The sequence below is a fragment of the Acinetobacter sp. PFS20 genome (genome assembly GCF_052261015.1).
Classification (GTDB): Bacteria; Pseudomonadota; Gammaproteobacteria; order Pseudomonadales; family Moraxellaceae; genus Acinetobacter.
The window spans coordinates 518653-576323 of record NZ_JBPVZE010000001.1; the positions used below are offsets into that span (position 1 = coordinate 518653).

At 37.8% G+C, this 57671-nt stretch carries 56 protein-coding genes and 3 tRNA genes (1 of these 59 running past the window's edge); 29 read left to right on the top strand and 30 right to left on the bottom strand.

What is annotated here, in order from left to right; all coding sequences use genetic code 11:
- The first annotated feature begins 135 nt into the window (after positions 1–135).
- Positions 136–828 (top strand): hypothetical protein, encoded by a 693-nt coding sequence (locus ACS125_RS02520; protein ID WP_004789865.1) that lies wholly within the window; start codon positions 136–138, stop codon positions 826–828.
- 101 nt (positions 829–929) lie between these two features.
- Here ACS125_RS02520 and ACS125_RS02525 read toward each other — a convergent pair whose 3' ends face one another.
- Together ACS125_RS02525 and ettA are read right to left on the bottom strand one after the other, a co-directional pair.
- Positions 930–1523 (bottom strand): hypothetical protein, encoded by a 594-nt coding sequence (locus ACS125_RS02525; protein ID WP_443270355.1) that lies wholly within the window; start codon positions 1521–1523, stop codon positions 930–932.
- 178 nt (positions 1524–1701) lie between these two features.
- Positions 1702–3363 carry an energy-dependent translational throttle protein EttA gene (gene ettA, locus ACS125_RS02530; protein WP_107880541.1) on the bottom strand — a complete coding sequence of 554 codons (1662 nt, stop codon included), beginning with the start codon at positions 3361–3363 and terminating at the stop codon, positions 1702–1704.
- Positions 3364–3659: 296 nt separating this feature from the next.
- On the opposite strand from ettA, the gene ACS125_RS02535 reads away from it, so the two are divergent.
- The gene (locus tag ACS125_RS02535; protein ID WP_004789874.1) at positions 3660–4937 is read left to right on the top strand and encodes an O-acetylhomoserine aminocarboxypropyltransferase/cysteine synthase family protein; all 1278 of its coding nucleotides are present in this window, start codon (positions 3660–3662) and stop codon (positions 4935–4937) included.
- 124 nt (positions 4938–5061) lie between these two features.
- Here ACS125_RS02535 and ACS125_RS02540 read toward each other — a convergent pair whose 3' ends face one another.
- Positions 5062–6009 (bottom strand): GlxA family transcriptional regulator, encoded by a 948-nt coding sequence (locus ACS125_RS02540; RefSeq protein WP_440203174.1) that lies wholly within the window; start codon positions 6007–6009, stop codon positions 5062–5064.
- Positions 6010–6278: 269 nt separating this feature from the next.
- Between ACS125_RS02540 and ACS125_RS02545 the strand changes: the two genes are divergently transcribed.
- From ACS125_RS02545 to ACS125_RS02555, 3 genes are all read left to right on the top strand, one after another.
- Positions 6279–6614: a DUF3817 domain-containing protein gene (locus ACS125_RS02545; protein WP_151963835.1), complete on the top strand. Its 336-nt coding sequence runs from the start codon at positions 6279–6281 to the stop codon at positions 6612–6614.
- The gene (locus tag ACS125_RS02550; RefSeq protein WP_443270359.1) at positions 6611–7036 is read left to right on the top strand and encodes a CopD family protein; all 426 of its coding nucleotides are present in this window, start codon (positions 6611–6613) and stop codon (positions 7034–7036) included. Before ACS125_RS02545 ends, ACS125_RS02550 begins: the two co-directional genes overlap by 4 nt.
- A 275-nt stretch (positions 7037–7311) precedes the next feature.
- Positions 7312–8202 carry an SDR family NAD(P)-dependent oxidoreductase gene (locus tag ACS125_RS02555; RefSeq protein WP_004789875.1) on the top strand — a complete coding sequence of 297 codons (891 nt, stop codon included), beginning with the start codon at positions 7312–7314 and terminating at the stop codon, positions 8200–8202.
- Positions 8203–8268: 66 nt separating this feature from the next.
- Here ACS125_RS02555 and ACS125_RS02560 read toward each other — a convergent pair whose 3' ends face one another.
- The 3 genes from ACS125_RS02560 to ACS125_RS02570 all read right to left on the bottom strand — a co-directional run bounded on the left by ACS125_RS02560 (position 8269) and on the right by ACS125_RS02570 (position 14942).
- Positions 8269–10455 (bottom strand): solute carrier family 23 protein, encoded by a 2187-nt coding sequence (locus tag ACS125_RS02560; RefSeq protein ID WP_443270361.1) that lies wholly within the window; start codon positions 10453–10455, stop codon positions 8269–8271.
- A gap of 398 nt (positions 10456–10853) precedes the next feature.
- Positions 10854–12500, bottom strand: a complete 1647-nt coding sequence (locus ACS125_RS02565; protein WP_443270363.1) for a hypothetical protein — start codon at positions 12498–12500, stop codon at positions 10854–10856.
- A 93-nt stretch (positions 12501–12593) separates the two neighbouring features.
- Positions 12594–14942 (bottom strand): Tex family protein, encoded by a 2349-nt coding sequence (locus tag ACS125_RS02570; protein WP_443270365.1) that lies wholly within the window; start codon positions 14940–14942, stop codon positions 12594–12596.
- A 666-nt stretch (positions 14943–15608) separates the two neighbouring features.
- Here ACS125_RS02570 and ompR point away from each other — a divergent pair.
- From ompR to ACS125_RS02595, 5 genes are all read left to right on the top strand, one after another.
- Entirely contained in the window at positions 15609–16373 is a 765-nt protein-coding gene (ompR, locus tag ACS125_RS02575; RefSeq protein ID WP_000060753.1) for an osmolarity response regulator transcription factor OmpR, read from the top strand.
- Positions 16374–16390: 17 nt separating this feature from the next.
- Positions 16391–17848 carry an ATP-binding protein gene (locus tag ACS125_RS02580; RefSeq protein ID WP_151963830.1) on the top strand — a complete coding sequence of 486 codons (1458 nt, stop codon included), beginning with the start codon at positions 16391–16393 and terminating at the stop codon, positions 17846–17848.
- Between the two features lie 27 nt (positions 17849–17875).
- Positions 17876–18004 (top strand): hypothetical protein, encoded by a 129-nt coding sequence (locus ACS125_RS02585; protein ID WP_151963943.1) that lies wholly within the window; start codon positions 17876–17878, stop codon positions 18002–18004.
- Between the two features lie 35 nt (positions 18005–18039).
- Complete coding sequence (locus tag ACS125_RS02590) at positions 18040–19554, top strand: acetyl-CoA hydrolase/transferase family protein (protein ID WP_151963829.1); 1515 nt, start codon at positions 18040–18042, stop codon at positions 19552–19554.
- A gap of 128 nt (positions 19555–19682) precedes the next feature.
- Entirely contained in the window at positions 19683–20114 is a 432-nt protein-coding gene (locus ACS125_RS02595) for a GNAT family acetyltransferase (RefSeq protein WP_443270370.1), read from the top strand.
- Positions 20115–20291: 177 nt separating this feature from the next.
- On the opposite strand, the gene ACS125_RS02600 is transcribed toward ACS125_RS02595, so the two are convergent.
- The 3 genes from ACS125_RS02600 to ACS125_RS02610 all read right to left on the bottom strand — a co-directional run bounded on the left by ACS125_RS02600 (position 20292) and on the right by ACS125_RS02610 (position 21058).
- Positions 20292–20367: transfer RNA gene (locus ACS125_RS02600), tRNA-Phe, on the bottom strand.
- Positions 20368–20493: 126 nt separating this feature from the next.
- A tRNA-Phe gene (locus ACS125_RS02605) sits at positions 20494–20569 on the bottom strand.
- Between the two features lie 105 nt (positions 20570–20674).
- Positions 20675–21058 carry a GNAT family N-acetyltransferase gene (locus ACS125_RS02610; RefSeq protein ID WP_004789887.1) on the bottom strand — a complete coding sequence of 128 codons (384 nt, stop codon included), beginning with the start codon at positions 21056–21058 and terminating at the stop codon, positions 20675–20677.
- Positions 21059–21160: 102 nt separating this feature from the next.
- On the opposite strand from ACS125_RS02610, the gene hisB reads away from it, so the two are divergent.
- The 5 genes from hisB to hisA all read left to right on the top strand — a co-directional run bounded on the left by hisB (position 21161) and on the right by hisA (position 24624).
- Positions 21161–21754 (top strand): imidazoleglycerol-phosphate dehydratase HisB, encoded by a 594-nt coding sequence (gene hisB, locus ACS125_RS02615; RefSeq protein WP_002116767.1) that lies wholly within the window; start codon positions 21161–21163, stop codon positions 21752–21754.
- The gene (hisH, locus tag ACS125_RS02620) at positions 21754–22371 is read left to right on the top strand and encodes an imidazole glycerol phosphate synthase subunit HisH (RefSeq protein ID WP_322904916.1); all 618 of its coding nucleotides are present in this window, start codon (positions 21754–21756) and stop codon (positions 22369–22371) included. Before hisB ends, hisH begins: the two co-directional genes overlap by 1 nt.
- Before the next feature lie 150 nt (positions 22372–22521).
- Positions 22522–23070, top strand: coding sequence for a DUF805 domain-containing protein (locus ACS125_RS02625; RefSeq protein ID WP_443270373.1), 549 nt, complete (start codon positions 22522–22524; stop codon positions 23068–23070).
- Between the two features lie 86 nt (positions 23071–23156).
- Complete coding sequence (locus ACS125_RS02630) at positions 23157–23798, top strand: 3'-5' exonuclease (RefSeq protein ID WP_151963825.1); 642 nt, start codon at positions 23157–23159, stop codon at positions 23796–23798.
- A 94-nt stretch (positions 23799–23892) separates the two neighbouring features.
- The gene (hisA, locus tag ACS125_RS02635) at positions 23893–24624 is read left to right on the top strand and encodes a 1-(5-phosphoribosyl)-5-[(5-phosphoribosylamino)methylideneamino]imidazole-4-carboxamide isomerase (RefSeq protein ID WP_000905538.1); all 732 of its coding nucleotides are present in this window, start codon (positions 23893–23895) and stop codon (positions 24622–24624) included.
- 66 nt (positions 24625–24690) lie between these two features.
- Here hisA and ACS125_RS02640 read toward each other — a convergent pair whose 3' ends face one another.
- On the bottom strand, positions 24691–25242 hold the full coding sequence (locus ACS125_RS02640) for a helix-turn-helix domain-containing protein (protein WP_174730511.1): 552 nt from the start codon (positions 25240–25242) through the stop codon (positions 24691–24693).
- A gap of 98 nt (positions 25243–25340) precedes the next feature.
- On the opposite strand from ACS125_RS02640, the gene ACS125_RS02645 reads away from it, so the two are divergent.
- On the top strand, positions 25341–26243 hold the full coding sequence (locus ACS125_RS02645; RefSeq protein ID WP_443270377.1) for a DMT family transporter: 903 nt from the start codon (positions 25341–25343) through the stop codon (positions 26241–26243).
- Positions 26244–26277: 34 nt separating this feature from the next.
- Here the strand turns inward: ACS125_RS02645 and ACS125_RS02650 are convergent, their stop codons facing one another.
- Genes ACS125_RS02650 through ACS125_RS02665 form a run of 4 tightly spaced genes read right to left on the bottom strand, consistent with a single transcriptional unit; the run spans position 26278 to position 28608 of the window.
- Positions 26278–26583: an antibiotic biosynthesis monooxygenase family protein gene (locus ACS125_RS02650; protein WP_151822497.1), complete on the bottom strand. Its 306-nt coding sequence runs from the start codon at positions 26581–26583 to the stop codon at positions 26278–26280.
- 3 nt (positions 26584–26586) lie between these two features.
- Complete coding sequence (locus ACS125_RS02655; RefSeq protein WP_174730502.1) at positions 26587–26979, bottom strand: DUF4870 family protein; 393 nt, start codon at positions 26977–26979, stop codon at positions 26587–26589.
- A gap of 36 nt (positions 26980–27015) precedes the next feature.
- Positions 27016–27645 (bottom strand): DUF1294 domain-containing protein, encoded by a 630-nt coding sequence (locus ACS125_RS02660; RefSeq protein WP_174730499.1) that lies wholly within the window; start codon positions 27643–27645, stop codon positions 27016–27018.
- 12 nt (positions 27646–27657) lie between these two features.
- Positions 27658–28608 (bottom strand): homoserine kinase, encoded by a 951-nt coding sequence (locus ACS125_RS02665; RefSeq protein WP_443270380.1) that lies wholly within the window; start codon positions 28606–28608, stop codon positions 27658–27660.
- Between the two features lie 112 nt (positions 28609–28720).
- Here ACS125_RS02665 and hisF point away from each other — a divergent pair, with 112 nt between their 5' ends.
- Positions 28721–29479, top strand: coding sequence for an imidazole glycerol phosphate synthase subunit HisF (gene hisF / locus ACS125_RS02670; RefSeq protein ID WP_004789907.1), 759 nt, complete (start codon positions 28721–28723; stop codon positions 29477–29479).
- A 41-nt stretch (positions 29480–29520) separates the two neighbouring features.
- Here hisF and ACS125_RS02675 read toward each other — a convergent pair whose 3' ends face one another.
- Positions 29521–30159, bottom strand: coding sequence for a hypothetical protein (locus ACS125_RS02675; protein ID WP_151963819.1), 639 nt, complete (start codon positions 30157–30159; stop codon positions 29521–29523).
- 108 nt (positions 30160–30267) lie between these two features.
- Here ACS125_RS02675 and ACS125_RS02680 point away from each other — a divergent pair, with 108 nt between their 5' ends.
- Positions 30268–31272 (top strand): AraC family transcriptional regulator ligand-binding domain-containing protein, encoded by a 1005-nt coding sequence (locus ACS125_RS02680; protein ID WP_443270383.1) that lies wholly within the window; start codon positions 30268–30270, stop codon positions 31270–31272.
- Between the two features lie 132 nt (positions 31273–31404).
- On the top strand, positions 31405–32094 hold the full coding sequence (aqpZ, locus tag ACS125_RS02685) for an aquaporin Z (protein WP_174730487.1): 690 nt from the start codon (positions 31405–31407) through the stop codon (positions 32092–32094).
- Between the two features lie 221 nt (positions 32095–32315).
- Here the strand turns inward: aqpZ and ACS125_RS02690 are convergent, their stop codons facing one another.
- The 3 genes from ACS125_RS02690 to ACS125_RS02700 all read right to left on the bottom strand — a co-directional run bounded on the left by ACS125_RS02690 (position 32316) and on the right by ACS125_RS02700 (position 34380).
- Complete coding sequence (locus ACS125_RS02690; RefSeq protein ID WP_016139941.1) at positions 32316–32558, bottom strand: hypothetical protein; 243 nt, start codon at positions 32556–32558, stop codon at positions 32316–32318.
- Positions 32559–32603: 45 nt separating this feature from the next.
- On the bottom strand, positions 32604–33203 hold the full coding sequence (locus ACS125_RS02695; RefSeq protein ID WP_004789913.1) for a LysE family translocator: 600 nt from the start codon (positions 33201–33203) through the stop codon (positions 32604–32606).
- A gap of 97 nt (positions 33204–33300) precedes the next feature.
- Complete coding sequence (locus ACS125_RS02700; protein WP_440203166.1) at positions 33301–34380, bottom strand: DNA/RNA non-specific endonuclease; 1080 nt, start codon at positions 34378–34380, stop codon at positions 33301–33303.
- 255 nt (positions 34381–34635) lie between these two features.
- Between ACS125_RS02700 and ACS125_RS02705 the strand changes: the two genes are divergently transcribed.
- Positions 34636–35076: a hypothetical protein gene (locus tag ACS125_RS02705; protein ID WP_004789916.1), complete on the top strand. Its 441-nt coding sequence runs from the start codon at positions 34636–34638 to the stop codon at positions 35074–35076.
- A 56-nt stretch (positions 35077–35132) separates the two neighbouring features.
- On the opposite strand, the gene ACS125_RS02710 is transcribed toward ACS125_RS02705, so the two are convergent.
- A complete protein-coding gene (locus tag ACS125_RS02710; protein WP_004789917.1) occupies positions 35133–37010 on the bottom strand; it encodes a potassium transporter Kup in 1878 nt (625 codons plus the stop codon).
- 118 nt (positions 37011–37128) lie between these two features.
- Between ACS125_RS02710 and ACS125_RS02715 the strand changes: the two genes are divergently transcribed.
- A tRNA-Ser gene (locus tag ACS125_RS02715) sits at positions 37129–37218 on the top strand.
- A gap of 65 nt (positions 37219–37283) precedes the next feature.
- Here the strand turns inward: ACS125_RS02715 and ACS125_RS02720 are convergent.
- Positions 37284–37625, bottom strand: a complete 342-nt coding sequence (locus tag ACS125_RS02720; RefSeq protein ID WP_174738864.1) for a DHCW motif cupin fold protein — start codon at positions 37623–37625, stop codon at positions 37284–37286.
- 151 nt (positions 37626–37776) lie between these two features.
- Complete coding sequence (locus tag ACS125_RS02725) at positions 37777–38334, bottom strand: NAD(P)H-dependent oxidoreductase (protein ID WP_443270388.1); 558 nt, start codon at positions 38332–38334, stop codon at positions 37777–37779.
- 115 nt (positions 38335–38449) lie between these two features.
- On the opposite strand from ACS125_RS02725, the gene ACS125_RS02730 reads away from it, so the two are divergent.
- Positions 38450–38785, top strand: coding sequence for a winged helix-turn-helix transcriptional regulator (locus ACS125_RS02730; protein ID WP_016142830.1), 336 nt, complete (start codon positions 38450–38452; stop codon positions 38783–38785).
- Positions 38786–38812: 27 nt separating this feature from the next.
- A complete protein-coding gene (locus tag ACS125_RS02735) occupies positions 38813–39031 on the top strand; it encodes a DUF6500 family protein (RefSeq protein ID WP_443270391.1) in 219 nt (72 codons plus the stop codon).
- Between the two features lie 66 nt (positions 39032–39097).
- Here the strand turns inward: ACS125_RS02735 and ACS125_RS02740 are convergent, their stop codons facing one another.
- On the bottom strand, positions 39098–39979 hold the full coding sequence (locus ACS125_RS02740; protein WP_443270393.1) for a hypothetical protein: 882 nt from the start codon (positions 39977–39979) through the stop codon (positions 39098–39100).
- A 461-nt stretch (positions 39980–40440) separates the two neighbouring features.
- Here ACS125_RS02740 and ACS125_RS02745 point away from each other — a divergent pair, with 461 nt between their 5' ends.
- The gene (locus tag ACS125_RS02745) at positions 40441–42897 is read left to right on the top strand and encodes a hypothetical protein (RefSeq protein ID WP_443270395.1); all 2457 of its coding nucleotides are present in this window, start codon (positions 40441–40443) and stop codon (positions 42895–42897) included.
- Positions 42898–43117: 220 nt separating this feature from the next.
- Here the strand turns inward: ACS125_RS02745 and ACS125_RS02750 are convergent, their stop codons facing one another.
- The gene (locus ACS125_RS02750) at positions 43118–43711 is read right to left on the bottom strand and encodes a TetR/AcrR family transcriptional regulator (RefSeq protein WP_443270397.1); all 594 of its coding nucleotides are present in this window, start codon (positions 43709–43711) and stop codon (positions 43118–43120) included.
- Between the two features lie 1070 nt (positions 43712–44781).
- On the opposite strand from ACS125_RS02750, the gene ACS125_RS02755 reads away from it, so the two are divergent.
- Together ACS125_RS02755 and ACS125_RS02760 are read left to right on the top strand one after the other, a co-directional pair.
- Positions 44782–45684 carry a helix-turn-helix domain-containing protein gene (locus tag ACS125_RS02755; protein ID WP_443270399.1) on the top strand — a complete coding sequence of 301 codons (903 nt, stop codon included), beginning with the start codon at positions 44782–44784 and terminating at the stop codon, positions 45682–45684.
- 111 nt (positions 45685–45795) lie between these two features.
- The gene (locus ACS125_RS02760; protein WP_443270401.1) at positions 45796–46797 is read left to right on the top strand and encodes an aldo/keto reductase; all 1002 of its coding nucleotides are present in this window, start codon (positions 45796–45798) and stop codon (positions 46795–46797) included.
- A 48-nt stretch (positions 46798–46845) separates the two neighbouring features.
- Here ACS125_RS02760 and ACS125_RS02765 read toward each other — a convergent pair whose 3' ends face one another.
- From ACS125_RS02765 to ACS125_RS02790, 6 genes are all read right to left on the bottom strand, one after another.
- A complete protein-coding gene (locus ACS125_RS02765; RefSeq protein ID WP_443270403.1) occupies positions 46846–47238 on the bottom strand; it encodes a hypothetical protein in 393 nt (130 codons plus the stop codon).
- A gap of 21 nt (positions 47239–47259) precedes the next feature.
- Positions 47260–48003: a hypothetical protein gene (locus ACS125_RS02770; RefSeq protein WP_443270405.1), complete on the bottom strand. Its 744-nt coding sequence runs from the start codon at positions 48001–48003 to the stop codon at positions 47260–47262.
- Positions 48004–48156: 153 nt separating this feature from the next.
- A complete protein-coding gene (locus tag ACS125_RS02775) occupies positions 48157–49353 on the bottom strand; it encodes an ATP-grasp domain-containing protein (RefSeq protein WP_443270407.1) in 1197 nt (398 codons plus the stop codon).
- Complete coding sequence (locus ACS125_RS02780) at positions 49350–50561, bottom strand: ATP-grasp domain-containing protein (RefSeq protein WP_443270409.1); 1212 nt, start codon at positions 50559–50561, stop codon at positions 49350–49352. The genes ACS125_RS02775 and ACS125_RS02780 overlap by 4 nt, the downstream gene beginning before the upstream one ends.
- A gap of 14 nt (positions 50562–50575) precedes the next feature.
- On the bottom strand, positions 50576–51466 hold the full coding sequence (locus ACS125_RS02785; RefSeq protein WP_443270411.1) for an FAD-binding oxidoreductase: 891 nt from the start codon (positions 51464–51466) through the stop codon (positions 50576–50578).
- Positions 51467–51481: 15 nt separating this feature from the next.
- A complete protein-coding gene (locus ACS125_RS02790; RefSeq protein WP_144732651.1) occupies positions 51482–52162 on the bottom strand; it encodes a hypothetical protein in 681 nt (226 codons plus the stop codon).
- 350 nt (positions 52163–52512) lie between these two features.
- Between ACS125_RS02790 and ACS125_RS02795 the strand changes: the two genes are divergently transcribed.
- Complete coding sequence (locus ACS125_RS02795; protein WP_443270414.1) at positions 52513–53397, top strand: DMT family transporter; 885 nt, start codon at positions 52513–52515, stop codon at positions 53395–53397.
- 122 nt (positions 53398–53519) lie between these two features.
- Here the strand turns inward: ACS125_RS02795 and ACS125_RS02800 are convergent, their stop codons facing one another.
- Complete coding sequence (locus ACS125_RS02800; protein ID WP_151963801.1) at positions 53520–54137, bottom strand: TetR/AcrR family transcriptional regulator; 618 nt, start codon at positions 54135–54137, stop codon at positions 53520–53522.
- A gap of 132 nt (positions 54138–54269) precedes the next feature.
- On the opposite strand from ACS125_RS02800, the gene ACS125_RS02805 reads away from it, so the two are divergent.
- On the top strand, positions 54270–55397 hold the full coding sequence (locus ACS125_RS02805; protein ID WP_151963800.1) for an efflux RND transporter periplasmic adaptor subunit: 1128 nt from the start codon (positions 54270–54272) through the stop codon (positions 55395–55397).
- A protein-coding gene (locus tag ACS125_RS02810; RefSeq protein ID WP_443270417.1) for an efflux RND transporter permease subunit crosses the window boundary here: on the top strand, positions 55394–57671 show its 5' portion. The gene runs 767 nt beyond the window's last position; the window shows 2278 of its 3045 coding nt (coding positions 1–2278); it begins with the start codon at positions 55394–55396; its stop codon lies beyond the right edge, outside the window. The genes ACS125_RS02805 and ACS125_RS02810 overlap by 4 nt, the downstream gene beginning before the upstream one ends.

Genomic DNA, 57671 nt, shown 5'->3' on the forward strand with positions numbered 1-57671 from the left:
GTTGAACAAAGGCACTATAACAGGCTCTAGGCATGTAATAAAATTACAAAACCTCGATTCATAAATCTCCGTTTTTTAATTTAGAACTTATCTCACGTTATACGAGACAAAAATAATTTCTTTTGAGTAACCTTTATGTATAAGCTTTTTTCTGCATCTATATTAACCATTTGTCTAGGCTTAACAGGCTGCGCGACCAATATGTTGTCCACCGCTTTACCAAATGAAACAACTGAAATTAAAACAACCACTTTAAAAACCGATCAAATTATTGCCTTAGGTCAAGCAGTTAAAAATGATCAAGAACAAGGCTTTGTATTTATCGGTCAAGATTATAATTATTTAATGACTGACGGTAGCTCAAACCTTTTAAATATTATCAAAAGTATTCCAGCAGAGCAGAGAACAATAAAGACACCATCACCTCTTGTACTTGAGATGGATGATTCCACCCATTTCCATGGAGAAATAACGATTCGTTATAATATCCCTACGTCCAAAATGGATGAAAAGCAAAAGGAACTTTTAAAGACCTTAGGTTTTAAGAATCAATTCATGGCAATGGAAAATCAACAACAAGTTTTTTATCCTTTCACCATCATCCGCTTTAAAGGAAAGATTTACCAAAAAGCAGAGAATCAAAAAATTCAACAGCAACTCTCAGTTCCCTATCCAGTCGCTTTACAGCAAAAAGATGAAATAACCAAGAAACATCCGTTTAAACGTGTAACACGCATGGCATTATACCCTTTAGCAATGACCTTTGATGTGATTACGGTAGCTCCATCATTAATATGGTCAGATTTACATGGTGACTTTAATAAATAAGATCTTTCACTCTTAAAATAAAAAAACCAGCCCTTAGGCTGGTTTTAAAAAATTAACTGGCAATATGCCACACAAATAGCTTGTGTACTTGAACTAGATGTTTATTGCTGTTTTTGTAAGTCAGAAGAAAAACGAATCACAACATCATCAACAACTTTATTAAATGCTTCGTTAATCGACATTGGTTGCACATTTTCAATAGGCGCTTTTTTATTTCCAACGGTTGTTAAAATCATATGCGGGTAACGCTCAGATATTTCTTTACCTTGAGCATCAACATAATTAAATTTAAACTCATATTTATCAGCAATCGCGTTACCAACAGCACCAAAAGTCAAACCTGTTAGAACCCCTTTGCCCGCAGCCTCACCTAAATCAGCCACATTATTCGCAGTTAAATGTAATTTTGCTTGCTTCTCACCATTCGCTTGGGCTGTTGGAGAAAATACGCCTGTTGCTCTTAGACTACGCTCAACTGCTGATTGCAGTTCTTTACCGGCTTTTGGTACAACTGCTCCATTTCGCTGAAATTCAGTAGTTAAAACCACTGGAATAGGTTGAGCTGGTTTTTTAATATCCGAATAGGAAAGAGACTTATAAGCAGGATCAACATAAGATTTTACTGAAAGACATCCAGTAAGTTGTGTAGCAACAGCTACCCCTAAAGCAATAATATAAAGTTTGAATTTTTTCATGATTTTCCAGAAAGGTTTATTTACCTTTTAATAAATTAAGCTGCAATATTAATCTTAATAAATCAAAAATATAAGTATAAATTCAATCACTTTATGGAATTTTAATTTTTTATTTCTTAAATTTTTTGATAAAAAACAAAAAACCAGCCCTTAGGCTGGTTTTTTCAATTAGCAGAGATTAACCGCTAATTTTTTTGTATTTCGTACGTTTTTGAACAGCGTCATCACCTAAACGTGACTGACGATATGCTTCATATTCTGCATAGTTACCTGCGTAGAATTCTGGCTGTTCATTTTCAAATGACAAGATATGTGTCGCAATACGGTCAAGGAACCAACGGTCATGCGATACCACCATTACCGTACCTGGGAATACAAGAATTGCATCCTCAAGCGCACGTAAAGTTTCAATATCCAAGTCGTTCGATGGCTCATCCAGTAAGATAACGTTTGCACCTAACTGTAAGATCTTTGCAAGTTGTAAACGGTTACGCTCACCACCAGACAATTCACCTACACGTTTTTGCTGATCTTGACCTTTAAAGTTAAAACGGCCGATATAAGCACGTGACGCGATTTCGTAATCACCGATTTTTAAGATATCTAAACCGCCAGAAACTTCTTCCCAAACAGTTTTATTATTATCTAGAGTGTCACGAATCTGACCAACATAAGCCACTTTAACTGATTCACCTAAGGTCACAGTACCTGTATCAGGTTGCTGTTCGCCAGTCATCATACGGAATAAAGTCGTTTTACCCGCACCGTTTGGACCAACGATACCAACAATCGCTGTTGGAGGTACGGTAAACGTTAAGTTCTCGTACAACACGCGACCGTCAAATGATTTACTGATACCTTCCACTTCCACAACTTTGTTACCCAAACGTGGGCCAGGTGGAATGTAGATTTCAGATGTTTCATTACGTTGTTGGAATTCTTTAGAGTTAAGCTCTTCAAAACGTTCCATACGTGCTTTGTTTTTCTTTTGCTGGCCTTTAGCATTTGAACGAACCCATTCAAGTTCTTTTTTCAATGCTTTAGCAAAAGATTCTTCTTGTTTATTTTCCTGCTCTAAACGAGCATTCTTTTGTTCTAACCAAGAAGAATAGTTTCCTTGATAAGGGATGCCCATACCACGGTCAAGTTCAAGAATCCACTCAGCCACGTTATCCAAGAAATAACGGTCATGCGTAATCGCAACGATAGTGCCCGGGAAATCTTTCAAGAAACGTTCTAACCAAGTTACAGATTCTGCATCTAAATGGTTCGTTGGTTCGTCCAGAAGTAACATATCTGGTTTCGAAAGCAATAAACGGCACAGTGCGACACGACGACGCTCACCACCAGAAAGTAATGTTACGTCTGCATCCCAAGCTGGAAGATTCAAAGCATCCGCAGCAATTTCAAGCTGGTTGTTTAGGTTGTGTGCATCCCAAGCATGGATAATTGATTCTAATTTTTCCTGCTCTTTTGCAAGTGCATCAAAATCTGCATCTGGGTCTGCATATTCTGCAAAAACCTGATCAAGACGTTCTAACGCATCTAAAGCTTCACGCACGCCATCTTCAACGTTACCACGAACGTCTTTAGTTGGATCTAGCGGTGGTTCTTGCTCTAAATAGCCGATTTTAATTCCAGGTTGTGCACGAGCCTCACCAGAGAAATCTTTATCTACGCCAGCCATAATACGAAGCAAAGTAGATTTACCTGCACCGTTCAAACCGAGCACACCAATTTTGGCACCCGGGAAAAATGATAAAGAGATGTCTTTTAAGATTTCGCGCTTTGGCGGAACCATTTTAGACACTCGGTTCATCGTATAAATATATTGGGCCACGCAGGACTCCTCAATTGAAAAACCAGTACATCGCAATAAGCGATAAATAATCGCGCGTATTATACGCTGAAAACCTCATTGACTTGAAGTTATGATTTCCATCGTACGGATTTATCAAACAATTTTCTTTTTCAATAAGTTGCAAAATGTTTATGTATAAGATTTATACAGCGTTTCAGCGTATATTTTTCTATCTTTATTCCTAAAATTAGAAAACAAACCAGAATTTCTGCAATTTTCTATATCAATTTTAGGCTAGACTCGCTCAATATTTAACTCACGAAGATGAAGTAATCATGACGTATAAAGATGAAACCTTAGCCATTCATGCAGGCTATTCACCAGAGGCAACCACAAAAGCTGTTGCAGTCCCTATTTATCAAACTACCTCTTACGCATTTGATAATACCCAGCACGGTGCCGATCTTTTTGATTTAAAAGTTCAGGGTAATATCTATACCCGTATTATGAACCCGACCACTGCTGTACTTGAGCAACGCCTTGCTGCACTCGAAGGCGGGATTGGTGCTTTAGCCTTAGCTTCTGGAATGGCAGCAATTACTTATTCAATTCAGACGATTACCGAAGCTGGAGATAATATTGCTTCTGTCTCAACCTTGTATGGCGGAACGTATAATCTATTTGCCCATACCTTACCCAAACAAGGCATTGAAGTTCGCTTTTTTGATTATCAAAAACCTGAAAGCTTACGTAATTTAATTGATGATAAAACTAAACTTGTTTTTGTTGAGTCGATTGGCAACCCGCTCGGGAATATCATCGATTTAGAAGAAATTTCAAAAATTGCCCATGAATATGGTGTACCTGTCATTGTCGATAATACGGTTGCCACCCCTGCTTTATTAAAACCATTTGAATATGGTGCCGATATCGTCATTCATTCACTTACTAAATATATAGGCGGTCATGGAAATAGCATTGGAGGGGCGATTGTAGATAGCGGCAAATTCCCTTGGGGTAAATATCCGGAACGTTTTAAAGTTTTGAACACGCCTGACCCAAGTTATCACGGTGTAAATTATGTCGAAGCGTTAGGTGAAGCTGCTTATATTGCACGAGCTCGTGTTGTACCACTACGTAATACAGGTGCGGCAATTAGCCCGCTTAGTGTTTTCTTGATTTTACAAGGCTTAGAGACCCTAAGCCTCCGCATGGAGCGTCATACTGAAAATGCTCAAAAAATTGCGGAATATTTACAGACTCATCCAAAAGTAAAATGGGTCAACTACGCAGGTTTAAAAGATCATCCACAGCATCAACTTGCTCAAAAATATGTAAAAGGTAAACCTTCTGCAATTTTATCTTTCGGCGTACAAGATGGTCTCGAAGGGGGAACTCGCTTCATCGATGCACTTCAGCTATTTACTCGTCTCGTAAATATTGGTGATGCAAAAAGTTTGGCGTGTCATCCTGCAACGACGACTCATCGCCAGCTTAATGAACAAGAACTTAAATCTGCTGGTGTAAGCGAAGATATGGTACGCCTTTCAATTGGAATTGAGCATATTGATGACTTAATTGCCGATTTAGACCAAGCACTTTCAGCTGTATAACTTTTAAACTATTCAATAAGCCTCTAGAAGTAGAGGCTTTTTTTTATTTGTCTTTATTCAAATTCAGATTAAATCTGCACTCATCTACAATAATAATTTGATCCATTCGCACAAGACAGATAATTCAAAGCAAAGAATGAGAAATAAATCTAGCCCGATAGGTGCTAGGACTAAGCCCTACACAATTTCTAAACCGAGTCCGGAAAGTGACAGGAGAATTAAAACCACAGCTTAAAGAAATGTCTTCAATGGATTGTGAAGATGTCTCCAGTAACTCTTGAGCCCGTTGTATACGCATGGTAAGTAACCATTGCAATGGTGTAGTTCCAATCTGATCGCGGAAACGTCGTGCGAATGTTCTTGGGCTCATATTTGCTTTATAAGCAAGTAATTTAATATCAATTTCTTCATTCAAATGTGCCCTCACCCATTCCAGTACCGGAGCCAAACTATCACGAGTCTCTGGTAATTCATGTTGAATAAACTGTGCTTGCCCTCCCTCACGATTTAAGGGAGCTACGGCAAGCTTTGCAGCATGAGCAGCCACAGTTTGACCATAATCCCGACGCACAAGGTGTAAACACATATCCAATCCAGATGAGGCTCCAGCTGAAGTTATAAGACGTCCTTCATCAATAAACAATACATTTGGGTCGACCTTGATCTGGGGGTATCGAAGAGCTAACTCCTCTGCAAGAACCCAATGGGTTGTAGCTCGATATCCATCAAGAAGTCCCGTTTCGGCTAGAACAAATGCCCCGGAACAAATTGAAGCAATTCTTGCCCCTTTTTTCCACGCTTTGAGAATGGCTGTCCGTACCTTGGGATTAAGAGTCTTTTTAGGATCTTTAATACCGGGAATAATAATAGTGTCTGCATCAATAAGATGATTAAGCCCAAAATGTGCTTGAAGTGTAAATGCTCCTGTATTTACATGCTCTGCTTCACCACAAACTTTTACACAGTACCCCGCCTCACCATTTAATAAACGTACGAAGCCAAAGGCCTCACATGGAATACCCAAGTCAAATGGGATGAAATCATGCAAAGCAAGAATAGCTATCGTATGCATGGATAAAGGCTCTATTAATAAACTTTTCTTATTTTGGCAGATATCAAATTGGCAGTAAATGAACGATTATTGTCATTCCTGCCACTCATAACAATAGATTAATACTGACAGAATTACCCGTAGTAATTTTTATGTCAAAACTATGAATGGAAACACTATTCTCTCAGCTCAGCTTTTCTTTTTTCAAAATATAGAATGAATAGTTATCTCCCCCATTCTTAGTATCGATAAATTAAATCTTCAAATGGGCTAAATACGGATCAATAAATATGGCTAATCCGAAAGCACACAATATTACTCAATTTCAAAAATTGAAATTTTTTTCATTATTAGAGACAGTTTCTCTACTGCTATTGGTTGTTGTTGCAGTACCTTTAAAATATTTTAATGGATGGGATACAGGTGTTCATTTTATGGGGCCTATCCACGGGCTTACTTTTTTTACTTATATCTGGTTCGCAGTACAAACCATAGCTGATAGTAAATGGACACCATTAGAAATATTAAGATTAGTAGTGATTACGCTCATCCCGTTCGGTGTTTACTTTAATTTATCATTTATAAAAAATAAAATAGCTAAATTAGATGAAGCTCAATCATCATGATAGAGCTTTTTACAACCTTAAGCTCATGGCTAAAAGCTATACATATAGTCTCAATGACTATTTTTATAAGTGGCGTTCTTACTGCTTCGATATCACTTAAAATAGAGTTTGATATTAACGAGAATATACGTATTCCTATCTGGGCTGAGCGTGAGTCCCGATGGGATCAAATTATGACGACCCCAGCTCTCTTCATTACTTTTGCGTCTGGTTTAATATTAGCAATTAACGGCCAATGGTTTAGCTCTAAATGGCTACCTACAAAAATTGTATTTGTACTTATTTTGGCAGCTATCCATGGCTTTCAAGCTAAACTTTTACGACAAATCGCAAATGGTATAAATGTTAGAAAAAAACAGGCAACACTGATTATCTTTATCTGTACTGTTTCAATTATCGTTCTTGCTATTATTAAGCCATAACCTTGCTGTTTATTCTTTAGTCAATAAAAATGTATTAAACAATTATCATATTATTCAGAAGATTAGGATAAAGAAGGAAATATTCCAACCTCTACTTTAGAGTTTTTACTCTAAATAAATTGTTAAATTTCATATATTTACAGACTAGACAATTTTTAAACATCTATTAAGATAATAGCCATATTTATGAGTTCATTTGGATGAACCTACGGTTGTAAAAAATAAAAATTACATACCGGAATAAATAGTCCCTGCCCCTACTTAGGTAAAATGCTGTGAATAAAAAATTAGAAGCTCTGTTCCAGGAAAAGGTACAAGATAAAGTCATTTTAGTGACAGGCGCCTCGAGTGGAATCGGATTAACGATTTCAAATAAACTTGCTGATGCTGGTGCCCATGTTTTACTGGTTGCCCGTACTCAAGAAACTCTGGAAGAAGTGAAAGCAGATATTGAAAGCCGTGGCGGTAAGGCATCAATTTTCCCGTGTGATCTCAATGACATGGACATGATTGACCAAGTATCTAAAGAAATTTTAGCAACTGTTGACCACATTGATATTTTAATTAATAACGCAGGTCGCTCTATTCGCCGTGCCGTACATGAGTCTTATGATCGTTTTCATGACTTTGAACGCACGATGCAATTAAATTATTTTGGTGCAGTACGCCTAGTTCTTAATATTTTGCCACATATGATTCAGCGTAAAGATGGACAAATTATTAATATTAGCTCGATTGGTGTGTTAGCAAATGCGACTCGCTTTTCTGCTTATGTTGCGTCTAAAGCAGCGCTTGATGCATTTAGCCGCTGTCTATCGGCCGAAGTTCATGCACACAAAATTGCGATTACTTCAATTTATATGCCATTGGTTCGTACCCCAATGATTGCACCGACTAAAATTTATAAATATGTACCAACACTTTCACCTGATCAGGCTGCTGACTTAATTGCTTATGCAATTGTGAAACGCCCGAAACGTATGGCAACTAACTTAGGTCGCTTAGCTTCAATGACATATTCGGTTGCGCCAGGCATCAACAATATGTTTATGTCGATTGGTTTCCGTTTATTCCCAAGTTCAGATGCAGCAAAAGGTGAAAAAACCGAGAAATTAAACTGGGCACAAAAAGCATATGCACGAATTTTCCCAGGCGAACACTGGTAATTTTGAGTTGATGCCATAGTGAAAAAAAGCGCCTTAAATAAGGCGCTTTTTTAATTAAAGAAGTTATCAATCAAGAAATTGAACATGCCCTGTTTTTACATCGTAAATTGCACCCACCACTACAATATCACCTCGCTCAACCATATCTTTAAGCACACTACTGTTATTAATAATGTACTGGATGTTGTAGTGAACATTCATTGCGGTCACTTGGCTAATAAAAGCATTACCTAATTCGCGTGGCTGCATAATGTCATATACGCTATTAACCGAATGCATTAATGGCCCAAGCACATATTGAATGTGTGGCATTTCCTTCACATCCGACACTTGCTTTTGTTCTAGACGTAATTGGCATGCACTCGTCACAGCACCGCAATCGGTATGTCCTAAAACAACAATTACTTTAGAGCCTTTAGCCTGACAAGCAAACTCAAGAGAACCCAGTACTTTTTGCCCCGCAATATTACCTGCAATTCGTAAGCTAAACAGATCACCAATACCTACATCAAAAATCATTTCGGTAGGAGCACGTGAATCCATACAACCAAGCACGGCTGCAATCGGATGCTGCCCTTCATCTGCAGTCACACGAATTTGTCGATAAATATCTCGTTGTAGACGTTCATTTTTTACAAAGCGCTCGTTTCCTTCCTTCAGTAAATTTACCACCTGTTGAGGACTCAGCTTTTGTTGCAAATCATGTGTACTAATATCAATATCAAGTACCGCATCATCAACGTCTTGATAGTGTTGTTTGAACCCGACCAGTTTAAGATTTACTTGGCGTTTAATAGCCGTTTCACTTTGATAATCTTGAATAACTTGATAGATATCAGGATCAATCGAGTCACATTGAGTCGCATCAATAATGAGTTGTTGGTGTTTATGCACATGTTCCAATGCTGAAATAAGCGCAGAACGATTAAGAAAGGTCACTTGTGATGGAAGTTCAATACGAGTCACTACGCCATGCAAGCGCTTCTCTCTATAAACACGTATACCTTTATTAAAATTACCATAGAGAATAAAAGCACTACTGGTGAACAGACCAATTAAAATTCCCATTAAAAGATCGGTCAGTAAAATTGCAAACAAGGTAATAATAAAAGGTAAAAACTGTTTCCAACCTTTTTGATAAAGCTGTTTAAAGAGTTTTGGGTGGGTAAGCTTAAAGCCTGTCACGATTAAGATTGCAGCCAATGCAGACAGAGGAATCATGTTCATTAATGGCACGAAGAACAAAACCGCTAGCAGCAACAATACGCCATGAATAATGGTAGAACATTTGCTACGCGCGCCTGTATTTGCATTTACCGAACTACGTACAATCACTGAAGTCACAGGCATTCCACCAATTAAGCCAGAAATGATATTACCTGTACCTTGTGCCCAGAGTTCACGGTTAGGAGGAGAAGAGCGTTTTTGAGGATCAATTTTGTCTGCGGCCTCCAAATTCAATAATGTTTCTAAAGATGCCACGACAGCCAGAGTAATTGCCCCTGTGTAAATCATAGGCTCAGCTAAATAGCTAAAATCAGGAAAAATTAATACATCCTCAGGCGCTTGTAAGATATTCGGTAACTGAATGAGGTTATCAATTTGCACTGCCCATGCAGAGCCAATACTCACTAAAACAAAATTTAAAACTGCTGCGAGCACAACCGCAATCAATGCCGAAGGTAAAGCTAGTTTTTTGAGTGGGCTACTATCCCACGCTAAAATTAAGAATAAACTGAGTAAACCAATAAGTGCAGCTCCGCTATCGAAACGCTCAAGGAATACATCTGGGGTTGAAGTCCAAACCTGTTTCCATGAAAAGTCAGAAAGTCCAAATAGATAAGGCAATTGGGTCGCAATCAGAATGACACCAATAGCGGCGAGTAATCCTAAAATGACATTATTTGGAATAAAGTTGGCAAAAAAACCTAACTTGAATAATCCAAAGAGAATTTGCAGGACACCGGCAAAAATAATACATAATAAAAAGGCGGCATAATTGCCGCCTAGTTGTTCTAACTGTACAAGAATGACGGCAGTTAGCCCTGCCGCTGGGCCAGCAACACTAATGTGAGAACCACTTAGTAAGCCTACGATAATGCCGCCCACAATACCTGCAATAATACCAGAGATGATGGGAGCACCTGAGGCTAAAGCGATACCCAAGCACAGCGGTAATGCCACAAGGAATACGACGACTCCAGATAAGAGGTCTTTTAAATGAAATCTATTTTTCAGGTTTAAAACCGACATAAAACAACCATTTATAATAAAAAGAAATAAGCAAAGTTGTACTATTACAGCCTGAAAGTGAGTAAATGCTTCAAGGCTCGGTTGATGATGTCGAACAACTGAATATCATTAAAGTTTAGTTATGCTATAACGTTGTGTATTTAATTGTGTATTTAACAACGATTTGTTGATCTTAAGATTCACCTCATCTTTAGGACTGCGATTTTTTCCTTAATCGCTCTTTAATACCGATTAGAAATAATGTTTCACCAATAAAAAAGCCCCCAATTGGAGGCCTTTTTATTAATTAAAATTAATTTCAATGAGTCATATCCAAACTATCAATCAAACCAAATAACTCCATAAAATTAGTCTTAAATAAATTTACCCTAGTTATTTATTTCTATTAATTACTATACTTAAACCCTATATGGATTATCAGAAATCATAGTTTTAGGGCATTCCTTCCCCTTTTCTTTAATTGTTTTGAGAAGTTCAACCATCTTATGTGATGAAGCTAGCCCTATGTATATATTCTTAATATCCCTATGGCTTGGTTGCTCATACTCAACATATGAGCGAGTGGTATCATTTATATCCATTACAACATATTCACTTTCTATTTTATCCATAACAATCATTCTACACTCCTGCTCTTCTTGAAATGAAAAATGCTTAACCAAATAACTAACTGGCCTCATAATTCTATTACTGTCTTTTAATTCATCTACTTTCAAATCATGTTTTCCAGCTTTCATTTTTTCTAGAGTTTTAAGTATATTTTCAATAGAAAAAGTAACTGCGTCTGTAATATTCTTCATTCCTTCTACATATTCATTCCATGCAATACCACTTTTTTCTTTATCTTGTATTTCTTGATAGAATGTAAATTTATTCCTCTTGGCAACTTCAAAATATCCAGTAAAAGGATCCATATAAACACACCTAAATAAAGGAAACTTCAGACCTTCTTCAATCCCCCCTTCATCTAATAAATAATCATCAATAACAGAAACAAAATTAAAAAAGAATTTTGCATTGTATACCAAACTGATACCCGTACACGGTATATTACTATTTAAACCATACAGCCTAAATTGATTTAAATTATTATGATTAAAGGTGAAACATGTGAGAAACGTTTTATTGTGAGAATCATATTCCAATTCATTTAAATGAATAAACTGTAACAAAATTTTCCCCTCTGTTGGATCATTCATATAATCTGTTGAATTTAATCTTAAAGAGGTACTATTAGTTACCAAGAGTTTTGCAACATTGTAATTGGTATAATGGGCAACTTTCCTTTCATACTGATTATCAAACCCAACCAGAAGTTTTTTTAGCATTATCATTACATTCATTTGCAAATCAATTATATATAGTTTTTCTTTCTTATTAATAAAATCCAAGTAACTCTTTTTAAATCTATCCGAACTAAAATATTTCCCTCTATAATCATCAGAAACTGGATAATCATTCAACAAAAAAGATGCAAAATTATAGTTATAAAAACCATAATCAAAATTATTAATTTTAAAATAACTTTCACTAAAGTGAGTACATATATTTAAAATATCTAAATCCAGAAGATCCTCAACTACAACTTTAACAAGATTTAAAATATCATTTTCAGTAGACTCAACAATATAAATTTCTCTATATAAAATATAAGATAGATTGTAATAAAAAATACTCTTATTAAGATCAATACTACCAATTAGTTTTAAAAAAGTATTTCTATCAAGCTTCTTCAAAGAATAAAGATCAGCTATTTTAAATAAAATAAGAGCAAACCACAGATTACTAAAAAACTTATTCTGAGTTCCGTAAAATCTTATTTTTTTACTAATCTCACTATGATCATCAGCATTCTTTTTTTCATTCTTCAAGGATTTAATTGCATTATCTAAATCAACAATAACTTTTTGAACAGACTCAACTAAACTATTAAACTCTTCATCTGTAAAAACTAAATTATTATTCTTTTCTCCTTCTCCAAATCTACCTTTCACTATCCCTTGATATTTTAAATACTCAAGCACTAGATCAAATTTTTTATTCATAAAACCCCATTCTTAATATGTTTTTCTCAACTATGATAACTTATTCATAAAAAACCTCCCTTGGGGGAGGTTTTTTAAGTTTCTTAAAGATGCTTATTTAGAGCCTTTAATCCCTGCTTGTAGCAACAACGCACCTAAACCACCAATTTTTTGTTCTTGAGGTTTCTCTTGCTTGGCACGCTGAGGACGTTCAGCTTGATCTTTACGTGGTTGAGGACGTTTACCTTGAGGTTTACGTTCAAAACGTTGTTCTGTATTTTGTTCACGGCGTGGTGGACGCTGAGCTTTTACAGGTGCAGAACCTTCAGCACGCATACTTAAGTTCACGCGGTTACGTTCAACATCCACCTGCATAACACGTACTTGTACAATCTGGCCCGGTTTTACAACTTTATGTGGATCAGATACAAATTCATTTGCAAGTTCAGAAATATGAACTAAACCATCCTGATGCACACCAATATCAACAAAGGCACCAAAGTTTGTGACATTCGTGATCACACCTTCAAGTTGCATACCTTCTGTCAATTGACCAACTTCAGTAATATCTTCACGGAATTTAGCAGTACGGAACTCTGGACGTGGGTCACGACCTGGTTTTTCAAGTTCAGCTAAAACATCTTGAATTGTTGGTAAACCAAATTTGTCATCAACAAATTCATCAGCTTTTACTTGGCGAATGATTTCAGTATTACCGATGATGTCTTTAACAGTTGTTGCTTTTGCTGCAACAATTTTCTCAACAAGACCATAACTTTCAGGGTGAACTGAAGAAGCATCTAAAGGTTCAGAACCATTTTGAATACGTAAGAAACCAGCTGCCTGTTCAAAAGTACGCTCACCTAAACGTGGTACGCTTTTCAACGCTTGACGGTTGTCAAAACGGCCATGTTCTTTACGGTATTCAACAATCTGTTGAGCAATTGCTTTGTTTAAACCAGCAATATAAGCCAAGATTGCTGGTGAAGCGGTATTTACATCAACGCCTACAGCATTCACACAGTCTTCTACCACTGCATCAAGGGTTTTTGCCAAACCAGTCTGGTTCACATCGTGTTGATATTGACCCACACCAATTGACTTCGGATCAATCTTAACAAGTTCAGCAAGTGGATCTTGTAAACGGCGAGCAATAGAAACTGCACCACGAATTGAAACGTCAAGCTCTGGAAGTTCTGCCGACGCAAGTTCACTTGCAGAGTAAACAGATGCACCCGCTTCACTTACAGTGATTCGTGTTAAATTCAGATCAGTATTCGCAGCCATCATTTCAGCAACAACAGCTTCTGTTTCACGGCTAGCTGTACCATTACCAATTGCAATCAGCTCTACGTTATATTCACGGCATAGTCGTGCAAGTTCAGCAATTGAGCCTTCTTTATCTTCTTTAGGTGCAAATGGATAAATCGTGCTGTGAGCAAGTACATCACCTGCATCGCTGATCACTGCCAGTTTAACGCCAGTACGCATACCAGGATCAACACCCAAAGTCGTACGGCTGCCTGCTGGCGCTGACAATAATAAATGACGAAGATTTTCAGCAAATACCTGCATTGCTTCTGCTTCAGCAGTAAGACGTTTTTCAGTTAGCAATGAATGCTCGATTTGAGGACGAATCTTGCCTAACCAGAATAATTTTGCAGTTTGCTTTAAGAAATCCTGACGTGCTTGAGGTTGAGTTTGCTCAAGGTTGTATTCAGTTTCAATACGTGCCAATGGCGCATCATCTTCACCATCTACTTTCAAACCCAATACGTTTTCTTGACGACCACGTAACATCGCTAATAAACGATGTGAAGGTAATTTGTTTAAACCTTCAGAGAATTCAAAGTAATCACGGAATTTTTTACCAACTTCTTTCTTTTCTTCAGATGCAACTGCACTTTTTAAAACCGCAGTTTTTGCAAAAGTTGTTTTTAATTCTGTAGTAAGTGAAATATTTTGTGCCCAGTCATCAATCAGAATATGCTGAATCGCATCTAACTGACTCTCAACATCTGGGTAGTCTTCATGACTAAAACCAGCCAATGCTTCTGTCGGGTCAACTTGTTCTGCAATAATTTTTTCAGCAATTGGTCCTAAACCTGCTTCTTTTGCTTTAAAAGATTTACTTGTACGCTTAGGGCGATACGGTGCATAAATTTCTTCTAAAGCATTTTTTGTTTCGGCTGCATTCACCCGCGCCAACAAGTCATCACTCAATTTATTCTGTTCTTGCAATGACTGAATAACCTTTTCACGGCGCTCATATAAATCACGTAAATACGCTAAACGAGTATCTAATTGGCGTAACTGCGTATCATCTAAACCTTGTGTTACTTCTTTACGGTAACGGGCAATAAATGGAACACTGGCACCTTCATCAATTAAGCGGATGGCAGCTTCTACTTGGTTTGGACGTACGGCAAGCTCACTTGCCAACTGCTGAACTAAGTCAGTCATCGTGTTTGATCCCACAAGGATAAAGTTTAAAAGCACTGATTATAAAGACCAAGCCCATAAAATCCACACTTGTTTGCGTATTCAAAACGTTTTTTTGTATTGACTCTGAATATTTATACTTTTTACGACTACTAGAGCACATAAAAACAGGAGTTCAACTATGAAAAAGTTGAGACTGAGCTCTGTCTTTTAATCTTTATAGAATATAAACGTAGGACTTATGTCATGAATCTGACAAAATTTTATTATAATTTATGAGAAAATGAACATATTGGTACACTCTTCAAAAGATAAAAATAGAGAGATTCAACAAGGTTTTATTGGTCTAAATTTTTATCGAACCCAACTATCTGCTTATTTCGACAATTAAAAAAACAAAAGGAATAAGTCAGCTGATCTAAAATAACTTATTTGAAACAATTAGTTATTAATATTTAATTATTAAAAAATTATCAAAGATTTAACTATTTGTTTTTTTAGATCAGTCTTTGCTAAATTATGAGCTTAAGATGTTGTTTTTTGGTTTCAAACTACCTTGAAAATTGTAATTTTGAGCAAATTGATACATAGTCTTAACAAGAACATCAGCATTATACTGAGGGCTTGTTGGCAATAAGCCTCACCGACCCAATAATATATAAATTATGACTTTAAAGGGAGTACATCATGAGTTTAGTTGTACCTGCTGAACATCCTGAAACCGTACACAACGAAACGGATCGTGTCGAACGTATTTTAGTGGTCGATGACGATGTGCGTTTACGTACCCTCTTGCAACGTTTTTTGGAAGATAAAGGCTTTGTTGTAAAAACTGCCCACGATGCTTCGCAAATGGACCGTCTATTACAACGTGAGTTATTTTCACTTATCGTACTCGACTTTATGTTGCCAGTTGAAGATGGTTTGAGTATTTGTCGTCGTTTACGCCAATCAAATATTGATACACCAATCATCATGCTAACAGCGCGCGGTAGCGATTCAGATCGTATTGCAGGTCTTGAAGCTGGTGCAGACGATTACTTGCCAAAGCCATTTAATCCAAATGAACTTTTAGCCCGTATCCGTGCTGTATTGCGCCGCCAAGTTCGTGAAGTTCCTGGTGCTCCAAGCCAACAAGTTGAAGTTGTAAGCTTTGGTCCATGGTCTCTAGACTTGTCTACTCGCACACTGACACGCGAAGGGCAAATCGTTACCTTAACGACTGGTGAATTTGCAGTATTAAAAGCATTGGTACAACACCCACGTGAACCATTAACGCGCGACAAACTCATGAATTTAGCTCGTGGTCGTGAATGGGGTGCAATGGAACGTTCAATTGACGTTCAAGTCTCTCGCCTACGTCGTTTAATTGAAGATAATCCTGCACGTGCACGTTATATTCAAACGGTATGGGGCGTGGGTTATGTATTTGTTCCAGATGGTGCGGAATAAGTTTGAGATAAGATAGAGTGAGTTTAGATCCAATCGCGCCACAAAACTTTACTGATTACGCTACCTACTCAGAACGGAAACGAACTCGGTGGGAACGTTTTCTCGACAAAATTAAGCCACGCTCTGCTGCCATGCGTACCACTATTCTGGTACTGCTGGTGGTATTTTTTAGCTTATTTATGTCGTTATGGTTCTTTTGGCGCACTCTTTACTTACCTGAAATTCAACAACACGCGCGTTATCTTGCAGTTGAACTCGAGCTCGTCAACAATCCAGATATACGAATTTTTCATCGCGAAAATGAAGTCGATGTTGATGAGTGGTTACGTAATCGTGTTGGAATTGAATACATTACCAATCCCAAAGAATATCCAAGTGTCCGCGATAAAGTAATTGCTGAGTTTTTTACTAATCAAATCGAACAAAAACTGGCAAATGAGATTGGGGCTAAGGATGTTACGGTTTACTTCCAGTTTAAACCTAGCCCACGTATTTGGATTCAAACACCTGAAATGCATGGAAATTGGGTTCGTGAACCTTTAAAAACCTATGCAAACTACAGTCCTGAGCTATTAATTGGTTGGGTCGTTGGTGTTCCTCTACTATCAGCTATCATTATTTTGATTCTAGTAAGACAAATGAACCGCCCTTTGCGTCGTTTGCAAAATGCTGCCAATGAATATAGTAAATCAGGAACAGCACCTTACCTAGATACCAATCATGGTCCATTAGAAATTCGACAGGTGAACCAAGCCTTTAACCGCATGGTCTATACGCTTGATCAAACCGAGCGCGAACGACGTATTATGTTGGCCGGTATCTCACATGATTTGCGAACTCCTTTGACGCGCATTCGTTTAACAGCAGAAATGCTACCTGACGAGTTCTTACGTGAAGGTCTGGTCTACGATGTGGATGATATGGATGCGATTCTTAATCAGTTCATTTCGTATATGCGCGATGGTTCAGATGAAGAGTTGAAAGACACCAATATCAATATGCTTTTGCAAGAACTTGTTGTGCAATTTAAGCCCCTTGATATTCAATTCGAGATGCAGGATGTGCCCATTATTCCGGCACGTAGCCTTTCTTTAAAACGGCTTATTGCGAACCTGATTAATAATGCAAAGCGCTATGGTGCTGAACCTATAGATCTAAGTGCAAAAGTTGAAAATGAAAATATTTTAATTACTGTTGCCGATCATGGTGAAGGTATTCCACCAGATCAAATTGAAGAATTAATGCAGCCCTTTGTCCGTGGAGACGCCGCAAGAACGATCCAAGGGAGTGGACTTGGATTGGCTATTGTCAAACGTATTGTCGATATTCATCATGGTGAAATTCAAATTCACAATCGTGAACAAGGCGGTTTAGAAGTTATTATTTCTTTACCGATCCCAAAACCAGTCCCTGAAGAAAATAGCTCGATCAATCCATTAGAAAAAATAAAACAAACTTTGAGTGAGCGCTTTTAATTTAACCAGCTGGTTATTAAAAGCCTCATTTTAAAGGCAAATAAAAGCAATAAAAATCAAATAAATAAAAACCATAAATATAATTTATACCACCATTTATTTACAAAATTAGACCTTAGCCTAACACCTATGCACTTTTCAATTTTTCATAGCTAAAATCCCGTATGTTTTGACAATTCTGAGGATGTCCAATGTCTTTAAGTCGTATTCGCCTAGCTTCTCTTCATGACAAGGTCATCAGTGCTGAACAAGCTGCGCAATTCATCGAAGATGGAATGACCGTAGGTATGAGTGGTTTTACTCGTGCTGGTGAAGCTAAAGCTGTTCCACAAGCACTTGTAGAACTTGCAAAGAAAAATCCGTTAAAAATCACGTTAATTACGGGTGCCAGCTTAGGTAACGACTTAGACAAACAACTCACGGAAGCAGGTGTTTTATCTCGTCGTATGCCATTCCAAGTGGACAACACTTTACGTCGTGCCATTAACAATGGCGAAGTTATGTTTATTGATCAACATTTGTCTGAAACTGTTGAACAAATGCGTAACCAACAGCTTAAACGTCCTGATGTTGCGGTAATTGAAGCAATTGCAATTACTGAAGATGGTGGCATTATTCCAACAACTTCTGTAGGTAACTCTGCAAGTTTCGCTATTTTTGCCGAGAAAGTTATTGTTGAAATCAACACATCTTTAAGCGAAAGCTTTGAAGGTTTGCACGATATCTACATCCCAACTTATCGCCCAACACGTACTCCAATTCCATTAACAAAAGTGGATGAGCGTATTGGTACATCAGCAATCCAAATTGATCCTGCAAAAATTGTCGGTATTGTATTTAACGATACTCACGATTCACCATCAACGGTAACTCCGCCAGATGATGAAACACAAGGCATTGCAAACCACCTGATTGCTTTCTTTAATAAAGAAGTTGCTGAAGGTCGCTTACCAAAAAATCTTGGTCCATTACAAGCGGGTATCGGTTCTATTGCCAACGCTGTATTAACAGGTTTAAAAGATTCTGACTTTGAAGACCTCATCATGTACTCAGAAGTATTACAAGACTGTACTTTTGAACTCATTGATGCAGGCAAAATGAAATTTGCTTCTGGTAGCTCAATTACACTTTCTGCAAAATGTGGTGAGAAAGTTTTTGGCAATATCGAAGCTTACAAAGACAAATTAGTACTTCGCCCACAAGAAATTTCTAACCATCCTGAATTGGTACGTCGTTTAGGTATTATCGGCATTAACACTGCGCTTGAGTTTGATATTTACGGTAACGTGAACTCAACTCACGTGTGTGGTACTAAAATGATGAACGGTATTGGTGGTTCAGGTGACTTCGCTCGTAATGCCCACTTGGCAATCTTTGTGACCAAATCAATTGCTAAAGGCGGCGATATCTCTTCTATTGTGCCAATGGTGAGCCATGTTGACCATAGTGAACACGACGTTGATATTTTAGTTACAGAGCAAGGTTTAGCAGACTTACGTGGTTTAGCACCTCGTGAGCGTGCTCGCGCTGTTATCGACAATTGTGTACACCCACTTTATCGTGGTGCATTAAACGACTACTTTGATCGTGCATGTGCTAAAGGTGGGCATACTCCTCACTTACTTCGTGAAGCATTGTCTTGGCATGCAAACTTCGAAGAAACAGGTCAAATGCTTCAAGCAGAACCAGTTGCGAAATCAGCTTAAAAGACTAATTGAATTAAAGCACTCCTAAGGAGTGCTTTTTTATTTGTGTAAATTATTAATAAACTCTGCTCAAGCCTGAATTTTTATTTTATCTTTTGAGCACATCAAAACAAAAAGTAGAAATCCATATGTTTATCATTCGTCAATTTACAAATGCGGATCTGGAAGATGTCGTCATTTTATGGGAAAGCTGCGGTCTGACTCGACCTTGGAATAATCCTGAAACCGATATTTTTAGAAAAGTCTCACAACAAGATGATTTATTTCTAGTTGCGATTAAAGATGAGCAACTGATTGGCACGCTTATGGGCGGCTATGATGGTCATAGAGGCTGGATTAACTATTTAGCTGTTCATCCCCACCAACAACGCTTAGGAATCGCTACAGCGCTCGTTCAGCAGCTTGAAAAGCGCTTAATTGCCCGCGGCTGTCCAAAACTACAATTACTCGTCCGTAAAGACAATTTAAATGTACTAAATTTTTATGAACAGCTTGGCTATGACGAAGTAGAAGCAGTGTGTTTAGGAAAACGACTTATTAGTGATAATCCACCCGACTAGCGCACTTAGTCCACACTTTCTTTTTCACTATTAAGAAAACCCATTTGGGCTTGGGGATAAGTAACTATACTTGTGGATAAAACGGGATTTATACACAGGTGAATTAACGAAGTGTTGGGGCAAAATAGATAGACATGAAAAAAGCCTCATACGTTATGTATGAGGCTTTTTCGAATATGGTGGCGAGACCCAGGATCGAACTGGGGACACACGGATTTTCAATCCGTTGCTCTACCTACTGAGCTATCACGCCGTTGGCCTGTATTAAGCCGTATCTCAGAACAATAGTCAACAATTATCCTGAGTTTTTGATTTAACTGAGTATTTTTTATACTTAAAAAAAATCCCTGATGGGATCAGGGATTGAAAACACAAATAATGGTGGCGAGACCCAGGATCGAACTGGGGACACACGGATTTTCAATCCGTTGCTCTACCTACTGAGCTATCACGCCGAAGTGGGCGTATTAAACAATGTTTATATGACCACGTCAAGCAACTTCCGTATTTTTTGTAACAAGTGATTATTTTTAAATCACCATCACATACGGACTAGGCTGTTAATGATGTAATTTACCAATATGAGCCAAACAACGATGAATTGCGCCGCAGCCCGGCTCAAAAATTTTAACCCCTTTTGACTCTTCTATACGACAAGCTTCTTCAACCAAACGCTCAGCTACCCCACGACCACGGTTAGCAGGGTGAACAACAATATATTCAAGGACCTTGCTTTCACCTTGTCCTGAAGACCAGATTGCACCTATAATTTTGGTGTTAAATTCAGCAGTGTATAGCGTGGTATACTGTTGTAAATCTTGTTCAAGTTGTTCAATCGCATCGTGCCCGTCACCAAACTCCGGACTTGTATCATACAAACGCTCAAGCTGATCGCGGATCTCTGAATTATCTAGAGAACTATAAGCATGTACGGTAATAGGCATTGATTAACCCTCCTGAGCAAACTATGATGCTGTCACGAATTCGTCACAGCGAAATTGTCGTTAACATCCAATCATTTTTGACGTTTTTTGAGGAACGTGTCCATGACGCAACGTATCAGTGAAGTGGTTAGAAATACCAATGAAACCAAAATTCGAGTTCGATTAAATCTCGACGGTACTGGTCAAGGCACACTAAACACTGGAGTTCCATTTTTAGACCATATGATTGATCAAATCAAGCGACATGGCTTATTTGATATCGATATTCATTGTGACGGAGACCTCGAGATTGATGATCACCACACCGTAGAAGACTGTGGAATCACGCTTGGACAAGCTTTTGCACAAGCTTTAGGCGATAAAAAAGGTTTAAAACGCTATGGTCATTTTTATGCTCCATTAGACGAAGCTTTATCTCGCGTTGTTGTAGATTTATCTGGTCGTCCGGGTTTATTCATGGATATTCCATTTACCCGTGCACGCATCGGTACCTTTGATGTCGATTTATTTTCTGAGTTTTTCCAAGGTTTTGTAAACCATGCGCTTATGACCTTACACATCGATAATTTGAAAGGTAAAAATAGTCACCATCAAATTGAAAGTGTATTTAAAGCGCTAGCTCGTGCTTTACGTATGGCATGTGAAGTTGATCCACGTGCAGAAAACACGATTGCATCGACAAAAGGTAGCCTCTAATGACACGTATCGCGTTACTTGATTATGGCATGGGCAATCTGCACTCAGCTGCTAAAGCACTTGAGCATGTTGGCGCTACAGTCGATGTGACCAATGATCCAAAATTAATTGCACAAGCTGACAAAATTGTTTTTCCGGGCGTTGGGGCAATGCGTGACTGTATGCAAGGCATGCGTGAAGCAGGTATTGATGAAGTCGTACGTAAAGCTGCTTTTAATAAGCCAGTCCTTGCGATTTGTGTAGGCATGCAAGCATTACTACAAAGTTCTGAAGAAAATGGCGGTGTAGACGCACTCGGTATTTTTGACGGTGTAGTAAAGCACTTCCCTCAAATGGAAGGTTTAAAAGTACCACATATGGGTTGGAATCAGGTTCACCAACTGGACCCAAGCCATCCAATGTGGAACAACATCGAACAAGATGCTCGTTTTTACTTTGTACATAGCTACTATGTCGAACCTAAAGATGAAAGCGTTGTAGCTGCAACTTGTGAGTATGGCGTGAACTTTTGCACAGCGATTCACAAAGATAATTTATTCGCGACTCAATTCCACCCAGAGAAAAGTCATACTGCTGGTTTGCAGTTACTTAAGAACTTTGTGGAATGGAATATTTAATCTGATTTAAAACTGAAAAAGATCAGGTCTAGATAGCCTGATCTTTTTTTTATTTACAATAACAACTAATCATTTATAGAATGATATTTTATTCAACAAAATATTGAATATTTATACTTTTAAATAAAACCAAATGATCAGGAAAACAAAATGAATTCACCTTTCGAAAATCAGCCACTTCAACAAGATTCCCCCTTTAAAGCTAATGGTCGTTTTGGTCGACTCTCTTATGCTGCTTGGACATTCTTATTTTCACTCGTCATCGGCATCGTTGTTGTTGCCATCGCATTCACTTTTGGATTTACATCTAGTCAGGATCTAACTGGCCTTTCTACAGCAGGCATGATTGTCATCGCCATTCTTTATATTGTTTGCCTCTATGTAAGCTTTGTATTTACAATTCGTCGCTTACATGACCGCAATAATACAGGATGGCTTTCATTGCTAATGCTCATCCCTGTCGTAAACCTCATTTTCATGATTTATCTCTTTGCGGCAAAAGGTACAGAAGGCAATAATGATTACGGCCCACAACGCCCTACCCCTGGTTGGGAACGCGTTTTAGGCTGGATTTATATTATCCTGATTCCGCTTGCTTTTATTTTTGCTATTGTTGCCACAATCATGGCTCCGACCTATGAAGGTTATGTTGAAAAAAGCGAAAGCATTGTCATTGGTACCCCTTCTCAGTCTCAATAATTTTTAAAGACTGTCATAAAGCCTAGTTCTCTAGGCTTTATTCATATATAAAGCTAATAGCTCAATTCATTTGTCCGCTGTTAAACATGTCCGAAGCCTCTCCCCTCCTTGATAAAGCCTCCATTCAGCAGCTCCCTCCTTTTGAAAATTTTGACCATCAAAATATTGTCGTGATTGAAAATAGCGAGCAATGCAAAACTATTGAAGAAGAATTAAAAAACGCTGTAGTTTTGGGATTTGATTCTGAGTCTAAACCAACTTTTCGAGTGGGTGAAGTCTCAACTGGCCCACATCTAATTCAGCTGGCCACAGCAAAAAAAGCCTATTTATTTCATGTAAATTCATCGACTTTAAAATTTTTACAGCCCATTTTGTCTAACCAAAAGCAAATTAAAGTCGGCTTTGGTCTTAAAAATGATAAACACATTTTTCATAAAAAAGGCATTGAGCTAGAAAGTTGTGTCGACCTAGCCAAAGGCTTTAGTCACTTTGGTTTTACCCAGCAAATGGGGGTTCAAAAAGCAATTGCTCTGCTATTTGGGCAATATCTTGCAAAGTCGAAAAAAGTTGGAACTTCAAATTGGGCACGAAAGCCACTTACATCACAACAAATAAGCTACGCTGCCGCTGATGCGTATGCTGCATTATTGGTATTTGAAGAGCTCAGAAAGCAAGAACTATTACCAGCTCACATTTCACAAACGATTCAAACGGCACTTCAAGCGTAAAGTTATAAAAGTCTTTTCTAAGGCTTAGCGATTGATCAATACTTTGCTAAGATGTGCACAATTTCATAATCATGATGAAGCAAGGAGCGGAAGCATGCTAATCATTCCAGCAATTGACCTGAAAGATGGTAAATGTGTGCGTTTAAAACAAGGGCGTATGGAAGACGATACCGTTTTCTCTGACGATCCAGTTGCAACTGCCCAGCATTGGGTAAATGAAGGCGCACGTCGTTTGCATTTGGTTGATTTGAATGGCGCTTTCGCGGGTACTCCAATTCATAAGCCTGTTGTTGAAGCAATTGCTAAAGCTCAGCCAGAATTACCAATTCAAATTGGTGGTGGTATTCGCTCACTAGAGACTATCGAACACTACTTAGAAGCTGGCGTGACTTTTGTCATTATTGGTACTAAAGCAGTTCAAGAGCCTGAATTTGTAGAAGAAGCTTGTAAACGTTTTGCAGGTCACATCATTGTTGGTATTGATGCCATGAATGGTATGGTTGCAACTGACGGCTGGGCAAATGTTACTGACGTAAAAGCAACTGATTTAGCAAAACGTTTTGCAGATGCAGGCGTGTCTAGCATTGTTTATACAGACATTGCGCGTGACGGTATGATGCAAGGGGTAAACGTTGAGCAAACTGTAAACTTAGCTCAATACTCAGGCTTACCAGTGATTGCTTCAGGTGGTGTAACTAACCTTGATGACGTTCGCAACTTAAAAGGCCAACCGGGCATTTTAGGTGCAATCACAGGTCGTGCAATTTATGAAGGTACTTTAAACCTTCGTGAAGCTCAGCTGTTGTTAGATGAAAACCGTCTTTAATTTTTAAGATGTAAAAAAAGAGCCGGTTTAGGCTCTTTTTTATTATTAGTATAAAAATATTTCTAATCAATACACCACATTACGAATAAACTTAAGGACTTGGTTACCACTATTAATATAAGTATAAGTTACTGAACTAGCATATATAAATGAAGAACCAGCAACGATAGTTTTTGAACGATCTGCAAATTGTATGGTCAACTCACCTTCTAATACATAAATAAGCTCTTGCCATCCTTCTGGGTCTGCTTCAGCAACATACGACTCCCCCACTGCTAACGACCATGTCCAAAGCTCAACCTGGGAACGAGACGGAACTGAAGCCAAAAAAGTCGCTCTGCTTTCTTCTTTTTCACCTTGCCAAGCCAGTGCATTAACCAAAGCTTGTTCTTTATGCTCAGGTGCACTCACAATCGTTCTAAAGTCTACACCTAACACAGCCGCAATCGCATCGAGTTTGGCCAAGCTTATATTGACCTGTCCTGTTTCCAATGCAGCAATCGTTCGTCTACTTACACCTGCCTGATCTGCCAAGTCCTGTTGGCTTAAATCTCGCTCATCTCTTAAGGAACGGATATTTGTGCCGACATGCTGTAAAACGGTACTGGACTGGCTCATAAAATAACGCAGCAAATAAAATATGAGCAATATATTGCACAAAATAGAAGAATAGCGCAATATGTGCAATATATTGCACAATTCTTTCTATTTTGAATATGTCACCAATTTCTTTGAGTTCAACCAAAGCCCCACAGTTAGCACTCGTTTTGATTACGATCATTTGGGGTGGAACATTCCTTACTGTGCAATATGCACTGAATTTTTCATCGCCTATGTTTTTTGTGGGTTGCCGCTTTGCTGTCGCGGCGCTTACCTTGCTGCTTATTTCTTTCAAGAGTATGAAAGGCGTTACTTTAAAAGATTTAGGTGCTGGCAGCACGATTGGTCTTGTAATTGCAGCAGGTTATGGCACACAAACGATTGGACTTCAAACCATTCCAAGTAGTGAGTCGGCTTTTTTAACAGCGCTCTATGTTCCACTTGTACCTATTCTAATGTGGCTCATCTTTAGAAAAGTTCCACACATCATGACTTGGGTAGGAGCAGTTCTTGCTTTTGCTGGCCTTATTTTATTGACAGGTAATGGTTTTGAACAAATCTCTTTAAATTTTGGACAGCTTGTCACAGTACTCGGATCACTTGCGATTGCTTTAGAAATTATTTTTATTAGTTACTTTGCTGGAAAAGTAAATTTACGTCGCGTCACCGTTATTCAACTCGGCATAGCTTCTCTGGTTTCTTTTGCCATTATGCCTGCGGTGGGTGAACATGCTATTCCTGCATTTTCATGGCCACTTATACTCCTTGCTGTTGCATTAGGTTTAGCCAGTGCGCTTATTCAATTTGTGATGAACTGGGCTCAACGTATGGTTGATCCTTCCCGTGCTGCAATTATCTATGCAGGAGAACCTGTTTGGGCAGGGATTATTGGTCGAATTGCAGGTGAGCGTTTACCAGTTATTGCTCTTTTGGGTGGTGCGTTAGTGGTATTAGGTGTTTTAGTGAGTGAGTTAAAACTTAAGTTGCCAATTAAAAAAACTAAAAGAATTCGAGAATAAAAAAGAGAGTTTAATGCTCTCCTTTTTTATTCTATTATTTTTTCTTCAATGAAATACAAGGCTGGTAGTACTCAACCGTTGGCATTGGATCATAAAAGGGATGGAGCAATGCCTTCCATTCCTGATAAGCATCAGACTTTCTAAACCCTTCTGTATGATTTTCAATCTCATCCCAAGAGATCATTAAAATATAATGATGTGGATCTGTTGCATGTCTAATGAGTTGGACAGCATTGAAGCCCTCCATTGGATAAACAATATGTTTCGCCTGCTCAAAAGCCTCAAGAAATGCTTCACTTTGCCCAGACTTTATACTCAAATGCACATGTTCAATAATCATGATTTATTGATACATCGGACGATTATCATTTAAAGCAATCAATCCACGAATTGCACGATATACAATCCAGATCCATGCAGCACCAATTACACCCACACAAAATACGGTCGATGAGATTGCAACACCTGCAAATAGGTCAGTATTTTCACCTGTAAAGAACAGGAAAATAAACGGCAGAAAGGCAATAATATTCCAAGCGAGATACCACCAGAATGTTCGGATTTGCCATGTAAAGTGGCTTTCAAAAATTGAGCCTTGCACATCGGAACGTTTTACATAATTAATAATTAAAGCAATAACCGCAAGTAAGCCGCCTGTAAAAATAGCGACAATATAAAGTACATATAAAATAAGCGTTAAAGTACGATTTGGATCTTGGTCGATAGAACTATTCATTTTTATACCTCTCAAGTTTAATAAAACAATTTACTTTTATGAGCCCCGCAACACATTTAAGGGAGAAATTAGCCACAAAATCAAAAGTAAATGAAGGAATATGGTACAAAAATAAATCTTACGGAATGGTTGTTTTTGTGTTTTATGTCTCAGTTTTTGTTGTGCCCACCATGCAGCAGGCCAGCCTCCTAAAAAGCTAACGATGTGTAATGTTTGCTCAGGAACACGGCGATTACCCAATTGTGCAGCTTCTTTGTCTTGTGAATATAGCCAATAGCTCAGCACATTCATCATTAAGATAAACAATAAGGTATAAGCTGGCAGAACATGGATAAAGCTCATAATGCCCATTAAAACGAAATAAAACACGATCCCCATTTGCATTGCAGACCATGGACTGGCTTGAAAAGAAGATTGTGTTTTTACAGGCTTTGATGCTTTACGAGTTTGAGATGCTTTTAAATAAGTGACCTGCTGAGCACGAAAGCGACCTTGCTCATCGAGAATAATCAGATATTCCAGTGCACAGCCAATAATTGGCCGAGGACCGGGGCGTGCAAAATCTTTAATATGCAAAAAGACTCGCTCTTTTTCAGCATCATCCGGCTGAATAAAGCCGTAACCTTTTTCGTCGAACCATTCGACTAATCGCCCCTGATCTCGCATCTTTATTCCCTTTTATGCTTTTACATGACTTAAACGGTCTTGCATCATTGCTCGCATTTCCTGCGGGTCTTTTTGCAAAATGTCATCGCCGGTACGTCCTTCTTCTTTATTTTTTTGAGCAACTTGCAAACGCATTGACCAAAAACGGCATGCTGCCATTGCCAAGAATACATCTAAACACTCAAGTTCATCTGAAGTAAGTACACGAACTTTTTGGTATGCCGCTAAGTAAGCCGCCACTTTGTCTGAGTTTAAATGTGCTGCTGGATATTCAGTACAAAAATCATTAATGGTAATCGCAATATCAAACAGTAATTCATCTTGATTTAATTCGTAAAAATCTAAAATACCTTGTAATTGCTCACCTTCAAACAAAGTATTGTCACGGAACAAATCTGAGTGAATAAAACCTGTTGGTCGGTTTGAATACTGCGCTGTTTTAGCATTAAAAGCTTGATAAACCTGCTCAAGTAACGCTTGGTCTTCTTGAGTCATGCTTGGTTTAAGCTGTTCTGCAACACCTGTCCAGTACTGATGATCACGTCGATACTCACGCTCAAGCGGAAAATCTTGTAAAGCCACATGTAGCTTCGCCTGTGCGTCTGCAATTGCGGCAACTTGCGCTACTGTGGTTTGCATGGGATGGTGGCCCATGAGCCGCGGTGCAATCTGTGCAGGCTTTTCTGCAATCACATGAACTGCTTGTCCGCTATGTTTTAACGGCACAGCAACAGGGACATCATGAGTTCCCAATTGTTCAAGAACAGGAATGAGTTCGCCTGCCCCTTGTGCATCTAATTCTTCAAACACGGTGAGTACATATTGTTTACGGTTTACATCAACCAAAAAATAATTGGTGTTTTGAATACCTCCCTGAATTGGGTTCAGCTCCAACACCTCTAATCCATAAGGTGCAGCAAAGGTGCGAACTTCATCTAAACTCAACGGGGTATAAACCGACATGGAAAACCTGCAAAAAACATCTGTGAAGTTTGATAGAATACCTCTTCCCTCCATGAAGGTGTAGCGCCTGTGTAGGAACTTTCACCAACGGCGATTATTTTTGGAAAAAGCTATGCTTGCTAAACGTATTATTCCTTGCCTAGACGTTGATAACGGACGCGTAGTTAAAGGCGTTCAATTCCTCGATATTCGTGATGCGGGCGACCCAGTTGAAGTGGCACGTCGCTATAACGAACAAGGTGCAGACGAAATTACTTTCTTAGACATTACCGCTACACATCATGGACGCGATACCACTTACCGTACTGTTGAACGTATGGCCGAGACTGTATTTGTGCCATTAACTGTCGGTGGTGGTGTACGTAAGGTTGAAGATATTCGTGCGTTATTAAATGCAGGTGCAGACAAAGTCAGTATTAACTCAGCTGCCGTATTTAATCCAGAGTTTGTTCAAGAAGCTTCTCAGCATTTTGGCGCACAATGTATTGTAGTTGCGATTGATGCCAAAAAAACTGGCGATAACAAATGGGAAATCTTTACTCACGGTGGCCGTAAGCCAACGGGTATTGATGCGATTGAGTGGGCTGTACAAATGGCTGACTACGGTGCGGGCGAGTTACTCATTACCAGTATGGATGCCGATGGTACTAAAGCGGGTTACGACATTGCTTTAATGCGTGCTATTAATGACCGCGTTACCATTCCAACCATTGCCTCAGGCGGTGTAGGTAACTTACAACACCTTGCAGACGGAATTTTACAAGGTGGTGCCGATGCAGTATTGGCAGCAAGTATTTTCCACTTTGGCCAATATACCATTCCGGAAGCTAAACAATATTTAGCTGAACAAGGCATCGAAATGCGCTTGTAAGCTTATTGATATTTAAAGGGGCGATATGCCCCTTTATTTTTTTATGCAGCACCATCTACTGCATTCACCTCAGTAGTAAGTTCAGGCTTTTCTTTTTTCTCGACCCATTTTGCAGGGAAGATTTTCTCTACTGCTTGAGAAAGTGGTCTAGCAAGTGCTGTAGGTAAACGCACACCCAAAGGATTTTGTTCTTTTAAATCTGCCGAAGATACAACCCGTGTTCCCATCACATAGTCAAACCAAGGTTTGGTCACGCACCAATTGGCGTCTTGATTAGAGTTCATATGGTGATCGTAATGCCATGGAATTTTACGCTTTGCCCAGTCGGGCTCTAAATGTGCACGGCGATGAATATAATAATAATTACCAGCACTGTACCAAGCTGCAAGTGCCATACCTTTTGAAAATGGATAGAAAATTGCACTTGAGACTGTTGCCACGACTGCAAGCGAAATTAACTCATTTTTAGTTCGCCAGTTTCCAACGCCCTCAACATAACAATCATCATGAAATTGTTGTTTACGGACTTCACGATGGTGTGCCCAATGGGATTCCATGCTTTTTGGCACGGGGCTATAGCGCGGTTTTCCAGCACGGTGTACACCATGCAAAATATATTTATGCGCCACCCATTCAAATGCATTCGCAACCGCAATTCCTGCAATGAACCCTTTTAACATCGCCTAACTCCTTTTTCTTTTATTCAGAATATAAAATTCGCTATGCTAGGTATTGACCAGAATTTATGGTTTCATTGACAAATCACGACAAGAAAGAGGTGGTTAGGGATGCCACAACTAAAAAACTATACAGGTTCTGTCTATGGGGGGCTCGGACATCTATTAAAAGCTTATTGTGAAGCCAATCAGTTAGCTATTCCTGAACAATTAGAACAAGTTCAAAATCTGGAACGCTTTGACTACGTCGTTTGGCGCGATCTATTAGAAGTCATTTATAAACTAGACCCGAAGCCAGGATTAGGCCTAGAAATTGCCAAATATGTACAACCCAAACACTTAGGGATTATTGCCTACCTTGCTCTCTCTTGCGATAACTTAGGTGAAGCTTTAATTCGCTATCATGATTTTCATCGTCTGATTTATGACGGCAGCCCTCTAGTTGTTGAGCTACAAGGAAGATATGGTTCTATTCGCTGGGAAGCGACTGAGTTACACCCTACTCAGCTTACTGATGAAATCGCGATTGCACTGGTCATTCAGTTCTTACGTCTTTTTATGTCTCATGAAGATGTGCATTTACATGAAGTACATTTTTTAAATGCTGCCCCTAAAAATATCAGGGTTTATGAACAATACTTCCAATGTCCTGTTCGTTTTAGCCAGCCGCGTACAGAGTTGCTCATTCCAATTACGGAAATTCATAAGCCGCTTAGCAGCGCCGACCACACCCTACAACAACTATTGGTTCAGCAAGCACAAGCACTTTTAGAACAATTACCAAATTCGACCCAACTTGATCAGCGTTTACAGCATTCAATTTTGACTGGACTACAAAAGAATCAATATCAAATTGAATATATTGCTGCTCAATTAGGCCTGTCAGTTCGACAGCTCCAACGGCATTTACAACAACAAAACACCACCTTTCAGGAGCGCGTTCAGCAAGTGCGCTTTATGCTTGCAACCGAGTATTTAAAAGACCCACATTTGAGCCTACAAGAGATTGCCCTTTTGCTTTGTTACTCCGAACAAAGTGCTTTTCAAAGAGCATTTAAACATTGGACTAATCAAACACCACAGCAATGGAGAGCTCATTTTTTAGACAAAGAATAACCAACCAAAACTTACAAATCTTTTCTTGATTAAAACAACACTGAAAACAAAAATTTCATATAGTCACATGCTTCAAATTTATGTGACGTAATTCACATTAATTAAAATAGATTAAATAAATGAGTAATCAGAATGAATAAATATTTTGCTGAATTTCTAGGTACGTTTTGGCTAGTCTTTGGTGGTTGTGGTAGCGCAGTTTTAGCCGCAGCTTTCCCTGAACTTGGTATTGGCTTTGCAGGTGTAGCTCTTGCCTTTGGTTTAACCGTACTGACAGGCGCCTATGCTCTAGGGCATATCTCAGGTGGACATTTTAATCCCGCGGTAAGTGTTGGCCTTTGGGTCGGCGGCCGCTTCGATGTTAAAGATTTAATTCCCTATATTGTTGCTCAAGTGGTCGGTGCGACTGCTGCTGCATTTGTTCTCTATATTATTGCTCAAGGCCAAGCGGGCTTTAGCGGTGTTGGTGGTTTTGCTTCAAATGGTTTCGGTGATTTATCACCGAACAAGTTTGGCTTAGGTTCAGCTTTCATTATTGAAGTGGTACTTACAGCGTTCTTCTTAATCATTATTTTAGGATCAACACATGGTCGTGCGCCTGCTGGCTTCGCTCCTATTGCGATTGGTTTGGGCTTAACACTCATTCACTTAATCAGTATTCCGGTGACGAACACTTCGGTGAACCCTGCACGTAGTACAGGCGTTGCGTTCTTTGCTGAAACTGCTGCTTTAAGTCAGTTGTGGTTGTTCTGGGTAGCACCGATTTTAGGGGCTGTGATTGGGGCGATTATTTATAAGGTAGTTGCTGGGGAGAAGGATTAATTCTTTATATATAGCCTTAATCTACTATCGCGGTGGGTGACATGGATGTCACCTGTTGAGCAGGGGTACACGGAAGTACCCTCTGTTCAACAAAAGACTTTTGCTTACTTTTGGTCTTTCAAAAGTAAGAAATGTCTATACAAACTCAATAAGACCTAACGTGATATTAAAGACTGTATGGCAGCATGACTATGCTAAACATCACACATAGAATGCATAAATTATAAAAACGGATTATTAATTTCTTGCTCAGCTGGACGTTCAATTTTCTCAGGCAATTCTTCTTTTTCCAAAGCCGCAACCACTTCATTTAAAAAGCTCTGTAAAGCCTTCGCTTGTTCTAATCCGACTTTGTCTTTGGTGATTTGCAAGTTGCCATAAATGCTGACGCAATCGACATCATTTTCTAATGTTAAATCTTCAATTGAAGAAGACTCTGTACCCTTTTCAAATGGTTTAAACATAGGTCTTGTCTCGTTGTTATATCTTCACAGTGTAATACGACCAATTTAAAAAAAATCGATCAAAATTAAAAGAGCCGATAAAATTAAGAATGCTCCCATCAATATATTAAAATATTTCAAACGGTTGCCCTGATTGAGCACCACTGAAAATTTATCACCACAGAACCCCCAAAAGAATAAGCACGCATAACAAGTGAAGAAATAAATAATAATAAAGATCGGCAAAGACTGCGGGTTCTCAATGCTTGTAAACATGGTAATGCCCGACACACAAGCTAACCATGCTTTGGGGTTGAGCCACTGTAGCAAAAAACCATCTTTAAAATTGGGAATAATAATATGCTCTACGGGAGCAGTTGAAATAGAAATATTGGCCGCAGAAAGAATAATTTTTATGCCGATGTAACAAACAAATAGTGTTCCACAAACTGCAAGGATTTTTAAAACAATAGGAAACTGAGTTAATAAACTCTGAAGACCAAATGCCATAAAAATTAAAAGCAAGGTAAAACCAATCGTGGCACCTGAAATATAGGGAAGCGATCTTTTTAAACCATGATTTAAACTGGTCGATAAAATGACAGTATTTACTGGGCCTGGGGTAATAGACATTGCAAATGAAAAAAGAAACATCGAAGCAAACATTGTTATTGTCCTTATTAAAATAGAATCCATAGACAGATCTGTCTATGGATTCTATTTTAAACATTTACGCTTTTGCAATAACAATCAAAAAAGCTACTTATTTCATTATTTGCAAGAAATAGTTCACCAATGCTTCAACCAGTTGCTTCACAATCGCTTGGCGTGTTTCTTCGTCAATCGTTGGAACTTTTGCTTCCATTGCTTCTGATGAACCACTTTTTTGTTTTTTAAACTGGTCTTGTAACGCTTTAATTTGATCAGCGTTTAAGTCCTGCTCACATTGACTCTCGCCATCCCAATGTAAATAGTCCAACTTCTGATTTAGCTTAACCGAGGCTGCCGTTAAAGGGAGACGATAGACATTACGCTTTTGTTGCTCAGTTAACTGTGGGAACAGGTTAACGCCTAAGCGTTCTTCAAGGTAACAAACACTCACTACTTTCACTTGTAGAGAGTTATTGTTTGGTGCGTAGTAAGCTCCAATAGCACCAGTTTTTGGCATATAAACCGCTTTATAAACTGCGGTTGGAACAATTACACCCTTTCCAATCGTTTTAAGGCGTTTACCCTCAAAAACAGGGCCAGTAACCACATAAACATCTTGTTTTTGCTTAGTGGCAAGGGCGCGTGTGGCTTCTTCAAGTTTACGCCAAACTTCCTGATTATTTTTAGGGGCTTGCGGCACCATATTACTTAACGAGAAGCTATCAGATTGTGAGCTCTTATTTGGCATATCACCATTCGGTGCCATATGACCACGGTCATAGCCTGAACCACGATAATCACTTAATAATGCTCGATGCTTTTGATCAATACGGGTTTCTTCATGGAAGTTGTCTTCACGCTTAATTTTGACACTCAAACGTTCTGCATTTAAATGCTCAGCCGACCATAACGGCGTTTTAGAAATGCCTGAATACAAGACATTAAAGCCATTAAAACACAGCGGATAACTGTCTTTTTTTAAGCTATCTTTATTTAAAGCAGGGGGAACTTCTCGATAGAACTGATTAAGGCAAGTCGAGTTAGTACTTAAAGGTGAAAACCACTGCGAAATCTTTTCACTACCAAATGCAATCGCAAAACTTCCCGCAGCAATACAAGCAAGAATAATCTTGCCAAAATGCTCACTTAGAGAGAATGAGTTTGTACCTTTACTGCGTTTTTTACTTGCCATGTTTTTATCAATACCACTGTCCATACGCAGCTTAACAATCCTGCTTTTTTAAGTATATCTCTTATCTTTCAAATGGTTAAAACATGGTCATCTTTTTTGTAACTCAATTTCCCATTACGTAACAATCTGTTGGAATTATGAGATGCTTTGGCTATTGAATTACGCCAATTGCGTATCTTTCGTTGAAAAACACTGATTGCTTATGACATGGTTAGCTCCACAAATTTGGATAAAAATATAATCGGAGTCCACTTAATGATCCATTCAAAGATTATTGGTATTGGCGTAATCACGGGATTATGTAGTATGGCCGCTTTGGCTGAACCAGCAGTCCAGCCAGGAGATACTTTAGAAAGTTTGTCTAAAGTGAAAGTTACGACAACGGTAAATGGCCAACCTGGTTCTATTAGCGATTTAGTCAATAGCGGACAAGTACAACAAGTTTCTGCTGCACCGACAAATGCGGCGCCTACTGGTGCTCCTATTCCAGCGGATGTTCCACCTGCTCCTCCAGCAGGCGGTGAAATGGCTCCTCCGGCTGCACCAATGGATGCAGTACCACCTGCACCGAACCAAGCGCCTCCAGCGCAACAAGATCCGAACACTCCACCGCCTCCAGCAGATCCAACTCAGTCGGCAGACCCGATGGCAAAAGATGGTGGTTTGCCAGCAGATGCACCTATGCAAGCTCAGTAATCAGAGCCATAAAAAAACCAAGACATCTGTCTTGGTTTTTTTATTACATCAAATTTTTAGATTTCGATTTGACTACCTAACTCAACTACACGGTTGGTTGGAATCTGATAGAAATCACTCACCGGACTAGTGTTACGCTGCATAGAGATAAATAATTTTTCTCTCCATGGAGACATGCCATCACCCACCGAATGAACAATACGATCGCGCGAAATAAAGAAGCTGATGTGCATTAAGTCATATTCAAGACCGAGTTGTTCATAAGCTTGCATAAGTGCTTTTGGTACATTCATTTCATCTTTAAAACCGTAGAAAATTTTAATACGGAAGAAATGCTCAGCTAGGGTTTCTGTTGAAATACGTTCTTCTGGTGCAACAAATGGTACATCTTCAATAATGACTGTTACCAAGATATTGCGCTGATGCAGCACTTTATTATGCTTGATATTATGTAGCATAGCATGCGGCACAACGTTTGGCGTACCCGTCATAAAGACAGCATCACCCGGCACCCAATGCACACTATTACCAATACTTTTCACAAACAGATCTAGAGATAACGTATCGTGTTCGAGCTTGGCAAAAGTAAGCTCACGACCACGTTTCCATGTCATTAAGATGGTCACAGCAATCGCACCAATCAATAATGGCACCCAACCGCCCGACAAGATTTTAAGTGAAGTTGCTGCGACTAAAACTGACTCTAAAATAAAGAATGGAATAATCAGGAGTAGCACTTTTGGCATGCTCCATTTCCAAGCCGAATAGATGAATACAGCAACCAGAATCGTGTCACACAGCATGGTTAAAGTTACAGCCAGACCGTAAGCACTTGCCAAGTTTGAGCTGGTTTTGAAAATCAAAATTAAGATAATAATTGCGATTAAAAGTAACCAGTTTAAGAAAGGAACATAAATCTGACCTTCTTCAGACTCAGAGGTATGTTTAATACTTAAACGTGGTAAATAACCCAATTGAATCGCTTGGCGAGCAAGTGAAAATACCCCAGAAATTACGGCTTGAGAAGCAATCACAGTTGCCATGGTCGCCATAATAATCATTGGGTAAAGTGCCCACTGCGGAACCAATAAATAGAACGGGTTTTGAATCGCCGCTGGGTCTCTTAATAGTAATGCACCCTGTCCTGCGTAGTTTAAAACCAAACACGGCAACACCACAAAGAACCATGCTAGACGAATTGGAACTGGTCCAAAATGTCCCATATCGGCATACAGTGCTTCACCACCAGTGACTGTTAAAACAACAGCACCCATAACAAAAAAGGTCATTACGGGGTGATGATAGATAAACTGAATTGCCCAATGTGGACTAAACATGCCCAACACCACAGGAGTCTGAATGACGCTGTGAAGGCCTAATAATCCTAACGATAAGAACCACACCATCGTGATCGGGCCAAAAAACTTACCGACAAAGGCCGTACCATGTTTTTGTACCAAAAATAACGCGATGATAATGGTGATCGCAATTGGCATGATGAACGGGTCAAACACATTGGTTGCAATAGACAAACCTTCGACTGCCGACAGTACCGAAATGGCTGGGGTAATAATGCCGTCACCAAAAAATAGCGATGCACCAATAAAGCCAATCGCAATCATGTAGATTTTTTTGTTGTCGGCAATTTTGGCTTTACGCAAGTTCAATGCGAGTAAGGCCATGATTCCGCCTTCGCCATTGTTATCTGCACGCATGACAATAGCGACATACTTGATGCTGATGATCAGCATTAAGCACCAAAAAATAATGGATAAAATTCCTAATACGTTTTCAGGCTGAATTCCCAACCCATGCGCAGCATGGAAGGACTCTTTTAAGGCGTAGAGTGGACTTGTTCCAATATCTCCAAAGACCACCCCAAGAGCTGCCAAAGCCGTGGCAGGCAAGGTTGCTTTTTTGGCCGTATTTTGCATTGTGTAATTAAACCAATATGATTTTTATCGCAATCTTATCACCTCTATTATTTTTTTTCTGTAATGCTCATCTTAAATCTTGGCAGAACTGGTTTTTTTAGTTACTATCGCACGCCTTGGTGAGGTGTCCGAGTGGCTTAAGGAGCACGCCTGGAAAGTGTGTATACGTTTGCGCGTATCGAGGGTTCGAATCCCTCTCTCACCGCCAGAATTGAAAAAAGACCTAAATCATTTTGATCTAGGTCTTTTTTATTTAACTTAAATAAAATCAATTTAATCAACGATAAGTAGCTTCGCACCATTCAAACTAAAAGACTGATGTGGCTCTGAATTGTCCCCTACTTGATAACTCATGCCTGGAGTTAAAGTAAAGGTTCGTCCGTCTTTCAATCTACTTTCTAACTCGCCTTCTAGGCAAAATAATATATGCCCTTTTTCACACCAATGGTCAGCCAAATAGTTTGCTGAGTACTCAACAAGTCTCACTCTAATTTTATTTGTTTCTTCACCAAAAAATTGAGTTTTCCAATAAGCTTTTCCTGTTTCACCACTATATTCAGTGACTTCTATTTCTTCCCAGTTTGTAATTTGAAATGGAAAAGGCGCGATATTCATAATTTTTCCAAAGATGTATTATTGTATTTTTCAACTTATAGACAAATTTGATTTTTGCAAACTGTTTATTAAAAAAATCAGAAAGATAACAAAAATAATTTTCACTTTGAAAAGACCCAAACCTCACATTCAGGCCTTCCTACCTTAAAACTTACTCAGACAACGCTAATAACTTCTGAACATACTGAACCGCATTATTTTCGATGTCTTGGTGAGTCGGAACATCGTCATCTTCTGAAGGGTTCGTGTCTAAACCATAAAATGCATAAAGTGGTTGATAAACTGCCCCAACATAGAGAGCTGTTAGCTCAAATGGAACAAAAATTTTATCTAAAGAAATTTGATATTCACCACTTTCGGAATAAATTTGCTCCTGCCCACCAGCAGACACCGCCAGCATAAACTTTTTATTTTTTAGCTTGTCGCCTGTTGAACCATAAGCCCATCCATACGTTAAAACTTCATCAAGCCATTGTTTCAAAAGTGGTGGACAGTTAAACCAATACACTGGGAATTGAAAGACTAAATTTTCATGTTCTTCTACAAGCGCTTGTTCTTTGGCAACATCAATCACCCCATCTGGGTAGGCTTCATAAATTTGATGAACCGTAAATTGATCTGGGTGTTTTTCTAGTTCCTCAATCCATCTTTTATTTACAACAGACTGGTCTATGTGAGGGTGCGTAACGATGACTAATGTCTTTTTCATTATGAAAACACTCTATCGAAAAGTAGATAAATCGATTATAGAAGTGTGCTTTCCTAAATATAAGTACGGTAATTTATGTTATATACTATACTAAAAGATAGTATGGATTTTAAAAATGGACGACTGCCTTCCGTCATATACCCCATTAGAAGATACGGGCTTTGGGTACACCCTTTCTTTGATTAATGGCAAATATAAAATGATTATTATGTATTGGCTGTATGGAAAAACCGTCATGCGGTTTAATGAGATGCAACGCTGCATTGGCAATATTTCGTTTAGAACGCTCAGCAATACACTTAAAGAATTAGAAAGAGACGGACTGATTATTCGTAAGGAATATCCTCAAATTCCGCCAAAGGTTGAGTATCGCCTTTCTGAAAGAGGACAGTCTTTAATTCCTTTGTTAGATATGATGTGTGAATGGGGCGAGCGCAATAAGCCGTCTTAGTTTTATAAACTTGAAGTGATACTAAATATGAGAAATGAATTAAGAGAAATTTTTATTAAGGGATGCGACGATAAAATTGAAAAAAAGGGAGACAATGTCGGTCTATCTTTTTATGCTTTTTTTAAAAATAAGAATGATAACCCTGAGTTACTGATGGAAGCAGCTCATTGGTGGATTATGGTGCATAAACTAGATCACTTTGAGAAAGCTGTGAAGATTAAACAATTGGTTTTGAATGAGCAGTAAAAATTAGAGTTATTTGAAAAGGCTTAAATTTAAATAATTTAAGCCTTTTCATTATTTTAAAAACATTTACTTAACATATGGCCAAACATCAGGATCTGTATATTCTTCATCGATATGATAACCCTCAGCCTTAGCTTTTCTCTCTTCCTTTTCCCGATATTTCTTATTTTCAATTAATCTCTTTTTAAACGCTTGCTCGAATTCACTAGGCGTCATTTTATCCGAGTCAGGAATTGAGTCTCTTTCATTGTAACGAACACTTTGAAAGCTAAATCTAAGCATATATTGCTCTTCATTACGTTCATTCTTAGCGGTTCTTTTTAAGCTGATATCTAACATAACTCCATTAGCATACAACCTATAACCCAATGATTTTGTAGGAATATTATTTATTATATTTTTCCACTCTTCAAAAGTAAAAATATAGCTTGGATCAATGACATCGCGACTTTTTGATAGATGTTTAATATTATCCTCTTTAGCGATACGAGGAGCATCTGTAAAGAAATAGTTTTTCCAGCCAGCCTGATTAATACGTTTCATTAAGGTTACATAGCTTTGAAAAGCTTGCTCTGGAGTAGCGAATTCTTCTTTTGTGAGACCCGCATCGATATCTAAAACTTGAATCCCTTCATTTTTGTCATATTGAGTACCTAAAACAGAAAAAACATGCTCAATCGATAAACTATTAGGACCATTCTCTATGGTTAATTCTCCTAAGTTAGGAGGAGAAAATTGAAGTTCTCTAAAGCTAACACCAGCTGGGTGATTATCGACATTTCCATCACTATACTTTGAAAAATCTTGAATACCTTGTTCACCCATATGCAAAGTGTAGGCCTGCTGATTCATAGTCAAATTCTTATTATGCTCTGTTGTTGGCTGACAAGCCGATAGTAATAATCCAAAAATCAAGATTAAGAAATATTGTTTAAATTTTGCCATCATTACTATCTTCCCCCCCCTTTAAACTCTGCTTTGCTATTTTCCCAACCTGTTCCGCTCTTATCACTTTGCTTGAAAAAGTGATATATCAGAGCAACTCTGATCGACTTTATTAGACATGATATGTGACTGGAGTAAAGGTCATAATTCCTCTTAGTTTTATAGTGAATAGAAGTCATATTACAGATAAGAATTAAATTAAGAGAAATTTTTATATACGTTTTATTCAGTTCCCTTAAGCAGCTTTCCGTAAAAATAAAAATTATATTTAAGCCGATTTGAGAATATAACTAATTTTTTAACAGATATAGAGTTCATATAAGTTTACTTTTTATAAAAATTGGAAAATTCTTATATATTCTTTTAAAACATTTATCCTCAGAATAAAATTTATATTGATACAAATAAGAAGCTATTTATAATTAGCTATGTCTATAAATCAATTGTAATAAAAAAGAGGGACTATGTTAACATTAGCTGAAGCAGAAAAAAAATTATTAAGTTTTTTAGAAAATAAAAAAGATGAGCTTCATACCAATCAAAATGAAGCACAAACTCGCTTTTTTATTATAGATTTCATATTATTTGAATGCTTAGGATGGCATAAAAATGATGTTTCCATTGAAAAAAATGAAGAAAATAAATTTACTGACTATGAGTTAGGTAAACCTAGACTGGCTATACTGGAAGCAAAACGAGAAGGAAAAACTTTCATAATTCCTGCATACGACTCTAAGTCGCTAATATTTGATATAAAATCCCTTATTAAAATGTCACCAGACACTGAATCAGCTATTGACCAAGCAATTTACTATTGTAATCAGCGAGGTGTTCCTATTGGAATCGTCACAAATGGGCATCAATATATTATTTTTATAGCCTCAAGACAGGATGGCGTATCAATCAAAGACGGTAAAGCTATCGTTTTTAAAAGCCTCGAGCATCTCGCTGAAAATTTTAAAGATGCGTGGCAAATCATGTCTATTTACGGTGTAAAAGATAAGAATATTTATAGATACCTGAAACCAGATTTTGGTGCAATACCAACAAAGTTATCATCTAAACTAAGGCAGTATCCGATTGTACGTTATGGCAGTGAGTTACAAACAACTCTTAGACAATTAGCAGAAATATTTTTTCAGGATATTGTTGAAAATGAACAAGTTGAGGAACGTTTTTTTAAAGAATGTTATTGTGAAAGTGGTGCTTTGTCTAAATATTCTTTACTTAGCAAAAATATATTAGAAGCAAGATATGCTTCTTTATTTAGTACCTCCGAAACTGCTCCATTCATTGCACCAGTTAAAGAGAGAAAAAACAATAATATCTCACCAGAAATTTTATCTGAAGCTTTATCGCGTAGACCTATAGTCTTGCTGGGTGATGTCGGAGTCGGCAAAACATCCTTCGTAAAAAATTTAATCTATCATGGTGCTTATGAAGAGTTTAAAAGAGCATTTTATATATACATTGATTTAGGCTCAAGTGGAGCACTTGCAAGTGATTTGAAGAGTTTTGTTTTAGAAGAGATTGAGAATCAACTTTTAGAGAAATATCAAATTGACATTTATGATTTCAATTTCATTAGAGGTATTTACGCATCTGAGATAAATCGTTTTTCTAAAGGTATCTGGGGGCAAAAAAAAGAATCCGATCCGGCCTTATATGAAACCAAACTTTTAGAAATGATAGAAGAACTCTCTCACAAAAAAGACATTCATTTAAAAAGAGCAATTAATACAAGAGCAAAATCTGAAAATAGGCAAATAATTATTTGTTTAGATAATGCCGACCAACGTGATTATGAAATCCAACAAGATACTTTCATCATATCTCAAGAGTTAGCAAGAGATTGGAACACGACTGTTTTTGTATCAGTTCGTCCTCAAACTTTCTTTAAATCTAAAAGATCTGGTGCATTATCCGCTTATCCTCACAAAGTTTTTACTATTTCTCCACCTCGAATAGATTTAGTAATTGAAAAAAGATTATCATTTGCTTTAGAAATGGCTGAAGGAAAAATTCCATTAGAAATAGCAAATTATGTAAAAATAAACTCTAAAAACTTAGCTATTTTCTTAAAAGTATTAATTCACTCACTAGCAGTTAATAATGAACTAAAAGAGTTTTTAACAAATATTACTGGCGGTAATATACGAAGTGCTATTGAGTTAATTGTTAATTTTATTGGTAGCCCAAATGTAGATGCTCAAAAAATTATTGACATAACCGAACAAAACTTAGATAACCAAAAATATATTGTGCCTTTACATGAGTTTACGAAATCAGCACTTTTAGGTGATTATTCACATTATAATTCGGATACATCAATTGCAACAAATTTATTTGATGTGTCTACTTCTGATATTTATGAACATTTTTTAATTCCTATATTGTTAGCATTTCTTAGCTCCAATAATTCAAAGCAAGATAAAGATGGATTTTTCACATTAGAAATCATTCAAGATGAATTACAGAACAGTGGTTTCACGATTGATCAAATTTATTATGCTATTAGACGGTGTACAAATAGAAAGTTAATAGAAACTTCTCAAAGAATAACTTTTGACGAAGATGATAAAGGCCTATTGATAGGTGATATGCCTGAAAACTTCAGGGTTACTACAATTGGAGCCTATCATCTCAAAAAATGGATGGGATCATTTACCTATCTTGATGCAATGATATTTGATACTCCCCTTTTTAATGATGACATAAAAAGTGGAGTATCTAATCATCTTGAATCTTTATCTATTGAGCATAGACTAGAAAGAGCAGTAGGTTTTAAACAATACCTTCAGGAAATATGGAGAGATTATCCTCATAAACCTGAGTATTTCGACTTATCAAGCAATTTTGAAGATAATTTCTATACATTCGAGAACGTAATTAAAGCTGTTCAACGTACTGAATATAGTTAAAATAGTATTTAACAAAATATTTTAATTCTAAAATTACTTTGGGCAGCAAAAATTTAATAGTTTTAGTATTTAACAGATATTAAGATAAAAATGAATTTCCCTTTGTAATAAAATCTGAAAAAGATTTAGATCAAATTGATTTAAATCTTTTTTAATAAAATACTATTTCCACTATTATTTATATTAGTATAAAGCCCAACTCCCGTCGGGCCTTCCCCCATCAAACCCGACTAAAAAAGTATTCAAGTAATGCATCCCTTTCATCGGTGTTATTGGTCCCTAAAAGCTGAACCATCGCGCCATCAATCACAAACAAAAACATGTGTGCATCTTCAAGTGTAGCGGCAGGTTTTATGGTTAAAAGCAATTTATGAATTTCTTTAATGAACCAGTTTCGGTAGTTAATAACGAGTTTATATGCTGTTGGATAGATCTTTTCAATTTCAAAAATGGCTTTAAATGGCAACCGATAAAAGCCGTCTAAGTTCGCATGTAAGAGGTAAATTTTCTTGAGTTTATCGAATGCCATGAGTTCGCGGTACGAATGAATAATTGAAAATACCTCATGTTTTAAGGCATCTATTTGAAAAGTTAAGCTCATCTGAATGAGCCTTTCTTTGGAGTGAAAATAGTTATAAAAAGTGGCTTTGGGGATTTTGGCTTCCTCAACGATTCGATCTATCCCGACATGAAACCCATTTTGATTAAATAAATCTTTTGCTGCGTGGAGCACGCGTAATGCTCTAAATTTGGCATTTTTATACCGTTTAAAATAATTTTTTGTTGTATGTAAAAGAGATAGAAATGCCGTCACTCTTAAATTGAGCGCTAAAAACAGGCATGCAAAAGCCGCACAAAAATGGTGTGCTCGCCTATCTCGGGTTTTATTGTTGCTATAATTTTTTAGTCGTAATGACCTATGGCTTAAAACCTAAAGTCGGTTAAACTGTTTTAAAGACCAGTTGGGTATAGACGTAAAGACTTTGGCAAGGACTGCCAATGAGAGAAATGAAATAGTACGCATAACGGCGGACTCCTTTTGATTTAGAAGAGTCTTACCAATTACTGTCAAATAATGGTGGCAAGACTAGAAGGGTTGACAGACTGGTACAAAAGGAAACCAGCGCACGCAAGCGTGCCCCTCCTAGCCTCACCATAAAGGCGTGACTTAAGAGAACGCACAAAAACCAAAACAGCATTGTTGTGCGCCTTTTGTTCCAGCTCTGTCAAAAGCTAACTGGCAATGTAGGCCAGCACGCAAAGGATAATCCGCACATTTTTGAGTGTCAATGTAAGGTTGAATAGAAATTGGTTAAATAATTATTGTTGTTTATTCAATTAGATATTTAAGCTAAAAAGACCTTCAACTTAAATTTAACGATGTCATGATAATAATAAAAATGGTGGCAGAACGAAAAGAGGTTAGCAGACTGGACACACACAACCAGCACACCCGAAGGTGTCCTCTTATCGCTCTACCATAGAATGGTGGCAAAACGAAAAGGGATTAGCAGACTGGTACAAAAGCAACCAGCACACCTGAAGGTGTTCCCTTATCGTTCTACCGTAGAATGGTGGCAGATCGATAAAGGGTTAGCAGACTGGGCACAGTACCAGCACACCCGAAAGTGTCCCCTTATCGCTCTACCCTAAAGTGGTTTGCAGGCAAAGAATAATTCTCAAGATTTTAAGTGTCAATAAACATATATTGTTAATTTATAAAATATTTTTATTTCTATTGGCTCATTTTCCCATTATTAATTTATCATTCATTTTCAAACCTGTTTAAATGAACCGATTGATCGCGCTATAAATAAAAGCTACAGTAAATAAAGTTTGAATTTTATAACTTTAAATAAATTGATAACTCATGCAGGCAAAGACATGGAAACCATACATGATTTTTATCGCCGCTTTTCTTTAACAAGAGATAGCGATTACTCGGTTCCATCGACTTCGTTTGGGCATTTCAACGTGTTCCAACGCGATGCCTGCTCGTTTCTAACGCCTTATAGCCGCCGCGATTATTATAAAATTTCACTGGTTTTAGGCACAGGTGACCTTCACTACGCTAACCGCTGGATAAAAGTAGACCGCCCTGCTTTACTGTTTTCAAACCCAATGGTGCCCTACGCTTGGGAAATTAATTCGCCTGAACAGGCAGGTTGGTTTTGCCTATTTACCGAAGAGTTTGTAAACCAAGAATCGCGACAAAGCTTTTTAAAAGACTCACCGCTATTTAAAGTCGACGGCGACCCGCTATATTTTTTAAACGATCAACAGGTTGAAGAAATTTCATTTATTTTCAAAAAGATGATGACTGAAATAAATTCTGACTATATTCATAAACACAACGTTTTAAGAAACTATTTGCACCTGATTGTGCACGAAGCCATGAAAATGCAACCAACCCAACAGTTTGAAAAACATAGCAATGCTGCGGTTCGGATTTGCCATTTGTTCTTTGAATTATTAGAACGCCAGTTCCCAATTGACTCGCCCCATTTTCAGCTTAAACTCAAAACTGCAAATGACTATGCATATGGTCTGTCGGTGCATGTGAACCATTTAAACCGCGCTGTAAAAGAAGCGACAGGCAAAACCACATCCGAGCATATTAGCTCACGCATTACGCAAGAAGCCAAAGCGCTGCTACAACACACCAGTTGGAATATTTCCGAAATTGCCTATAGCTTAGGCTTTGAATATTCAGCGTATTTCACCAACTTCTTTAAGAAAAATACGGGCTTTTCGCCTAAAAAATTCCGCGAAGACTGTGTAGCCTAAAAACAGATTGTTTGAATTTTATAATTATTGGTTTGAATGTTATACGTCAGTTTGAGCCAAAGCATTTTATAGTTTTTCTACTCAAGTGATTTTGCAAAAAGAGTGTGAAAAATGAAATATAGAACTTTAGGACAAACAGGCGAAAAAGTATCAGCACTTGGTTTAGGTTGCATGGGAATGAGCTTTGCCTATGGTGCCTCAGACGACACACAAAGCATTGCCACTCTAGAAAAGGCATTAGACCTCGGCATTAACTTTTGGGATACTGCCGACATGTACGGCAACGGCGCAAACGAAGTTTTGCTCTCAAAAGTTTTAGAAAAACACCGCGACAAAGTATTCTTGGCGACCAAATTTGGCTTCCGTTATAAAGAAGACAACCTTAACCCACAAAACTCTTTAGAGTCTTATATCGACGGCTCTCCAGAGTGGATTAAAGTTGCGGTCGAAAATAGTTTAAAACGCTTAAATACAGACGTAATTGATTTGTATTATGCACACCGTATTGACCCGAATATTCCAGTTGAAGACACGATTGGCGCAATGGCCGATTTGGTCAAACAAGGTAAAGTTCGTTATTTAGGTCTCAGTGAAGCGTCAGCTGAAACTATTCGTAAAGCGCATGCGATTCACCCGATTGCAGCGGTTCAACATGAATATTCATTGCTTACTCGTGAGCTGGAAGACACTCACTTTCAAACCATTCGCGAGTTAGGTATTAGCCTTGTGCCGTATTCACCGCTATCGCGAGGTTTAATCACCAATACGCTTGATGTGAGCAGCCTAGACGAAAGTGATTTCCGTCGTCAGTTACCACGCTATCAAGGTGATAACTGGAAAAATAACCAAAGCTTGGCGCAAGCATTTAGCGACTTTGCTCAAAGCAAAAATGCGACAGCGGCTCAACTCGCTTTGGCTTGGATTTTGGCTCAAGGTGACGACATTATTCCAATTCCGGGTACGCGTAAAATCGAGCGACTTGTGGAAAATGCAGGTGCTGTAGACCTTGATTTAACAGCGGCAGATTTAGCAGAAATTGAAGCGATTATTGCAAGATATCCAAACATGGGCGCACGCTATAACGCTCAGCAACTTGCTGCGGTGAATCACTAAAATATAAGCCATAAAAAAAAGTCCGACTCAGTGTCGGACTTTTTTAATTTAGTCTTTACTATATGTGCCTTGCTGGCGCCCACCTTCCCAAATCGCGTCTAATGATTTGTCAGAAATCGTTAGACTTTCAGGGAAAATACTTAAATCCTTTTTAAATTTAGCCTCTGGTTTTAAGCCAATACAGTCACCATTTTTCCACCATGTACCTTCGGCATATTGGTCTAAAGCGCCCACAGCAAGCATCCATTTAAACTTACCATCAGGCTGAAGTAAAAGTTCCGAACCCACTTCCATCACGCCATTTAAATAATAGTGTCCACTCCACACCTCATCGGCTTTTTGGAATTTCACTTCTTTGCATGTGCTGGTTGGCTCGGCGTAAATTTGAGATGAAATGGCAATCGTAGAAACGAGTAGCAAACGTGCAAATATATTCATCATTCAATTCCCTATTTTTTAGTTTTATTTCCCAGACTCAACTTTTAAATAAGTGCCATCTGCATATACATTATGCCCAAAGCCACAGCCCGAGTTACCCTCGTTTTGTTTGGCTTGAATATAATTGCCTAATTTCGTATTAGATTTAAAATCGAGCTGAATTCGGCAGTCTTCATTTTTATAGATCGTTTGCTTTTTATTGCTCGGCATTTTGGTGTCGAACTCGCCCATATTCGGGCCGTAGATCAAGCTTCTAAGTCCCATATATAAACCAGCATAGCTAATTGCATATTGGCCCTGCTTACGGCTTACCGTGATGTGATCCCACTCCCCAAAACCCGAGTAACGAACATATTCACCAGACAAATCATTTGATGCTTTAGGTGTAGGTAATTGCTTAAGATTAAATTGGCTCGATTTTGATTTTTCATCAAGCATAAACCACGATCTTGCCCAAAGTGGCTGACCCAATTTTGCATAGGCTAAGCCCACATTATTGTTGGCAACTTCAATATCTCTGTCGGTAAATTTAACTGTGGTTTCATCTGCATTGGCTTTACAAAATGCAGTCCAAGAGGCTTGGTTCTGAAAGTTTTCGAGTGCTTTTTTATATTGTTTTTGGTCGTAGTTTTTCTTACCTAAGCTCGCGTATTGCTTCACTTTATTACAGCTTTGCTGTAGCTCTTGTTCAAAAGAAAATTCTGCGTGCGTGACCGAAAAAGCTGAAAGTGTGAGAACCGCGCAACCTGAAATAATCGATTTAATCATTTTTAAAATTCTTTAATAATTAACTAATTATATAATATGAGTTAGTTCCACAAATCACAATTCTCTGCAACAAAAGTCCATTACAATGCTATTTAAAAAGGCCTGAACATTTTAAGTTCAAGCCTTTTAGTTTTGAATTTAGCCGAAACTTAACTAAGAAGATTCACTCAGACTCAAATTAGAATGATGATTTTGACAAATTGCGCTTTGCAAAATTTTCATACTATTTTTAATCGCATCTTCTACCTGTATTTGACTATCTCCCATAAAGTGAATTTTGGCAGGAATATTTTCATAACTAAAATTATTATGATCACCACTTTCCTGAATCAACTGATAGGTAATGGTTTCATTTTCTAGTTCTTTAATCCCATTAAATAAAAAACCTGAACTATAAGGATTAGGCATCATCAAAAAGCCCGTAATTTTCGTGTTCACTGGCTCTTGTGGAATTTTCATGGCCGCCTTAATCCACATTTCATATAAGTCGACAGACTCATTGCGTAATGTGATGAATGGAATTTCTCCGCCCCCGACTCGCCCACCTACTTCTAAAAAGACCAACTCGCCCTTAGATTCAATAAATTCAAGATGAATCGCTTGATCTTTTAATTTTAAGAATTTACATACGTCTAAAGTAAAACGTTCTACTTTTTGAATAAATTCAGAATTATCAATCGTTACAGAGCCTAATGGCGCACCATTTCTAAAGTCTAAACAGGTATTAATATATTTTGAGACTTTAAAGTAAGGCATTTGATTGTCTGAAATAATCGCATCGACGTGATAGATATCCCCTTCAACAAATTCTTCTACTTCATAGCCCTCATATGAAGATAAACGAGGAATATCGGCCAACTCACTAATTTTAATTACCCCTTCAGAAGCTGCACCTACCTGAGGTTTTAAAATAATCGCTGAGCCAATTTCCAGCAAAAACTTTTCAATATCTTGATACGAAGATACTTCAGCATATTTAGGGTAACGCACAGTCGAGTGAGCTAAAGCATCTTTCATTTTTTTCTTGTTACGACATAACAAATTGTCTTCGACAGTTGCCCCCACAATATTCAATTCAGTTCGAATGCGAGCAGCAGCATCGAGGTCATATTCTGAGATAGCAATAACGTAATCTATAGGTTTTTTCTTATAGATTTTTTTGGCCTGATCGAGAACGTCTTCTTCATTTAACTGCTCTAACCCAGCTATGCAGTAACAGTTTGAAGAAGTGATATAACGCATCGTTTCTGTTAATGAAATATAAGACACATGCACGGTATTGTGATCTATATATTTATTATAATCAGACAGTTCATCGTCATATCTATTGATGATTAATACATGTTTCATATGACTTTCACCTGCTCATGTATATGTTTGACTAAACTACGAATCTTATCTTCGCTTTCGGAACGGAAAATGAAGTAGCCTAATCGTGAGGTCCAATCATGGTTGCACGCCAGTTCATCATTTGTTTCATAGTAGAAGTGATGATGTACACATTCAGGTGCTTCTAACAGTTGATCTAAGCCACTAAAACCTTTGAACAGACGGTGATTACCTTGGGGCATAAAGGCAATTGCTGAAACCAGATTTTTCTCTATTGAAGGTGAATATGGCAGGTCTAAGTATTCGCTCAGTACCGCTTGAGCAAGGTCAAAATTAGTCGCCAGTGTAATTAACTCAACAATATTGTCGCCCGGTAAACGTGCCGCTAACTCGATTGCGACTGCTTTTCCTTGAGGTGTAACTCGCAGTTCTAAGTGAAAAGGTCCTATATTTAACTCTAAGGTTCTAATGACTTTTTCGGCATAGTCAAAAACATGTGCAGAAAATTGGCGGTCATATTGATTACCCACTATATGTCCAATTTCGACAAAGTAAGGTTCTGGCCCTAATAGTTTTTCTGTCAGTGAAGCAAAGGTTATTTTTCCATCTGTATGGATAATTCCTTCAACGCTGTATTCTTTACCTACAATGTATTCTTCAACAATTAAATCCCCACTGGCATAGAAACCAATATCGTTGGGCTTAGCTTTCCAGATCGCTTCAACTGTTGTTAAAAGTTCCTCAAAATCTGCAACTTTTTTAACAGACATACTGCCCGCCATATCAACTGGCTTCACGACAGCAGGGAACTTAAAGCCTTGGGGTAAGTCAATTTCTTTACCCTGTGAAATCAAGGCATATTTAATATTGCTTAAACCCGACTTAGTTAGCTTGTCACGAAATTTAAATTTATTTCGAACTGTTTGAGCTGCCATATATTCAAGAGAATTTTTGGCAAATGAGTTACCGAGCTGGGCAGCCATAGGTACTGCATATTCAACACCGGGTAATATGGCTTTTATGGTCTTTAACTCAACAATTTTAGAGAGTTGACTATGAAAATCACTGGTATCTATTTTTATTATTTCTTTTGCTTTTTGGCGCATTGTTCCATCAATGCTGCACTCTCCTTCATCAGTAGAAAAAACATATAAATCTATTCCTAATTCTTGAGCGGCATTTAAATAAGTCACGCCTGAAGAAATAGGTTCTATAACTACTACTGTCATTGTTACAGTCTCCGTTAGGGACCAAAACTTTCTAACTCACACAGAGGCTGATTTAAAATTTTATTAATTATTGGGGTAGAACCGACACCCACTGTTAACTCGTGAGAGTCCAAATAATTTGAAAAATCAAATCCATTATTCGTCCACGTACAAAACGGGATATTTATAATATTGACCTCAGCGTCAACTTGTTCTCGAAAAACATTTAAGCAATGTTGATGATAATCACTTAAAACTGACCGATTAATCGCATAGATATTTACTTTGGAAATAGGATTTTTCCGGATGAGATCTAATCCACGAGTAAGTGCAGCTCCCATGCCGCTTCCACCGCTTACAATATTGAGCGTAGAAATATTATTCTCGTATTCAGGTTCTATATGATTATTCAGGTTGTATTCTAATTGATCACCAATCGCTAGCTTTTCAAATAAGTTAGAAAATATTCCATTTGGTCTTAATTTTATGTGCAAAACAAAAAAATCATAATTTTTCACACCCAGTGAAACCACAGAGTAACTTCGAATTAAAGGCTCTGACGGGTGTTTGATATTCACAATTGCTTTAGAACTAAAGAACGTCCTTTTAATTTTAAATGTGAGCTCAACAATATTTTCAGCAAGAAAACTTCTACTGATAAGTTGAGCCACACTAAAATTATTAACCAATGGTGCGATTTCGACATCGCTATGAGCATAGCTAATACAAGGTAGGAACTCTTGTCCTACGGCAACCTGATTTCCTGATTCATATACAACTCCACCTTTTAGCTTACATCGACAAACTCGGCACACACCTTTTAAACAGCCTTTCATCACGGCGCTATCAGGCACCGCATCGATGAGAGGCTGTTCAGAATCAGCAATGTAAATATGCTCTTGAATGCGGATATTTACCATTGGCATATTCTAATTCCATTGCTATGAAAGCGTTTCAGCACGTACAGCCTGAAAATACTCACCCACCATTGGAACAAAACTATTGATATGTTTGATGGCTAGATCAAAGTCTTCTTGTGTCTTAATTACAGAAGAAAGCATCTCTGTCATCATGCCACTATGGTCTTCAGCTTCATCGAATGCAACATGTGAAGCTGCACCCGATACAGCCTGATTCCCCATATGAACACCCGCTTTTTGGGTAATAAAATTATTAAATTTGTCACCATAATATTCGAGGAACCAGTCCCAAACGACTGCTGGTAATGCCCCAAATTTCTCTACACAAAAGTTTAAATACCCCATCAGTTTCCATGTTTCAGGAAATGCATTTTTTGAAACGATCTGATCTGAAGAATAGCCATATTTAGACAAATCCTGACCGAACATTTCATCGTGACCAAATTCATCATATAAATAATATGAAAGCTGTTTTGCGGCAGAGATATTATTGATTGCTGCAACTCGCACTGCATTGGCATCTAATTCATTATTCATATGAATGCGAATAACACACTCTAAAATATGACGTTTATAATAATTTTCATCGAACCAGTCTTCATTATGAAATTTATGCATAATCTCATCTTTTTTAAACTCGCTATGCATAGCGTGATCAACCGCACTTTCTAATTTTTTCAAACTTTCCTGTGAAAAAAACACGAATTATCTCCATTATATTTAAATTATTATCTAAGTATTAAATACTTATTAGCTAGAATTAAGACTGTTATTAATTAAACTTAAAACAATCAAATATTATGTTTAAATATATTTTAAAAAATGTCAACAAAATATTATTTTTAAGAATTTCTAATTAAAATTAAATAAAATAATTTAATTAACAATCAAACAACAAATAATTTTTAATAAATGGATTAATTCAAATTAATATCCATCACCAAGAAAATTTAAATAATTTATACTTCATGGAAAAGAAGGAAATTGACAGGGCTATATTGCGAAAAATAATGTAGACTCCTTATGGCTAAATATATGGAAGTATTAGAAAAGTGAATAATCTGATTATTGGGACTCTATTTGCGCTCTGTGCTGCTGCACTCAATGCCTCTATTGGGGTGATTAGTAAACTGCTTATGCACAGTGGCTTAAGCCCACAAGACATTGCTTTTTTAAAAACAGTCATCGCGTTCTTCTTTTTAAGTGTGCTTTTATTTAAAGTTCCTGTTAGCCAAAAAATTGCTTTTATTAGCAATACTCCAAGCAAACTGAGTGTCTTTGTCCAAATTGCGATATGTGCTTTTTTAGGGATTTTTTCACTATTCTTTTTCGAAACCATTGCCTACAACCATGGTGCTGCGGCCAATGTAGTTGTGGTACTCATGGCTTCAGCCGCTATTTCAGCTTTATTTTTTGGTAGATTAGTTTTAAAAGAAAATATTTATATTCATTCTATTGCGGGAACATTATTAGCTGTAGCGGGTATTAGTTTAATTTCATGGAAAGGTGAAAATAGTTTATTAATGCTGATCAATGCCTCTATTGCAGGCACTGGCTATGGGCTATTTTCAGTATTAATTAAAAAATTCAGATTAAATGGTGGTTTATTCCTAACGAAGTATTTATTACTTTTTGGTAGTGTTTATCTTGCTGTTCCCTTTTTAATTAATTTTCATAGCATTAGTTTTAATACCAATATTATTTTAGGCTTAATAGGCTTGGCAGTTCTGCCAACCATTCTTGGATTTTATTGCACAACCAAAGCATTAACATATTTACCCGCAGCAAAAGTACAAGTGACCGAACTTTCTGAACCCATTTTTGCAGCACTGATGGCTTGGGTTTTCATTCATGAACAGCCGACTTTATCGTTTTTATATGGCGCAATTTTCATTATTTCAGGCATCTTTTTAATGAATAAAGCGCCTAAAGCCTAATACAAATTTAATTTTGATAATGGAACAAAATCCAAGCTCTCTTTAAAACTCAATTTATCTAATTTTAAAAATATTATTGATAAACCTTAGAGAGCTTTATTTAATTTAGACACATTTCTACTTTAAGTTGGGCAAAGAATTTTAGACACAGAAAGTAGTAATATTTCGATTTGCTGTAAGTCTAAACCTGCCCTAGCACGAATTCCAATACTATGCGCGGCAGAAGTCATTAAGAAAGCTAATGCATCAATATCCGTATCATGAGGTAATTCTAGATTTTGTTTAGCTAGACTCAATCGTTGATAAAGCTGTTCATTCATTTCTGTTAAAACTTCTTTTAATACAGCTTGGATTTCATTATTAGCCAACGCATCAGCCATGGCTGTTGATATAACTGCACATCCACTCAAATCGATATCTTCATGATATCCATCTACTTCGAGAGCTGTTCGCAAATATCTCAAAATAACATCGGCAAACGACCTATCCGTATCTTTATGTTCCAATGCTTTGCCAAATTCTGTCTGGGCATATTTTTGGAAATAATGCATCGCTTTAATATAGATTGTGCGTTTATCTCCTAAGCCAGCATAAAGACTTGGTCGGTTTAAACCTGTGGCCAAAGCCAAAGTATCAAGAGAAGTTCCTGAAAATCCACCTTTCCAAAATGCATGTAATGCACGCTCTAATACTTGCTCAGGGTCATAAGAGCGCGGTCTGCCTCGAGATTTAATTTCCATTTGCGATCTCCATAAAAAATTTATTGACTATTTTATACAAAATAGTACAAAATTCAAATATTTTTCGAACCAGTACAAAAATATTCCTCTGAAAACTTTAGTTGTTTAAAAATCCCTTTAAGGATCTACGAAATGCCTCCGATTGAGTTTAAAAATCAATTAAAATCATTAGAAACAAACATCTACATGATTTTTATAATTTTATTTCTTGTAAGTATTCTCCCCCTAGTTGGTTGTAGTAATAAAACCGAAGAGCCAGAAAAGGTTATTGCTGTTCAACTCACCACAGCTCATCCTGCCAGTGAGCTCTCTAATTTATCTTTTTCAGGAAATATTGTACCTAGAGTTGAAAGCCAACTTTCTTTTCGGGTAGCAGGTCGTATCATTAAACGTCTAGTAGATACAGGAGCTTCTATTACAAAAAATCAAGCCTTGGCCCAGTTAGACGATACTCCGTTTAGACTTAGTATTCAGGAAGCAACTGCTGAATTGCATCAAGCACAAAGCACTCTCACAAGACTACAAAGAGATCTTCAACGTAATCGTAGTCTGGTTAACATAGGCGCTATTTCACGATCCGATCTCGATAGTCTCGAAAACTTATATCAAAACACTCAAGCACAAGTAAATGCAGCACAAAGTCGCCTTGATCGGGCACAAAACGATTTAAGTTATACAACTTTACGTTCACCAGCAGTAGGAACAATTGCAGAAGTTCAAGCAGAAAGTGGACAGGTTGTTTCAGCTGGCACGCCTATATTTAAATTAGCTCAAAATGGTGAAAATGAAGTACAGATAGATGTTCCTGAAAGTCAGGTTAATGAAATCAAAATAGACCAACCGGTCAGCATCAAATTACTTAGCTTATCTGACCATACTTTTACGGGTCATGTGCGTGAAATAGCGACTGTTGCAGATCCAAATAGTCGTACTTATCGTGTTCGAATCTCTATATCAAATTTACCAGCTGCAGCTAAATTAGGTATGACAGCAACAGTCCATTTTTTAAATAAGAATGTAGATCAACAGATTATTTTACCTATTGGTGCCCTCTTCCAAAAAGGACAACAAACAGCCGTTTGGATATTACCCCATGGTGCAAAAAATCTTCAGCTTCGTCCAGTTAAACTTAGCAAAATCAATACTGAAACTATTACGGTTGCCAATGGTATTCAGGTGGGTGAACAAATTGTTACGGCTGGCGTACATCGTCTCGATAGCAAGATGGCTGTAAAAGCATGGGATGGGAGGTTACCGTGAAAGGATTTAACTTATCCAGTTGGGGACTCCAGCATCGAACATTAATTATTTTCGCGATGCTACTTTCTCTTCTTTTAGGTACTGTAGCTTATTTTAAATTAGGGCGCGCTGAAGATCCAAATTTAACGATAAAGGTCATGACAATAGATGTAAATTGGCCAGGCGCTACTACACGAGATTTAGAACAACAGGTTGTTGAAAAAATTCAGCGTACACTTCAAGAAGTACCGAATTATGATTATGTACAAAGTTATGTACGCCCAGGACAAGCAACCATCTTTTTAGTTCTGAAAGACTGGACACGTAAAAGTCAAATTGAAGAAAGTTGGTATCAAGCACGTAAACGAGTAAACGACATACGGCAAAATTTGCCTCAAGATATCCAAGGACCATTTTTTAATGATGACTTTGGAGATACCTTTGGGTCTATTTACGCATTTCATGCTGATGGATTTGATGATGTCCAAATGAAACAGGTTCTTCTTTCTACAAGAGACCATTTACTTCAGGTTCCCGATGTTTCCAAAGTCATTCTATTAGGCGTTCAAGAACCTCGCTTTTATATTGAGTTCAATTATGCCAAGTTAGCTCAATTGGGTATTTCTCCCTTAGACTTAGTTAATGAATTACAAAAACAAAATGCAGTCGAACCAGCAGGAACTTTTGAAGGTCCTCATGCCCGTATATATGCTCGTGTTGATGGAGATGTAAAAACCGTACAAGACTTAAAAAATATCGTAGTTCAAGTCGGAACACACAATATTCATTTAGGGGATGTTGCTCATATTGATAAAGGGTTTATCGATCCCCCACAAATGTCTATGAGACGAAATGGTGAACGTGTCACTGGTCTTGCTGTTTCAATGACAGAAAAAGGCGATATTCTTTCTTTGGGCAAACATCTCGATCAACGTATTAAAGAGGTACAAGAAAACTTACCTGCGGGTATTTTTATTGAAAAAGTAGTAGATCAACCTAGTCTCGTTGAGCATTCAGTTAACGAATTTCTCGGACACTTTATTCTAGCTTTAGGCATTGTTCTTGCCGTCAGTTTATTTGCTTTAGGCGTGCGGACAGGGATTGTGGTTGCTTTATCTGTTCCTCTAGTTTTGGGTATTACCTTTTTCTTTATGTGGCGCCTAGATATAAATTTACAAAGAATCTCCTTAGGTGCACTTATTATTGCCTTAGGCTTGTTAGTCGATGACGCGATTATTGCTGTTGAAATGATGCAAGTCAAAATGGAAGAAGGTCTAGACCGTTTTAAAGCTGCGAGTTTTGCATGGAGTAATACAGCTTTTCCCATGCTAACAGGTACTTTAATTACAGCGGCGGGCTTTGTTCCAGTTGGCTTTGCCTTATCTTCAACAAGTGAGTTTACCGGATCAATTTTTTGGGTGGTTGGAATTTCTTTAATTGTATCTTGGTTTGTAGCAGTACTGTTTACTCCTTTTTTAGGCACAATTTTACTTCCCAAAGTACAGCCACATCATTCTCATTCCTCGAAAAATTCATACAGAGATAAACTTTCTCAATGGTTTAGTCGTAAAATTGCATGGTGCGTCAAAAAAAGGAAATGGGTTTTACTGACCACTGTTCTCAGCTTTGTTCTCGCTTTAGTTGCATTTCAATTCGTTCCTAAACAATTCTTTCCAGATTCACCGCGTGCAGAAATTCTAATTGATGTACAGCTCGAAGAAGGTGCTAGTTACACGGCAACCTTAAACGCAACGAAACAGGTTGAAAAATTACTTTCCAGTGATCAACGGGTCCGAGATTACACAGCTTATGTAGGAAGTGGTTCTCCTCGTTTTTATCTATCTCTTGATCCAGAAACACCTAAAAATAATTATGCACAGTTAATTGTTTATCCAAAAGATATTGAACAAGCGAGCCAATTAACTTCTGATCTACATAATCGTCTCATTCAGCAATTCCCTCATATTCGAACACGGGTTTATCGTTTAGAGCTAGGTCCCACTGTTGGTTACCCTGTACAGTTTAGGGTCCGTGGTAAAGATCCTGAAAAAGTTCGTGAAATTGCTGCTGAAGTTCGCGACATTATGCGTCAGCATCCAAATGTACGTGATGTCAATTTTCAATGGAACGAACGTAGTAAAGCCATCAGATTTATTATTAATCAGGAACGTGCCCGTAGTTTAGGAGTAAGCTCGCAAGATATTTCACGTACCTTACAAATGTTATTAAGTGGTTATACAGTTACTCAGATACGAGAAGGCACAGAGTTAATTGATGTCGTAGCAAGAGCGAAAG

What these genes read in the sequence shown, in the direction of transcription:
- ACS125_RS02755 (WP_443270399.1), top strand. Translation starts at nt 44,782, where the DNA reads ATGGAAACCATACATGATTTTTATCGCCGCTTTTCTTTAACAAGAGAT.
- ACS125_RS02565 (WP_443270363.1), bottom strand. Translation starts at nt 12,500, where the DNA reads ATGAATAAAAAATTTGATCTAGTGCTTGAGTATTTAAAATATCAAGGG.
- ACS125_RS02560 (WP_443270361.1), bottom strand. Translation starts at nt 10,455, where the DNA reads ATGTCGGTTTTAAACCTGAAAAATAGATTTCATTTAAAAGACCTCTTA.
- ACS125_RS02760 (WP_443270401.1), top strand. Translation starts at nt 45,796, where the DNA reads ATGAAATATAGAACTTTAGGACAAACAGGCGAAAAAGTATCAGCACTT.
- ACS125_RS02660 (WP_174730499.1), bottom strand. Translation starts at nt 27,645, where the DNA reads ATGCGAGATCAGGGGCGATTAGTCGAATGGTTCGACGAAAAAGGTTAC.
- ACS125_RS02805 (WP_151963800.1), top strand. Translation starts at nt 54,270, where the DNA reads ATGCCTCCGATTGAGTTTAAAAATCAATTAAAATCATTAGAAACAAAC.
- ACS125_RS02740 (WP_443270393.1), bottom strand. Translation starts at nt 39,979, where the DNA reads ATGATGGCAAAATTTAAACAATATTTCTTAATCTTGATTTTTGGATTA.
- ACS125_RS02625 (WP_443270373.1), top strand. Translation starts at nt 22,522, where the DNA reads ATGAATTCACCTTTCGAAAATCAGCCACTTCAACAAGATTCCCCCTTT.
- ACS125_RS02780 (WP_443270409.1), bottom strand. Translation starts at nt 50,561, where the DNA reads ATGACAGTAGTAGTTATAGAACCTATTTCTTCAGGCGTGACTTATTTA.
- ACS125_RS02680 (WP_443270383.1), top strand. Translation starts at nt 30,268, where the DNA reads ATGCCACAACTAAAAAACTATACAGGTTCTGTCTATGGGGGGCTCGGA.
- ACS125_RS02535 (WP_004789874.1), top strand. Translation starts at nt 3,660, where the DNA reads ATGACGTATAAAGATGAAACCTTAGCCATTCATGCAGGCTATTCACCA.
- ompR (WP_000060753.1), top strand. Translation starts at nt 15,609, where the DNA reads ATGAGTTTAGTTGTACCTGCTGAACATCCTGAAACCGTACACAACGAA.
- hisA (WP_000905538.1), top strand. Translation starts at nt 23,893, where the DNA reads ATGCTAATCATTCCAGCAATTGACCTGAAAGATGGTAAATGTGTGCGT.
- ACS125_RS02675 (WP_151963819.1), bottom strand. Translation starts at nt 30,159, where the DNA reads ATGTTAAAAGGGTTCATTGCAGGAATTGCGGTTGCGAATGCATTTGAA.
- ACS125_RS02570 (WP_443270365.1), bottom strand. Translation starts at nt 14,942, where the DNA reads ATGACTGACTTAGTTCAGCAGTTGGCAAGTGAGCTTGCCGTACGTCCA.
- ACS125_RS02735 (WP_443270391.1), top strand. Translation starts at nt 38,813, where the DNA reads ATGAGAAATGAATTAAGAGAAATTTTTATTAAGGGATGCGACGATAAA.
- hisF (WP_004789907.1), top strand. Translation starts at nt 28,721, where the DNA reads ATGCTTGCTAAACGTATTATTCCTTGCCTAGACGTTGATAACGGACGC.
- ACS125_RS02525 (WP_443270355.1), bottom strand. Translation starts at nt 1,523, where the DNA reads ATGAAAAAATTCAAACTTTATATTATTGCTTTAGGGGTAGCTGTTGCT.
- ACS125_RS02545 (WP_151963835.1), top strand. Translation starts at nt 6,279, where the DNA reads ATGGCTAATCCGAAAGCACACAATATTACTCAATTTCAAAAATTGAAA.
- ACS125_RS02610 (WP_004789887.1), bottom strand. Translation starts at nt 21,058, where the DNA reads ATGCCTATTACCGTACATGCTTATAGTTCTCTAGATAATTCAGAGATC.
- ACS125_RS02630 (WP_151963825.1), top strand. Translation starts at nt 23,157, where the DNA reads ATGTCCGAAGCCTCTCCCCTCCTTGATAAAGCCTCCATTCAGCAGCTC.
- aqpZ (WP_174730487.1), top strand. Translation starts at nt 31,405, where the DNA reads ATGAATAAATATTTTGCTGAATTTCTAGGTACGTTTTGGCTAGTCTTT.
- ACS125_RS02540 (WP_440203174.1), bottom strand. Translation starts at nt 6,009, where the DNA reads ATGCATACGATAGCTATTCTTGCTTTGCATGATTTCATCCCATTTGAC.
- ACS125_RS02655 (WP_174730502.1), bottom strand. Translation starts at nt 26,979, where the DNA reads ATGAATAGTTCTATCGACCAAGATCCAAATCGTACTTTAACGCTTATT.
- ACS125_RS02800 (WP_151963801.1), bottom strand. Translation starts at nt 54,137, where the DNA reads ATGGAAATTAAATCTCGAGGCAGACCGCGCTCTTATGACCCTGAGCAA.
- ACS125_RS02665 (WP_443270380.1), bottom strand. Translation starts at nt 28,608, where the DNA reads ATGTCGGTTTATACCCCGTTGAGTTTAGATGAAGTTCGCACCTTTGCT.
- ACS125_RS02730 (WP_016142830.1), top strand. Translation starts at nt 38,450, where the DNA reads ATGGACGACTGCCTTCCGTCATATACCCCATTAGAAGATACGGGCTTT.
- hisH (WP_322904916.1), top strand. Translation starts at nt 21,754, where the DNA reads ATGACACGTATCGCGTTACTTGATTATGGCATGGGCAATCTGCACTCA.
- ACS125_RS02785 (WP_443270411.1), bottom strand. Translation starts at nt 51,466, where the DNA reads ATGCCAATGGTAAATATCCGCATTCAAGAGCATATTTACATTGCTGAT.
- hisB (WP_002116767.1), top strand. Translation starts at nt 21,161, where the DNA reads ATGACGCAACGTATCAGTGAAGTGGTTAGAAATACCAATGAAACCAAA.
- ACS125_RS02775 (WP_443270407.1), bottom strand. Translation starts at nt 49,353, where the DNA reads ATGAAACATGTATTAATCATCAATAGATATGACGATGAACTGTCTGAT.
- ACS125_RS02595 (WP_443270370.1), top strand. Translation starts at nt 19,683, where the DNA reads ATGTTTATCATTCGTCAATTTACAAATGCGGATCTGGAAGATGTCGTC.
- ACS125_RS02745 (WP_443270395.1), top strand. Translation starts at nt 40,441, where the DNA reads ATGTTAACATTAGCTGAAGCAGAAAAAAAATTATTAAGTTTTTTAGAA.
- ACS125_RS02645 (WP_443270377.1), top strand. Translation starts at nt 25,341, where the DNA reads ATGTCACCAATTTCTTTGAGTTCAACCAAAGCCCCACAGTTAGCACTC.
- ACS125_RS02700 (WP_440203166.1), bottom strand. Translation starts at nt 34,380, where the DNA reads ATGGCAAGTAAAAAACGCAGTAAAGGTACAAACTCATTCTCTCTAAGT.
- ACS125_RS02650 (WP_151822497.1), bottom strand. Translation starts at nt 26,583, where the DNA reads ATGATTATTGAACATGTGCATTTGAGTATAAAGTCTGGGCAAAGTGAA.
- ACS125_RS02765 (WP_443270403.1), bottom strand. Translation starts at nt 47,238, where the DNA reads ATGATGAATATATTTGCACGTTTGCTACTCGTTTCTACGATTGCCATT.
- ACS125_RS02690 (WP_016139941.1), bottom strand. Translation starts at nt 32,558, where the DNA reads ATGTTTAAACCATTTGAAAAGGGTACAGAGTCTTCTTCAATTGAAGAT.
- ACS125_RS02590 (WP_151963829.1), top strand. Translation starts at nt 18,040, where the DNA reads ATGTCTTTAAGTCGTATTCGCCTAGCTTCTCTTCATGACAAGGTCATC.
- ACS125_RS02770 (WP_443270405.1), bottom strand. Translation starts at nt 48,003, where the DNA reads ATGATTAAATCGATTATTTCAGGTTGCGCGGTTCTCACACTTTCAGCT.
- ACS125_RS02725 (WP_443270388.1), bottom strand. Translation starts at nt 38,334, where the DNA reads ATGAAAAAGACATTAGTCATCGTTACGCACCCTCACATAGACCAGTCT.
- ACS125_RS02695 (WP_004789913.1), bottom strand. Translation starts at nt 33,203, where the DNA reads ATGTTTGCTTCGATGTTTCTTTTTTCATTTGCAATGTCTATTACCCCA.
- ACS125_RS02720 (WP_174738864.1), bottom strand. Translation starts at nt 37,625, where the DNA reads ATGAATATCGCGCCTTTTCCATTTCAAATTACAAACTGGGAAGAAATA.
- ACS125_RS02705 (WP_004789916.1), top strand. Translation starts at nt 34,636, where the DNA reads ATGATCCATTCAAAGATTATTGGTATTGGCGTAATCACGGGATTATGT.
- ACS125_RS02550 (WP_443270359.1), top strand. Translation starts at nt 6,611, where the DNA reads ATGATAGAGCTTTTTACAACCTTAAGCTCATGGCTAAAAGCTATACAT.
- ACS125_RS02710 (WP_004789917.1), bottom strand. Translation starts at nt 37,010, where the DNA reads ATGCAAAATACGGCCAAAAAAGCAACCTTGCCTGCCACGGCTTTGGCA.
- ACS125_RS02520 (WP_004789865.1), top strand. Translation starts at nt 136, where the DNA reads ATGTATAAGCTTTTTTCTGCATCTATATTAACCATTTGTCTAGGCTTA.
- ACS125_RS02640 (WP_174730511.1), bottom strand. Translation starts at nt 25,242, where the DNA reads ATGAGCCAGTCCAGTACCGTTTTACAGCATGTCGGCACAAATATCCGT.